Genomic DNA, 56,929 nt, shown 5'->3' with positions numbered 1-56,929 from the left:
CACGTCAAGCAGGGCGACCGGGTGAGCGCCGGGCAGCTGCTGATGGACATCGACCTCGCGCAGATCCAAGCATCCGGCCGCTCCATCGAGACGCCGATCCTGGTCACCAACGCCAACGGCCGCGAGGTGCGCCTGGCGACCACCGGCCAGCACAAGCACGGCGACGCGGTGCTCGAACTCGCGGAGCCCGAGGCAGAGCCCAGCCTGGGCGCCGCCGTCCCCGCCTAGAACCTGCAAAAGGGGACGGAGCACTTTTACAGGTCGTTGGAACCTTGAAGTGATCCGTGCCCCTCCTAAGCTAAGGAGACCCCCATGAAGATCGCCATCGGCAATGACCACGTGGCCGTTGACTACAAGAACCAGATCAAGCGGTACCTGGAGGAGCAGGGCCACGAGCTCACGGACTTCGGCACCTTCACCGAGGAGCGCACCGATTACCCCATCTACGGCGAGGCCGTCGCCAACGCCGTCGTGTCCGGCGAGGCCGACCGTGGAATCCTGATCTGCGGCACCGGCGTGGGCATCGGCATCGCGGCCAACAAGGTCAATGGGGTCCGCTGCGTCACCTGCTCGGAGCCCTACTCGGCGCGGCTCTCCCGTGAGCACAACGACACCAACGTGCTGTCGTTCGGCGCCCGCGTGGTGGGCATCGAGCTGGCCAAGATGATCGTGGACGAATGGCTGGCCGGCGAGTACCAGGGCGACCGCCACGCCCGCCGGGTGCAGATGCTGACGGACATCGAGGCGCGACAGTAGCCGCAAGACAGACGGCGGCCAATGAGACAAGACCCGACGGGTAGCGTCTCATTGGCCGTCTTCGAAACGGCTACAGGATGCAGACCACGGCCGTGCGCGGGGCGACGATGATGTCGCCCTCCTGGACCGCGAGCCCCTCCCCTACCGAGAACAGCACCTCGCCCGGCTCAAGGTCGCTCGCGAAGGACTGCTCCCGCTCGTCCGGGTTGATGGCCACCAGCACACGCTCGCCGGCCGCCTCGCGCACGTAGGCCAGCACCCCGTGGCCCGCTCCGTCGGCCAGGAACTCCACCGGCGCGTCGTTGCCCAGCGCGGGATGCGCCGCGCGCAGCTCCAACAATGCGCGCACCGTGTGCCACAGCGAGCCCTCGTCGGCCATCTGCGCCGCCACCGTCGGCCGATCCTCTGCCGGGTCGACCCCCAGGTACAGTGCCGCCGGGGGCGCCGCGCTGAAGCCGCAGTTGGGCGTCGAGTCCCACTGCATCGGCGTGCGCGCCCCGGTGCGCCAGTAGCTGCCCTCCTTGGACGGACGGCCGCCGATGTGGCGCATGCCGATCTCGTCGCCGCAATAGATGAACGGCGCCCCCGGCATCGTCAGCTGGAACGCGAAGCAGAGTCGCTCCGCACGGTCGTCCAGGCGCAGGGACAGCCGGTCGCAGTCGTGATTGCCGCTGATGAGGCACATGAGCCCCTGGCCGGCGGTCTTCTCGGCATAGGCCCGGTACGCGGCCACGAACCGCGAGGCGTCGCCGGCCGGATCGGCCGAGAAGTACGGGGCCTCGCAGCGAACCAGGTCGTTGTAGTGGGACGTGCCGAACTGCAGCAGGAAGTCCATGTGGAACCCACCCGGCAGCGAGTAGTCCGGCTCGCCCCACTCGCTCACGATGGCGGCCTCGGGGAACTCCTCGTCGAGGAACGCGCGGACCTGCCGCCACACGCGCATCGTGCCCGCGTACTCGGGATCGTTCTTGACGAGCGAGTTCGCCATGTCGCAGCGGAAGCCGTCCGCGCCGAGGCCCAGCCAGAACCGCATGACCTCGATCATGGCCCGCACCGTGGCCTGGGGGCCGGGCGCGTCCGTGGGCTGCTGCCAAGGCTTCTCGGGGTCCGGGTTCTCGAATCCGTAGTTGAGTGCCGGCTGGTGCGAGAAGAAGTTCACCGCGCAGCAGCCGTCCCGTTCGGACATGCCACGGATGCACCCCATGCCGTCGGGGATGTCGAAGACGTGCTCGGTCCAAATGTAGCGGTCCCAGAACTCGTTGGGCTCCGCGCAGCAGGAGGCCTTGAACCACGGGTGCTCGACGGACGTGTGACCCGGCACGAGGTCGAGCAGCACGTGCATGCCGCGGGCGTGGGCCTCGTCGAAGAGGTCCTTGAGGTCCTGGTTGGTGCCGTAGCGCGGCGCCACCGTGCAAAAGTCCTCGACGTCGTAGCCGGCGTCCAGGAACGGCGAGACGAAGCACGGGTTGAGCCAGAGCGCGTTGCAGCCCAGCTCCCGCACGTAGTCGAGCTTCTCGATGATGCCGCGCAGGTCGCCGACGCCGTCCGCATCGGTGTCGAGGAACGTCTGGGGGTAGACCTCGTAGAACCGCGCGTCGCTCAGCCAGCTGGGCATGCTCGTCCCTTCACCCGTTGTCGATCCTGACGGCGCGCGTCAGGCCCGCGTCAGGTTTCTCTGTTGATATATGTCCGTCCGTTTCTGAAAAGCCCTTGATTCCTCCGAGACTATACCGCAGACCCGGCGCAGCTCCCCATCGGCGGACCGGCCGGCCGGATGTCCCTCCGAGACGGGTAGGCTGCGGGAAACCCCGCACGCCAAGGAGCTGACCCGCATGAACACCATCACCGTCGTTGGAAGCATCAACCTGGACCGCACGATCCGCGTGCACCGCATGCCGGCTCCCGGCGAGACGGTCCACGCGAGCGGGGTCTTCTCCGCAGGCGGCGGCAAGGGCGCGAACCAGGCCGTGGCCGCGAGGCGCTCGGGTGCGGCAGTGAACTTCATCGGGGCCGTGGGCTGGGACTCCGCCGGCGAGCACATGCGCGACCTGCTCGAGCGCGAGGGGATCGACACCGCCGGCGTGCTCACGCTCGAGGACCAGAACACCGGGCAGGCCTACATCGTGGTGGACGACGGCGGCGAGAACTCGATCATGATCCACGGTGGCGCCAATCAGGCCATCCCGGCGGAGCAACCGCACGTCTGTGCCAACGCCATCACAGCCAGCGACTTCGTGATCGCCCAGCTCGAGACCAACATCCAGCCGGTGGTCGAGGCCTTCACGCTTGCCCGTCGCTCTGGCGCCACCACGATCCTCAATCCGGCCCCGGCGCTCGAGCGCGTGCCGGACGAGCTGTTGGCCGTGACGGACGTCATCGTCCCCAACGAGACGGAAGCGCAGGTCATCACCGGCATCGACGTCGTGGACGACGAGAGCCTCGCACGGGCCGCAGGGAGGCTCCATGAGCTGGGCGTGCAGGGGGCCATCATCACCCTCGGGCATCGCGGGGCCTACTACCACAGGGATGACGGTGAGTCGGGTCTCGTCCCGGCGTTCCCGGTCGAGGCGGTCGACACGACAGCGGCCGGCGACACGTTCATCGGCGCCATGGCGAGCAGACTGCGCCCCGACCTGTCGAACCTGGCCGAGGCGATCCGCTATGGCAACAAGGCGTCGTCGCTCACGGTCCAGCGCTACGGCGCGCAACCGTCCATCCCGCGTGCTGCCGAGATCGAGTAACGGCGCGGAGGGGCGCCCAGGCGTGGACAAACGGCTCTCTCCGAAGCGTCCGATCCCGGACAAACGGCTCTCTCCGAAGCGTCCAGGGGGCGGGTTTTGGCACACTAGGACTCCCCTGCACCAGAACCCGGAGGCCCCATGAACCCGGTACGGATCATCGGCGAGGTCGTGTCACGCAACGCGGACGAGCACCCCGAGCGCTCGCGTCGCTGGCTCGAGACCGCCTACGGCGCGGTCGCGTTGAAGGGCCGGCTGCGGGTCGGATCGGACGTCCCGGCCCTGGTGGACCGGCACAACGGCGCGATCGCGTCCACCATCGTCTCGGCGCTCAAGCATCCCGAGCGCGCGTGCATGGTGAACATCTACCAGCCCTGCGAGATGCTCCACGCGCTCGGCATCACCCCGATGTTCCCGGAGGGCATCTCGGTCTACGTGGCCTGCACCCAGTGCGCCGAGGTGTTCTGTGACCATGCCGAGCAGTGCGGCGTGCCCGAGAGCTTCTGCAGCTACCACAAGCTCATGCTCGGCATGGCAGACACGCAGGTGCTCCCGGTGCCTCCCGTCGTGGCGCACACGACGCTGGCCTGCGACGCGAACCAGGTGTCGTTCCGGCGCTTGGCCGAGCGTGGCGGTGCCCAGCGGCTCGTTCTGGACGTGCCGGCGCGAACCGACGAGGAGACCGTTGCCTACGTCGCCGGGCAGCTGCGCGAGCAGGCCCGGGCGCTTGCGGTCACCTACCACCGCGAGCTCGACCCCCAGCGGCTCCGCGACGTGTGCGCGACCTCGCTGCGCACCCTGAGAACGCAGTCCGCGTTCCTCAAGCGGCGCGCCCGGGCCAGCCTGCCCATGGACCTCACGGCCGAGCTCTGCTCGATGATCACGACCCACTGTCTCCTGGGCACACCGGAGGGGCTCGCGTTCGCCCAGGGCCTCCTGGAGGCGGCGACCCACTCCCCACTGCCGGCCGTCAATCACCGACCCCGCATCTACTGGCACCACACGCTGCCCAACTGGCAGGCCTCGATGACGAGGGTCTTCTCGGAGCAGGCCGAGGTGGTGGGCAACGAGATGGCCAACGACTCCGTCGGCGTCATCGGCGAGCTGAACCCCGACGACCCGTTCGACTTCATGGCCCGGTGCCTCGTCAAATGCACGGGCAACGGCCCCGCGCTCCGACGCGCCGAGGCCTCCGCCGAGCAGGCGGTCACGTCCGGTGCGGACGGCGGGGTGCTCTTCGCCCACTGGGGCTGCAAGCAGACGTCGGGCCAGTCGCGGCTCGTGGCCGAGGCCTACGCCAAGCGCGGGCTGCCGTTGCTCGTCCTCGACGGCGACGGCTGCGACCCTCGCAACGCCTCGGACGGCCAGATGGTCACACGTGCCCAGGCGTTCCTCGAGCGCCTGGCCTGAGCGCAGCGCGGCAGCGTCTCCCGAGAGCGGCCAGGTTCGGACGCCCCGGTGATACGCCGGTACACCGCCAGGAGCGATAGGGGTCGGTTTTAACCCGCTCTTACTCTAAGCTGGTCTTGCATCCACCTACGTCAATGAAGGGGGCAGTCCCATGGCACGCAAGCGGATCATCGACCGTGACATGGCCGTCACAGCGGCCATCGAGATGGCCGACACGGAAGGCATCCTGGCCCTTTCGCTCCGAGCCCTCGGGGAACGCCTCGGCGTCACGCAGGCGGCGTTCTACCGTCATCTGAGGGACAAGGACGCGCTCATCGACGCCATGTGCGACGCCGTCTGGGAAGAGGTCTCCGAGACGGCCCGCCGGGAGGTGGCCGAGCACCCGGCCCCGGACTGGCGCTCCTACGCGCACATGGTGGCGCTCAGCCTGTGGGACACCCTGCAGCGGCACCCGGGCATGGTGAGCGCGATGGCCACGCGGCTCTTCTCCACCCCACGGCAGTACCAGCTCATGGCCGAGTCCATGAGCTGGCCCGGCGTCCCGACCCCCATCACGCAGGACGCGCTCGACCTGCTCGCCGCGGAGTTCGCCTACACCCTTGGCTGCGCCGCAGCCGTGCTCACGTTCGAGGCCGACGGCCGCGAGCGGCTGCTCTCGATGGACCGGGCCCTCGCCGAGATGGTCGAGTCCCCGCAACTGGCGGAGACCTTCTCGTCCTGGGCCCACGAGCGCGGGCCCGGCAACGGGTTCCAACTGTCCCGCGGCCTTCAGACCCTGAGCGAGTCATGGCCGTTCGAAAATGACGACCATTGCGAGTGAAACCTCCCCTCGCTGCGCCGTCGGCAAGTTGTCCCTGCTAGATGGGCAACTTTTTACATGGAGTCCCCGGCTCACCGCGTCGCCTCCGAGGCGCCCGCGTAGAATCGCACCCGACTATGGCTCGAGGCGCTGAGCCCCGACCCGTTCCCTGCCGTCCCATCAGAGGGAGAAGCGATGCGCATCCTGTTCTACGACACCATGGACTACGACAAGAAGTCGTTCGAGGAAGAGCTCAAGGACTTCACGGACATGGAGATCGAGTTCATCGAGGCCGACCTCAACCCCATCACGGCGACCCTGGCCAAGGGCTTCGACGCCGTCTGCGGCTTCGTGAACTCGGACATCCACGCGATGACCCTCGAGATCCTCGCGGGCTTCGACATCAAGCTCGTCCTCATGCGCTGCGCCGGCTTCGACGCGGTGAACGTGGACGTGGCCAAGGAGCTCGGCATCAGCGTGCTGCGCGTCCCGGGCTACTCCCCCGAGGCCATCGCCGAGCACGCCATGGGCCTCGCCCTCGCCGCCGACCGCCACATCGTCAAGGGCTACAACCGCGTGCGCGAGAACGACTACGCGCTCTCCGGCCTGCTCGGGACCACGCTGTACGGCAAGACGGCCGGCATCGTGGGCACCGGCAAGATCGGCGCCGCGATGTGCAACGTCGTCCGCGGCTTCGGCATGAAGGTCCTCGGCTACGACGTGTACGAGAACCCGGCGCTCAAGGACTTCGTGGAGTACGTCGACCTCGACACGCTGCTCGAGCAGTCCGACCTCATCTCGCTCCACTGCCCGCTCTTCGAGAGCAACTACCACATGATCGACGCGGCGGCCATCGAGAAGATGAAGCCCGGCGTGATCTTCGTGAACACCGCCCGCGGCGGCCTCGTCGACACGCAGGCCCTCATCGACGGCATCCGCACCCAGAAGATCGGCGCCTGCGGCCTCGACGTGTACGAGGAGGAGGGCCCCAACGTCTTCAAGAACCGCTCCAGTGCGGTCTTTGAGAGCGTCGTCTCCACGCTGTGCTCGTTCCCGAACACCGTGGTGACCTCGCACCAGGCCTTCTTCACCAAGCAGGCGTTGGCGGCCATCGCGCGGACCACGCTCTCCAACGGGCGGGCCTTCGCCAACGGCGAGCTTGACACGCTGCCCAAGCCCAACATCGTCTGCTAACCGGATGTTTCGGCCGGCCTCGTGAATTCGGGGCCGGCTTTTGTGTGGGCGTCCGTTATGGGAATGTAGGTACCGAGCGGACACGGATTCAAAAGAAAGGAACTTCATGCAGCCAACCAAGAGGACGAAGATCGTCTGCACGATGGGCCCCTCGACCGAGGACGAGAACGTCCTGCGCGAGCTGATCAAGGCCGGCATGAACGTCGCCCGTTTCAACTTCTCGCACGGCAGCCATGAGTACCACAAGGCCGGCATCGAGCGCGTGCGCCGCGTGTCCGACGAGCTGGGCGCCAACGTCGCCATCATGCTCGACACCAAGGGCCCCGAGATCCGCACCGGCCTGCTCGAGGGCGGCCAGAAGGTGACCCTCAAGACCGGCGACCACGTGGTCGTCACCACCGACGACGACGTCATCGGCACTGCCGAGCGCTTCTCGCTCGACTACAAGGCGCTGCCGGAGGAGGTCACCAAGGGCTCCGTGATCCTGATCGACGACGGCCTCATCGGCCTCGAGGTGGACCACGTCGAGGGCACCGACATCTACTGCGTCGTCACCAACGGCGGCGAGCTGGGCGAGCACAAGGGCGTCAACGTCCCGAACGTCGCCATCGGCCTCCCGGCCGTGACCGAGCAGGACAAGAAGGACATCGCCTTCGGCTGCGAGATGGGCATCGACGCCATCGCCGCGTCCTTCATCCGTGACGCCGAGGGCGTGCGCCAGATCCGCCAGCTCTGCGCCGACCACGGCTGCCCGCGCGTGTCCGTGTACCCGAAGATCGAGTGCGCGCTCGGCGTGGACAACATCGACGAGATCATCGACGCCGCCTCCGGCATCATGGTGGCCCGCGGCGACCTCGGCGTGGAGATCCCGCCCGAGAAGGTCCCGCACATCCAGAAGGCGATCATCCGGAAGTGCAACGAGGCCTACAAGCCGGCCATCACCGCGACGCAGATGCTCGACTCCATGATCCGCAACCCGCGCCCGACCCGCGCCGAGGTGGCCGACGTCGCGAACGCCGTGCTCGACGGCACCGACTGCGTGATGCTCTCCGGCGAGACCGCGGCCGGCAAGTACCCGGTCAAGGCCGTTGAGATGATGGCCTCCATCTGCGAGGAGACCGAGCACTTCCTCGAGGAGCGTCACCGCTACTTCGACCGCGGCGGCGTGCGCAACGTGAACGGCGCCATCGGCTTCGCGTCCGTGACCACCGCCGACCGTTGCGGCGCCATCTGCATCCTCGCCCCGACGGCCACCGGCCGCACCGCCCGTATCGTGTCCAACTTCCGTCCGAAGCTCCCGGTGTACGCCGTGAGCCCGAGCGAGATCACGATCCGCAAGTGCTCCTTCTACTGGGGCGTCCAGGCGTTCAAGTCCACCACGCAGGGCACGCTCTCCGCGACCATCTACGACGCGCTCAACGTGGCCAAGAAGAACGGCGTCGTGGACACCGGCGACCTCGCCGTCGTGACGGCCGGCGACCCGCAGACCTCGCCGAGCCAGGGCGACTACATCACGAGCACCAACATGATGATGGTGGCGCAGGTCTCCTAACCTCGCGCGCGCAGACATCGGCACGAAGGCGAGCGGCCGTCCCACAGGGGCGGCCGCTTTCTTGTCTCGCGCGGTTGCCTCGCGTCCTACATCAGGGCCAGCCCAAAGCCCGCGGCACGAAAAACGGCCCCGGCCGTCGCGAAGACAGCCGGGGCCGGTACGTGCGGGGACGAGAGGCGTTTACAGCTGGCTGTAGTACGGCAGCATCGTGACATCGCCCTCGAGGGCCTTTTTCTGGTCCTCGTCCAGGTACTTCTTGTTGATCGCGGCCTCCCAGAGGAACATCGAGAACCAGTCGTCGTCGGCCAGGAAATAGCCGTCGTGGCCGGTGGGCTTGCCGTTGTTCTTGGTGCCCCAGCTGTTCTCGATCTTCCAGCGAACCGGCTTGCCCTCGACGATGTCCACGCCGGCGATCATCATCGCGTGGTCCATCGCGTTCTGGAGGTACAGGAACTGCTCGGTCTTGTCCTGGGTCCAGGTGATGCCGAAGAGCTGCTCGAAGTCGTAGAGCTTCTCGGACAGGACGCCGGACACGAAGTTGGAGTCGGGCACGACGTTACAGGCGAACCAGACCGGCTCGCCGCCCTTGAGCTGGTCGATGATGAGTCCCTTCAGGGCGTCGATGTCCACGTTGAGGTAGCGGATCTGCCGGCCGCCGATCATCTGCTCGGCCAGCTCGAGCCCGTAGACCTGGTTGTAGGGCGTGTCGTCGGTGGGGCAGTTCACGACGCTCACGTAGTCGGCGAGGTTCACCGAGGGGCTCAGGTACTTCTTGTAGAACTCTTGCGGCGTAAGGCCTGCGTCCCGGTGGTAGTTCTTCTTGGCGTCGCGGTACTCGAAGTCCACCTTTGTGGGCGGTTCGCCGAACGAGATGCACAGCATGCGGTACACCTCGCTCATCATCTCGGCGCGGCGGTCGTCCAGGGCCTTGGGGCCCTTGCCGTCGTTGGCCATCGTGCGCAGCTCGAGGGCGTCCTGGCGCAGCAGGCGGTTCAGTGCGGCGTTGACCTCGGCCGTGTTCTTGGCCGGCTCCGTGAAGGGCATGGACTCCAGGGGCACGACGCCGTACTTGTCGACGAGCGCGCAGAACGGGTCCCAGTCCCCGCCGTCCTGCTGCGGGTTCTGGAGCAGCCAGGCGATGCGGCGGTCGTCCATCGGGTCGCCCGCGTACTCGACCATGCGCTCGAGGAACGCGTTCGACTTCTCGAGCTTGTCCCAGAACGCGATCCACAGCTGCGACAGCTGGAAGCTGCCGTGCTTGAGGTCGAGGTTCTTCTCCATGTGCCAGCGCAGGAAGTTGTTGCCGGCGAAGTCCCAGCAGAAGCCGGCCTGGAGCTGGTTGGCGACGGCCTCGTCGTCCACGTCGATGGAGAAGGCCGGCTGCAGGTTCTGGGAGTTGTAGCCCTCGCTCTGGGCGGCGGCCTTGATGCCGTTGTTCTTGACGGCGTTCTCAGAGATGTGCTGGGCCGCAGCGTCCCGGTACTGCTCGGAGTACGTCGCAAGCATCTGCTTGGTGAGTTCCATGGTTGTCCTTTCGCGCGTTTCCCGGCTCCGCCGAGAAACGCAGGTGGTCTCGAAGTCCGTCCCCAGCGCCGGTTGAGGCTGGCGGGATTAAGGGTGGAGCGACCTATTACTTGGTGCGGAACCCTTGGATCCCTCCAGCCCGCATCAAGCGATGGCTACTCAGCCAGCGGCACCGGATTGAACGCGTTCCAGTACGGGAGCACCTTGGCCTCGCCAGCGGCGATCTTCTTCTGCTCGTCGCTCAGGTACTTATCGGAGATGGCCACCTCGAACACGTACTGGTCGAACCAGGGGTCGTCCGCGATGAAGTACCCGTTGTGGCCCACGGGCTTGCCATCGGCGGTGGCGCCCCAGCTGTTCTCGATCTTCCAGCGCACCGGCTTGTCGTCCACGAGGTCCACGCCGGCGATCATCATCGCGTGGGTCGGCAGCGACTGCAGGGTCTCGAAGCGCTCAGCCTTGTCCATGGTCCACGTGATGTTGAAGAGCGTCTCGAGGTCGTAGAGCTTCTCGGAGAGAATGCCCTTCTGGAAGTCGGCGTCCTGGGTCACGTCGCAGCCAAACCACACCGGCTGACCACCCTTGAGCTGGGCGATGACGAGGGCCTTGAGGTCGTCCATCGAGAGGTTGAGGTAGCTGATGGGGTTGTGGCCGCCCTGCACCTCGTGGGTCATATCGATGGTGTAGTGCTCGTCGAAGGGCACGGTGGGCAGGTTCATGACCGCCTGGAACCGCTTGAGGTCGATGTCGCCCAGGTATTTCTTGTAGAACTCGAGCGGCGTGAGCCCGAGGTCCGCGTGGTACTTCTTCTTGCTGTCGGTGTACTCGAAGTCCACATGCTGGGGCGGCTCGCCAAAGCACACGGCCAGCACGCGGTAGACCTCGGAGAGCATCTGGGAGCGCAGGTCGTCGATGGCCTTCCCCTCCTTGCCAGAGGCGACGGCGTCACGAAGCTGCTGGGCGTCCTGGCGCAGCAGCTTGTTGAGCACGGCGTTGAGCTCGGCGGTGTTCTTGGAGGGCGCGGTGTCCGGCATCGAGCTCTGGGGCACGACGCCGTACTTCTCGACCAGGGCGCAGAACGGGTCCCAGTCGCCGCCGTCCTGCTGCGGCTGGGCCAGCAGGAAGTCGATGCGACGGTCGTCGAGGCCGTCGCCGGCGTACTTCACGATCTGCTCCATGAAGAAGTTCGACTTCTCGAGCTTGTCGTAGAAGATCGTGTAGACCTGCGAGAGCTGGAAGGAGCCGTGGGGCAGGTCGAGCTTCTTCTCCATGTGCCAGCGCAGGAAGTTAAGGCCGCTGAAGTCCCAGCAGAAGCCGGCCTGGCGCTGGTTGGCGACGGCCTCGGAGTCGACGTCCACGGAGAAGACCGGCGCGTTGTCGGTCACGGCGCAGGTCTCGCGCTCGGCGGCGGCGTGGATGCCGTTGTTCTTGACGGCGTTCTCGGCGATGACGGCCGCGGCGCCCTGTTTCTTGTAGTCCTCGGCGAACCGGCCGAGGAGTTCCTTGGTGAGTTCCATGGTGAACCTTTCTGTGTCGTGCAGAGCGTCCCCGTGGACGCTCGGGAGAGAGCCGTTTGTCCACGCCTGGACGCTTGGGAGAGAGCCGTTTGTCCACGCTGTCGCGGGCTGGAGCGTGGACAAATGGCTTTGACCGAAGCGTCCAGGCGCGGACGATGCGCTCTTAGGGCAGCGGGTTGAAGCCGTTCCAGTACGGCCACACCTTGGCCTCGCCCTCGTCATAGAGCTTCTGGAGGTCTTCGGGCAGCCGCTTGCGGTCGATGGCGACCTCGTACACGTAGTTGTCGAACCACGCGTCGCTGGCGATGAAGTAGCCCTTGTGGCCGGTCGGCTTGCCGCCGTTCTCCGTGCCCCAGGAGTTCTCGATCTTCCACCGCACCGGCTTGTCGTCCACAAGGTCCACACCGGCGATCATCATCGCGTGGGTCGGGATCGACTGGCCCATGTCAAAGCGCTGCGCCTTGTCCATGGTCCACTTCACGTCGAAGAGCTGCTCGGTGTCGTACAGATCGAGGTCGAGGATGCCCTTCTGGAAGTCGGCGTCCTGGGTCACATCGGACGCGAACCACACCGGCTCGCCGGCCTTGAGCTGGTCGAGCACAAAGCCCTTGAGCTGCGCCATCTCCACATTGAGGTAGCGCAGGTGACGCGCGCCGCCCTGCATCTCGTGGGCCATGTCGATGGTGTAGACGTTGTTGTACGGGAAGCGCTCGCCCGGCAGGTTGATGACGCCCACATAGTCCGGCAGGTTCACGGCGCCCAGGTACTTCTTGTAGAACTCGAGCGGCGTGAGGCCGAGGTCCGCATGGTACTGCTTCTTGCTGTCGCGGTACTCGAAGTCGACCCTCTCGGGCGGCTCGCCGAAGGCCACGCACATCACGCGATAGACCTCGTTGAGCATGTCCTTGCGCATGTCGTCGAGCGCACGCTGTTCCTTGCCAGAGGCGACGGCGTCGCGGAGCGCCAGGGCGTCCTCACGAAGCAGGCGGTCGAGGACCGCGTTGAGCTCGGCGGTGTTCTTGGAGGGCGCAGTGTCGGGGTACGCGTCATACGGCACGACGCCGTACTTCTCAACGAGCGCGACGAACGGGTCGAAGTCGCCGCCGTCCTGCTGCGGCTGGGCCAGCAGGAAGTCGACGCGACGGTCGTCGAGGCCGTCGCCGGCGTACTTGATGATCGACTCCATGAAGAAGTTGGCCTTCTCCAGCTTGTCGTAGAAGATCGTGTGGGCCTGGGACAGCTGGAACGTGCCGTGGGGCAGGTCGAGGTTCTTCTCGATGTGCCAGCGCAGGAAGTTCAGGCCGGAGTAGTCCCAGCAGAAGCCCGCCTGGCGTTGGTTGGCGACGGCCTCGGAGTCCACGTCGATGGAGAACACCGGTTGGTTCTTGGTCACCGCCACGCTCTCGCGCTCGGCGCTCGCGTGGATGCCGTTGTTCTTCACGGCGTTCTCGGCGATGTGCTGTGCCTTTGCCTCCCGGTAGGACGCCCGCATGCGCTCCAGGTCCTGCTTTGTCAGCTCCATGATCCACCTCACTCGTTGCTCGCGTCCCGGCCTCTGCGTCGTGCGGGACAGGACGACCTCGTCCGGGGCCTTCATCGAATTCCCTCGACCGGTGCTATTCCCGAGAAAAAACGAGGGACTTCGATTTAACGGAATCAGGTGGAGAGGCACATCCAAGCGCCATACCTGAAGGCACTTCAGAAGTTTCGCTACCGAGCGGCGGCGACGGTTGAGAATGCGATGGAGCCGAGGGCGCCCGGAAAGCCGCACCGCCGGTGACACCGGGTCGACGCCGGACACAAAAATGGAGCCCAGGCGCCAGCGGAGAGAAAGCAGAGAGAAAGACGCGCTGGCGTCCGGGCTCCGGCGGAGGCGGTGTTGGAGGTCCAGGGGCGTCGGGGGAACGCCCGCAGGAATCACCGTCTTCGTGCTCGGGATTCTTCTTCCCCGAGAATCGCGGCGTCACTCCCCCAATAGGCAACATGGAGCCACGGTCACAAGGTGTCCAAAGCGCTGGAAGCTTCCCAAGCACCGAGCCGGCGGGCGTAGGCCTCCGGTCAGAACGCGAGACGCTGCGTGGTGCTACTGATGACGCAGCGGTTGGCCGGGAGCCACACGCTCCCCCACTCGAACGCGGTGCCGTCGCTGAAGAAGACCGTCTGCTCCAACTCCAGCGCCGGCGCGTGCTCGTCGCAGCGGAGCCACTCCGAGCGCCGCTTGCCGCACACGCGAGCCGAGAAGATGCGCTCGGAGCGTCCGATGGTGCGCCCGCTCGTCCGCGCGACGGCGACGAAGAGCCCCTCGTCGGTGAAGTCCACGTCCTCGAGCCCCGGGCACTGGGACAGCGCCACGTGACTCTCGATGAACATCACCGGCTCGTCGAACACCGAGCGCACGCGCTCCAAGTAGAGGATGGGGGCGCCGCGCTTCACGTGAAGCGCCCAGGCACAGGCCTTGTTGGCCGGCTCCACGCGCTTCTCGACCACCGTGGTGACGAACGGGATGCCCTGTGACCCCATCGACTCCGCGAACGACAAGAGCTTGTTGCCCGACGGCTCGGCCATCACCGGCTGCACCACGTAGGTGCCGCGGCCGCGCTGTTGCACGAGCAGACCCTCGTCCACCAGCGCGCGGATACCCTTCTGCACGGTGCCGCGGGACAGGCCGAGCATCGCCATCAGCTCGTGCTCGGAGGGGATGCGGTCGTCGACGCCCCACTCATGGCTGTAGATCTTCTCGCGCACGTAGTCCGCCACCTGCACGTACAGCAGGCTGGAATCGGACCGCTCGAAATCGGACACTTGGGGCCTCCCCTGTCGTTCCATCCGCGACAGTGTATCCCTTAGGGACGGTGCCGATACGCCAGAGCCTCGCGTGTGCCCAGCTCACCCGGCCAATTGGGCGGCTGCTGCAGCCGCCTGCCAGTCCTGGGCGAGCAGCACCGCCGGCTCCGGGCCCACGCGCAGGCTCGGCCGATCGAGTGGGCGCTCGGGGGGCGAGGCCATCGGGTCATGTCCCGCCGCGCGCACGGCCGCCGCATAGCCGCTCAACCGCTCACGGGTGTCGCGGTCGATGCGGTCGAACACGTCGCCGATCAGCTCCTCGGAGAGGAGCGAGTAACCCGCGCCGTCCGGCACCTCTCGGCTCGCCTCAACGAGCTTGGCGTGCGCACGACAGGCAGCCTCCACGTCGGCGCCTTCGATCTGGTACTCCGGGAACCGCGCCGCCTGCGCCTTGAGCCGCTCGTTCGGGTCCACCGTGAGCGTGATGCCGAGCCCGTGACCAAAGCGGTCGAAGTCCCCCTGCTTGCGGATGCGGGTCTGTTCGCCCGACGGCACGTTGTGCTCGGCCAGAAACGCGTTGACGCGCTCGTTGTAATGGTGGTCCGCCAACAGGTGCGCCCACGCACCAAGCGTCACGTCGTCCACGCCGCCCGTCTCGACGAACGGCTCGACCCACCGGTCCCAGAACTCCTGATGGTCCGCAACGGGAATGTGGGACGGCAGCGTGTGGTGCGTGTCCGTGTAGAGCAAGGTGTGCGAGACGTCCGGCACCATGTAGCCCACGTACACGTCCGGCACCAGGTTGCCAAAGTGGTACGCGTTAAGGTCGCGAATACCGAGCGACGCGAGGTCGTTCCCGGAGGCCAGGCGCTCGACCAGGCCGGTGTGGATGTTCCAGGAAGGCATAGGGCTCCTCAACGAACGCCGTGACGTGACCACTTTAGCGATCGCGCGCTACGGCCTAGTTAAACTCCGCGTACTCGAGTCCATAGTCGTCCTTGAGGTGCTGGAACCACTCCTCGCAGGTGTAGACGGGGATGTTCGAGGCCGCAAAGTCTTTTTTGTTCCTTGTGATAATCGCCTTGGCACCCGCACGGACAGCCCCCTCATAGAGACAGGCGTCCTCAAAGTCAGCCCAGTCGTCGCTCAAAGCGCGCTGCACGTCCCCGGGCATCAATGGCCGCAGCGAGACCTCCTCGAAAAAGGAAGCCAGTGCCTCCTTTGCGCCTCGTTTTGAAGCTCTTTCTGGGCCTGGCGTGGTCGTCATCACGTAGAACAAGTCGGTGACCTGACTCACTAGCATGAGAAGCCGGTAATCGCCCCAGTACCCATAGTCGACAAGTTGCCGCGCCGGCTCGAAGAAGGTGCCCCGGTGCATGAGATAGTCGAGGGCAACGTTGGTGTCGACCACAACGTTCATCGCCATCGTTAGCACTTCCCTTCCGCGAGGCGCTGCTCTGCCCGCGCACGAGCGATGTCGCCATTAGAGGCGTACAAGAACGGATCGTTTGCCGGGTCGTAGGGAGGCAGCGATGCCGCGATCTTCTCGAGCCGCGCCTTTGCCTCCTCCAGTCGCCTCCGCTTCTCCTCGTCGGTCAGCAGCTGCGACGGCCACACTTTTTCCTCCGGCTCAAAGGGCAGGTCGCCGCATCTGATCACGTAGTCGTAGAGCTGGTTCACGGCCTCGGAGGGCGTGACGCCCAGCGCTTTGAGCGCGGCGTTGCCCTCCTCTTTCTTCTCCGGCGTCATGCGCGCGGTGATCATCGCGGTGGCAGGGTTGGCACTCCTCGGCTTGCTCGGTCGCTCGACAGTGGCAGTAGGCATGGGTGCTCCTCGGTCGTATCACGTCATACCTCATTATATGAGGGACACTTGTTCGGGTCAAGGGACAAAGTCATGCCAAGTGCCGGCGGCCGCCCAACGCGGGCCGTCGATGCGTCCGCGGCTCCTCCGGGTACGCACCCCGTTGCACACTGGAGCCACCACCATCACCGTCAGGAGGAACCATGATCGTCGCATCCATCGATGAACGCAGAAGCCCGGAAGTGATCGAGCAGATCGAGGGGCTCGGCCTCTCGGACGAGGCCAAGGCCCGCCTGAAGCGCGGCCTCGACTGGCTCGCCGAGAACGACTGGAAGGCCCAGAAGCTTGGCCGCGCGGAGATTGACGGCGATGCGCTCTTTGCGAACGTGATGGCCTTCGAGACGAGCTCCCCGGACTCCAAGGACCACGAGGCGCACCGCGCGTACATCGACGTCCACTACGTGGTCGAGGGCGAGGAGCACATGGCCGTGGCGCCCGTCGAGGCCTGCGAGGCCGTCACCGAGTACAACGAGCGCGACGACTTCGCGCTCTATCGCGCGCCGAAGGACCAGGAAACCTGGGTCACGGCGCGGGCGGGCGACGTTGTGGTGACGGAGCCGGGCGTGGCGCACAAGCCCGGCTGCTGCGGGGAGAACGGCCCGGCACCGCTCAAGAAAGCGGTGGTGAAGGTCGCGCTGTAGAACCTGACAGAGGGCTTGGCCCATCGTCACGCCGCAGCCGAAACGCCGGTTAAGCTTGCAAACGCAATACAAACTAAAGATGGCTGTATTATTGAACTCTTTAGCTGGGGTTTTGCGAGCGGAGCGTCTATCGCTTGGCCTTGGTTTGCAATTGCAACTCCAACTTGCGAGTTTGCTTTGCGAATGCAAGCCAGTGGCAAAGGTGCCCAACCCCTTTGGCACCGCACATTGCGCCACACACAGGGCGGAGAACCGCAGCCCGCACGAAATCACAGTGCGAACCAGCCCGACAAAAGCAATGAGCCAGAACCCGATGGGCACTGACTCATTGCTTGTTTTATGTCGCTGAGAGGGCTAGCCACGCACCTCGGCGCCCAACGAGCGCTGGACCTTCTGCACGAGCTTGCCCATCGTCTTGTCGACCTCTTCGCTCGTCAGCGAGCGGTCCGGGCTGCGGAACGTCAGCGCGAACGCCATCGACTTCTTGCCCGGCCCCACACGCACCGGGTCGCGGTACACGTCGAACAGGCGCACGTCGTCGAGCAGCTTGCCGCCGGCGGACTTCACGCGCTGGACGACCGTCTCGTAGTCCTTGTCCTCGCCCACCACGAGCGCCAGGTCCACCTCGACGCCCGGGAGCGTCGGGATGTCCTCGTAGGCGCGGAACTCCTGCGCATGGGCCAGCAGCTTGTCCTGATCCAGCTCGAACGCCACGACCTCGGCGTCGATGCCAAAGTCCGCGAGCGCGAGCGGATGGACGTTGCCGCACCAGCCGATGCGCTCCTTCCCCACCAGCACCTCTGCGGCGCGACCGGGCTGCAGCCAGGGGTACTTCTCGGGGTTGGCCGTCTTGAAGCGCAGACGCTCGATCTTGAGCGCGGCGGCGAGCTGCTCCACGGCCCCCTTGGCGTCAAAGAACGAGAACGGCTCGAAGCGCTGGTCCCAGCCGTCCTGACGCCACTGGCCGGAGTAGACCGCGGCCACATAATGGGGCTCGTCCGGCTGGGCCTGGTCCGCGCGGCCAAAGAACACACGGCCCTGCTCGTAGAGCGCGACGTCGGGCACGCCATGGTCGATGTTGTACGCCACGGAGCGGAGCAGCCCCGGCACGATGGAGCGGCGCATCTCGCCCTGGTCGCTCGTCAGCGGGTTGAGGATCGCGACGGCGTCGCCGCGGCCGTCGTCGGTCATGCGCAGGCGCTCGAGGTCGCCAGAGGTCGCGAAGTTGTAGGTGAGCGTCTCGTTGAGGCCGCTCTCGCGAAGGGTGGCGCCGATGAGCTTCTCGCGGCGCTGCTCCTCGGTGAGGCCGCCGGTGTGGTTGCGCGCGGCCGGGATGCTCGGCTCGACGTAGCCCATGCCCCAGAGGCGGAGGACCTCCTCGACCAGGTCGATCTCGCGGGTCAGGTCCGGCCGCGTCGTGGGCGGCACCACCTCGATGGGCATGCCCGGCTTGCCCGGCACGACGGCGCACCCGAGACGGGCGAGGCACGCGACCATGAAGTCGGTGGGGATGTCCGCGCCGCACAGCTGGCGCACGCGGGACGGGCGCAGCGTGATGGGCTCGACGGTGACGGGCTCCGGGTACACGTCGACGGCGCCCTTGCAGACCTCCGCGCCGCAGCAAGCCTCAAAGAGCGCCGCCGCAATGTCGGCCACCTCGGCGCAACCGGCAGCGTCCACCTGGCGCTCGAAGCGGATGGAGGCCTCGCTCATGAGGCCGAGGTCGCGGCTTGTGCGGCTCGTGTGGCCGGGCGAGAAGCACGCGCTCTCGAGGAGCACCTCGGTCGTGGTGTCGTCGATCTCCGAGTTCATGCCGCCCATGACGCCGGCGAGGGCCACGGGCGTCTCACCGCCGTCGGTGATCACGGCCATGTCCGGGGTCAGCTGGCGCACCTGGCCGTCGAGGGTCTCGATCTCCTCGCCCTCACGGGCGGCCCGCACCACGATGGACCGCTTGCCGTCGCGGTCCTTGAGCTTGCCGAGGTCGAACGCATGGAGCGGCTGGCCGGTGAGGTACATCACGTAGTTGGTGACGTCCACGACGTTGTTGATGGGGCGGCTGCCGGCAGCGGTCACGCGCTGGGCGAGCCACTCCGGCGACGGGCCTATCTTGACGTCCTTGACCACGCGGGCGACGTAGCGGGAGCAGAGCTCGGGGTCGTCGATGGCGACCGTGACGAGGTCCTTGGACGCCGGGCGCACCTCGCGCTGGATGTCGGGCAGCTCGACGGCCACGGGCTTCTCGAGCACGGCGCCCACCTCGGTGGCGAAGCCGGTCATCGAGAGACAGTCGGGGCGGTTGGGCGTGATCTCGCAGTCGAGCACGGTGTCCGCGATGCCGAGGTAGTCCGCGATGGGCATGCCCACCGGAGCGTCCGCCGGGAGCAGCATGATGCCGCCCTCGTGCTCGGACCCGATGCCCAGCTCCCTCTGGGAGCAGTTCATGCCGCAGGACTCGACGCCGCGGAGCTTGGACTTCTTGATCTTGACGCCGCCGGGCAGCTCGGCCCCGATCATGGCGACGGCCACGCACTCGGCGTCGACGACGTTGGGGGCGCCGCAGACGATCTGCAGCGGCACGGGGTTGCCCTCGGCGTCGGTGTTGAGGTCGCCCACGTCCACCTGTGTCACGTGCATGTGGTCGGAGTCCGGGTGCGGCTCGCAGGAGACGACGCGGCCCACGACGACGTTCTCGAGGTCGGCGCCGACGCGCTCGACGGCCTCCACCTCGGTGCCGGTGCGGATCAGTTCTTTCACGAGGTCGGCAGGGTCGGCCGGAAGGTCGACCATCGTGCCGAGCCATTCATAGGAGACGCGCATGGAATCAGCCTTTCTTGAGCGCGGGGGTTGCGAATCTGGACGCTTCGGTCAAAGCCGTTTGTCCACGTCTGGACGCTTCGGAGAGAGCCATTTGTCCACGTCTGGACGCTTCGGTCAGAGCCAACTGTCCAACCGTGGACAAGAAGCTTTGACGCAAGCGTCCACGACTAGAACTGCCGGAGGAAGCGCATGTCGCCGGTCATCAGCATGCGAAGGTCCGGCAGGTCGTAGCGCAGGGCCGCGACGCGCTCGGCGCCGATGCCAAAGGCGAAGCCGCTATAGGTCTCCGGGTCGATGCCCGCGTAACCAAAGACGTTGGGGTCCACCATGCCGCAGCCGAGGATCTCGATCCATCCGGTGTGATTGCAGAAGCGGCACCCCTCGCCGTGGCACACGCCGCAGGACACGTCCACCTCGCAGCTCGGCTCCGTGAACGGGAAGAAGTGCGGCCGGTAGCGCGTGGCACGGTCCTTGCCAAAGATCTCGCGGGTCATATGGTCGAGCGTGCCCTTGAGGTCCGCGAACGTGATGCCCTCGTCCACCACGAGCCCCTCGATCTGCGTGAACTGCGGCAGGTGGTTGGCGTCGGCGGTGTCCGGACGGAACACACGGCCCGGGCTGATCATGTAGATGGGGGGCTTCTCGGCCTCCATCACGCGCATCTGCACCGGGGACGTCTGAGTGCGGAGCAGCACGTCGCTCACCAGGGAGCCCGGCTGCGGGTCGGTGGGGTCGGCCACGTAGAACGTGTCGCGCGGCGAGCGGCTCGGGTGGTCCGCCGGCGCGTTGAGCGACGTGAAGTTGTAGTACTCGGTCTCCACGTAGGGGCCGTCGGCCACCGTGTAGCCCATGGCGACGAAGATGTCCGTGATCTCGTCCACAATCTGGCTGATCAGGTGCTCGTGCCCCACCACGGGCCGACGCCCGGGCAGCGTCACGTCCACCGCGTCCGCCTCGATGCGGCGCGCCAGCTCGGCGGCCTCCAGCTCCTCCCTCCGAGAAGCGATCCAGGCCTCCACCTGCTGGCGCACCTCGTTGGCCCGCTTGCCCACGAGTGGGCGCTCCTCCGGGCTCAGCCTGCCCATACCGCGCATCAGCGCCGTGAGCTCGCCCTTCTTGCCAGTGACGGCCACGCGGACCGCGTCGAGCGCGTCGAGCGTGCCCGCCTCGCCGATGCCGGCCTGCGCGCGCTCGCGCACCGCTTCAAGCTCTTCGATCATCCCCATGGACAGGTCCGTCCCTCCCTCCGGCGCCATCGGGCGCCGTCTGTCGTGGGACGAGAAAGCGACCCGCCCCCGGTGTCTGAACTCCCAAGGACGAGTCGCGTGCGTGTGACCCGCGGTACCACCTTGATTGGCGTCCCGGCACTGGCCGGGAGGCCCGCTTGTTTGGAACCCGTGTCGAGGGTCGGCCGGCTCCCCTACGCAGGCCGCGCGGCCCTTCAGGGAGCGGCTCGGGAGCGAACGCCGCGCGTCACCGACCGTAGGGCCGCTCTCAACCGGTGGCGGCCTTCTCTGTCCGTTCGGGACGCGACGCGCGGAACCTTCTCCGTCAACGCCGTATCGCTCGATGGTAGCAAATCCAAAGGCAGGGGCACCGGGACACCGGTGCCGGCTCCAGTTGTCCCGGCCCGCTCACAGGTCGCGCCGTCGGCGAGCGCCCTCACGCCGACGGAACGGTGATCACCCTCACGCCGTCGTTCTCGAGCCGGGCACGGATGTCCGGCGCAATGCCGTCGTCCGTGATCACACAGCGAATCTTGTCCCCAAGGTTGAGAGGCACGACGCCGGACCGGTCGAACTTCTCGCTCTCGGTCAGCACCACGACCTCCGTCGCGCGGGCGGCCATGTCGCGCACCGCCTGGGCGCGCATCTGGTCGCTGTTGGTGAAGCCTTGCTCGCGCGTGAACCCGTCCACCCCGATGAACAGCCGCTCCACGCGGAAGTTCTCGGCGCACTGGGCCACCATGGGCCCGACGTTCACCTGCGCATCGTTCTGATAGGCGCCACCGAGCAGCACCGTCCGCGGCGACCGCGCGTTGCGCACGTAGCCGGCGATGAACGCCGAGTTGGTCACGACCACGATGGAGCGGCCGCTCTCGTCGAGCGCCGAGGCGAGCAGCGCGCAGCAGGAGCCGGACTCCACCATCACGGTCTCGCCGTCGTCCACGAGCTCGCAGGCGCGGGCGGCGATGGACTGCTTGGTCTCGTAGTGATAGGCCAAGCGGCCGTTGATGTCGTTGGGGTTGCCGAGCGCCGCGTGGCCGTGCTGGCGCACGATCACGCCCCGCGCCTCGAGGGCGTCGAGGTCCTTGCGCATCGTCACGGCGGAGACGCCCAGCTCGCGGGCCAGCTCCACCACCTCCACCCGCTTGCGTTGCGTGAGGACCTCGAGGATCCTCGTGTCGCGCTTGCCCATTGGGAATCCCCCTCACCGACACGGGAGCGGCATGACAGAGGGGTCCGAGAACCCCACCCATACACAGTAATCGATTTCCAATTCGCGCGCCACCCGGGTATCAGCTTGTCTTCAGGTTCATCGGCGACGCGCTCACCTGCGGGTTTTTACGCCTCAGGCACGCGACACACATCAACCCATTCGGCATCGGGCAGCACGGACGCGAGCTCTTCCGGGGTCAGGCGCACGGCGCTCGCCGCGTTGCCGCAGGCCGGGTAGACGGTGTCGTGCGCGAGCAGCGAGCGGTCGAGGAAGACGTCGCAGCCGTCCTCCACGCCAAACGGGCACACGCCGCCGATGCCGTGACCCACCCGCTGTTCGACGTCGTCGCCCCTGAGCATCTTGGCCTTGGTGCCGAAGGTGGCCTTGAACTTGGGGTTGTCGACACGGGCGTCGCCGGCCGCAAGCAGGAGGATCGTGCGGTCGCCGCGGTAGAACGAGAGCGTCTTGGCGATGGCGGCGGGCTCCACGCCGAGCGCGGCGGCGGCGAGGTCCACCGTGGCGCTCGACACGTCGAAGGTCTTCACGCGGTCGCCATAGCCGCGCTGCTCGAGGTAGGTGAGGGCGCGCTCAAAGGCCATGGGGTCCTCCTCGCCAGGTGGGCTGCACAAGCTTTGCTATACTAGCAAACCGCATCTGTCCCCATCGTCTAGTGGTCTAGGACGCTGGCCTTTCAAGCCGGTAACACGGGTTCGAACCCCGTTGGGGGCACCAGAGCGAAACCGCAGGCCGGAAGCCGAATTTGGTTTCCGGCTTTTTGTTTGCGAATCCAGCGTCGCAGCTGGGCGTCACAGCTGGGCGTCACAGTTTTTGGCGCCCGCGCCAGAATCTGCCGCGCGGCCTTGCGCGTTACCGAGAAGCCCCAGCCCCTCGCCCGTCACCACTCGAACCCGTTGGCCGCCGCGAACGTGCTCGCCTGCTCCAGCACCCCCGGCTGGTCGCTGCACCAGTCGATGAAGTCCGGGGCGTCCACGATGATCGGGTCGGCCTCGTGCACCGCAAGGGCGGCCTCCCAGTAGGACCCCGGCTCGGCATCGGGGCGGTCCGGCAGGTACGGCTCGATGTACACCGGACGAAGCAGCGCATAGGCAGCGCCCTCGTTGAGGCGCAGGTAGCCGTTGAGCGCGCGCCGCGCGGCCGGGAGCCGGTCCAGCTTGAACAGCATGAGCGAGCGCGCAAGGTTGGACCAGGCGTTGCCGTGACGCTCGAAGCGCACGTCCAGGTCGTCGAAGCCCTTCTCGTCCTCTAGGCGAGCGAGCGCCATGGCGGCGGTGAAGCGCAGGCCGAGCGGGTCGCCCGGCATCAGGTCGAGCAGCGCCAGCGACACGTCCCGCGCCTCCGAGAACGACGCCGCCCCGAACGCGCTCCGGGCGAGCGCCGCCTTGACGCGCAAGAGCGGCCGCGCGAACGGCTGCTCCCAGCGATCGCCCGACCCGCCGAGAGCACCGGGGTTCTCGGCCGTCAGCCGCTCGTCGAGCGCACGCAGCTCGAGCATCGTGTCCACCTCGTCGGCGGCGGTGCACAGGATGCCCAGCAGCGCGGCGTCAGGGCTCGACGGGTCCAGCTCCAACGCCTGCTCTGCCGTGGCACGAAGCCGCGCCAGACGGTCCTCGAGCGCGGCGGCGTACTGGTCGTCCGAGAGGAACTCGTCCTCGGCGCGACCCTGCGCGAGCGTCGTCTGTGCCCTCACGAGCAGGGCGAACGCGCGCTCCTCGTCATCGTCCACAAAGGCGTCCGGGTCCTCGCGCACCGAGCGCGTCAACTCCTCAACGGCCCCCTGCGACAGGTCGCCGAGCGCCGCCGCCCGCTTGGCCACGAGACGCGCGACGCGCTCCCCCATCCAGTCCGTCGCCATCGTCAGGACCTGCCCGAGAGCGCGCCCTGCACAGCGGCCACTTCCAGCTCGTCCTGCATGGCGCCGTGGATCACCTCGGCGTCCTTGGCGATGAACGAGCCGAGGGCGCCGATGCCCTGGAGGTCAAGGCCTTCCTGCGTGAGCACGGTGGCCTCGGAGACCGCGAGCACCAGCTCGTCGTTGGAGTAGGGCTCGACGGCCAGCCGTGCGAAGATGCCGTCCGGAACCTCGCCCTGGGCGGCCAGCACCGAACCGGCGTGGGGGTACACGTCGAGGATCTTGTGCAGGTGGGCACGGGCCTCCTCATCGCGGCCCGCCTTGAGCGCGAGGCCGCACTGGGCGAGAAGCGACCACGCGTCCGGACGGAGCCGCCCTTGGACGCTGTGGGAGCACCGCTCAAGAAGCCCCCGAAGCCCCTCCTCGTCCTCCAGCTTGGCGTAGGCCAGCGCCGCCGTGAAGCGCACGTCGCCATGGTCGGCCGGGTCGAGCGCCAGCAGCTCCTCCGCAGCGGCCAGTGCCTTGCGGTAACGGCCGCAAACAAGGGCGCGGGCCGCGAGCGCGGCCAGCCAGCGGTAGAGCGGGAACATCCCGAGGCGCGCCTCGGCGCGGCATCCCGGCTCGTTCTTGGCGATGATGGCGTCGCGCTGGGCGAGGCTTTTCGCGCGCACCTCGTCGAGGCCGTCCACAAGGAACCGGTAATAGTCCTCGAAGGCGGTGCAGTCCTGGGCGGCGAGCATGCGGCGGGCGTCGTGGCAGTCCGGGTCCAGCGCGAGCGCCTCCTCGAGCAGCCCATGGGCCTCGTACACGAGGGCCGCCACGTCGCGCTCATCGGCGAAGGGAAGGTCCGAGTCAACGATCTGCGACGACCGGGCCACCAGATGGAACGCGCGGTCGCGGTCGGTCTGGGGCAGCGAGTCGTGGTTCCACGCGAAGCGGCGCCTAAACGCCGAGGCAGCACGGGTCACGGCGAAGGGGTCGTGCAGGTCCTGGGTGCGCGCGAAGCGCAGGCTGAGACGCCGGTATTCCTCTTGGGCGGGGTCGAACGCCATCGCCGTCTCCTCTCCTTCAGCGGGGCACAGGGTCACAAACGGCCTGACGGCGCCCGTGGAGGTTCATGGTATCAGGAGAAAAACAAAGGTCAGCGCGGCAACGGAAGCCAGGCGCCCGAGAGACGCCCGCCGCCGAATCGCACCGGCTCCCGTGGCAGCACAGGCCCGCGTGCACGGCTGTTCTCCGCGCTCACTTCACCGTGTAGCGAGCCACCCGGTAGAACGTGACCGCGCCCGAGCTGTCGCCGCCCTCGTACTGCACGAACTGCACCGAGTGCTGACCCGTCGTCGCGGCGTCGCCGCCCAGCGTCAACGTCTCGTGGGCGGAGGCCCCCTCCAGCTTGGTGCAGAACGCGCCGTCCACATACACCCACACGGGCGTGTCGGCGTCCACGCCGTCGGTGATCACGGAGACCTCGGCCTCGGAGCTGCTCGGGTTCACCTTGAGGTCGATGGACGACCCCTCCTCGGTGGAGCCGCTCGAGGTCACGAGATAGGCGGACCCCTGTCCACGCTCGCCGTACTGGTCGCTGTCGAGGTCGTCGGGCAGCGTAGTCGCGGTGGCGTCCTCGGTCTCGGACGCGGCCGCGTCGTCCGCCGGCTGCGACGCCGGAGCGTTGCCGCAGCCCGCCAGCGTCAGCGCAAGAAGAACGGAGGCGAGAATCGCAGGCACGCGGACGGTCATGGGGGCTCCTTAGAGGTCGGTGCGACGGAACCCCTGGTTCATACCCAGCAGCCGCTGGCACACGTGGTAGGGGCGAGGGCTCGAACCCACCTGCGGTGAGGCGAGGCCATGAGGAGGCTCGACGGTCCCCATGCGCCGTCGCCACGTTTGCGGGGAAACGTTTCTCCGCAAAGCAGCGGGAGATCTTGCGGGGAAACGCGCGCCATATCGGCGTTGGAGGAGAAAAGCCCGAGATAGCGGGCGGGCAGCGCGTCGTTTCTCCGCAAAACGAGCCCGTGGTTTGTGCGGAAACGGTTCCCCGCAAACCACTCGCCCGCCGGCACCGGAGCACCTTGCCACACAATGGCACACGGCGCCCGAAAACATGAAACAAGGTCGGAGTAGGACTACCCTCCGATCTGCGGGTTTCACCATGGTAGGGGCGGTGGGGCTCGAACCCACATGCCGTGAGGCGGAGGATTTTAAGTCCCCTGCGTCTGCCAGTTCCGCCACGCCCCCGTTGAGACCATCCTACTGGGACGCCCGCGCCGACGGGTCCACGACCTCCGGCATGAAGCCGATCGGGCCCGGCTGTCCGTGGGCGGCGCCGTACACCGCGAGACAGCCGCCCGTGAGGCCGTCCGCCTCGCTCACGGTCACCTTCGTGAATCCGGTGGCGCGCATCAGCTCGCCGAGGAGCAGCGCCCCGCCGAGGATCACGCCCGCACGGCGCGGCTGCAGCCCCACGATGCCGGCGCGCTCGCTCTCCGTCATCGACGCCAGGCGCTGGCACTGCTCGTCCACGTCGTCCAGGGTCAGCGTCGCGTCCTGCACCATCGCGGGGTCGTAGGGCTCGAGCTCGGCCTTCATCGCGACGAGGGACGTCGCCGTGCCGCCGGTCACGACGAGCCGCTCCGGCTGCGTGACCTCCTCCCCCACCCACGGCAGATGGTTCTCGATGGTGACGCGCGAGTAGGCGCGGCACTCGAACACCTCGTCTCGGGCGGGAGGGTCGTTCTTGGAGAGGAACCGGTCCGTGAGCCGGCGCGCGCCCAGCTCAAAGGAGTGTACCCACTCCACGTTGGCAGGCTGGTTGTTCTCGGCGCCCGGCTCCCACGTGCCATAGGTGAGCTCCGTGGACCCGCCGCCGAGGTCGGCCACGATGAGCGGCTCATCCGGATAGTGCCATGCGGCGCCGCGGAACGTGAGCGCGCCCTCCACGTCGCCCTCGATCACTTCGGGAGCGAGGCCACGCTGACGCAGCGGCTCGAGCAGCTCCTCGACGTTCTTGGCGTCGCGAGCGGCGCTCGTCAAGAAGCAGCCGGCAATGTGGACGTCGTTCTCGGCAAAGAACCCGAGCGCCTCGTCCACCATGGCGAGCACCGCGGCGATGGCCTCCGGGTCCAGCTGGCCGGTCGCGTCCACGCCGCGGCCGAGGTCGCAGACGCGGGACTCGCGAGCGAGGAACAGGGGCTCCCCGTCCTCGACGTCCATCGCGGCCGCCCGGGTGGTCACGGTTCCGATATCGATAAGCCCAACACGCTCCACGGGTGCTCCTTCACTGTGGCGTCGGTCCCCCGACGCGGCGCCCGCTAGTTGCGGGCTGTCTTGTCGTAGCCAAAGACGGTGTCCAGCGCCTTCACGTACCAGGGGTCCTCCTGTTGGAGCACCTCGTTCGCGACGTCGGTGGGCACCGGTGCGGCCTCGGACTCGTCCTCCTGCCCGGGGAGGCCCTCCACGGTCGCGGCCTCCTCGCCCTTCTCTACATAGCCGTGGAGGCGCGCCTCGTCCTTGATGCCCTCCTCGGTGGAAAGCGACTTCGCCCGGGCGAGGGCCTCGGCGTTGCTCTCGTCGAGCGCCGCCGCCTGCGCCGTCAGCACCTCGTTGTCGCGGTGAGCCCAGTAGAGGTCGCGCACCGGGGCGTAGAGGAAGAGGGCCGCCACGAGCACGGCCGCTATGGCCACAAGCCACGGCCGTTTGAGGACGGAGGCCTCGAGCTGCCGGGGCTTCTCGTCCGTAGCGGTCGCAGTGCCGGTGAGCGAGGACGCCTTGGCGGCCACGCTGCGCGGCAGCGCCGCCATCTTCGCACCGATGCCCCGCTTGGTCGCCGAGCGCCGCGTGCGCCCGGGACGCTCCGCGTCGTCAACCGCCTGCGAAGCGGCCCGGCGTGGTCGGCGGCGGTCAGTCCGCGCCGAACCCCGAGAAGGCCGCTCGGATGTAGCCCGGCTGACCGTCCGCGCACGGGAAAGGTCGGCGGTGGCGTCCGCGCTCGCCGCGACCCGAGGACGGCGCGTCTCGCCGGCCGGGCGCAGCCTGCGCGGAGCCGCCGGGCGCTGACGGACAATCGCCCCCTCGCCCTCAACGGGGATACCGTCCACCTCGTAGATGGGCTCCTCCGGCGCGAGCCCCGACGGGCCCGGGAAGAGCAGCGTGTCTGAGGAACGACGTCCCATGGGTGCCTTTCAGGTGCGTGAGGAGCGGGTCCGCGAGCCTCTGAGGAGGGCCTCGACTGCACGGCAACCGGTCGCGCGGCTGAGGCCCTTCTGGGTCAGGGGTTATCAGCTTAGGTCATCGACGGCGGTCAGTGCCCCGGCTTCTCGCCGCCCTCCCGGTCCTTCACGATCCCCCAGAGCTCCTCTAAGCGCTCGTGGCCCTCTTCTGTGACCGGCTCGCCATCCGCGGCCGCGAGCGTCTCCACTCCCTGCCAGCGGCGGCGGAACTTGGCGTTGGACTGGCGCAGCGCGTCCTCGGCGTCGATGCCGAGCTTGCGGGCCACGTTCACGAGCGTGAAGAGCAAATCGCCGAACTCGAGCGCCTGGCTCTCGCTGCCGCTCGGCTCGGCGGCCACCTCGGCGCGCTCCTCGGCGAACTTGTCCCACACGGCGTCCACGTCCGGCCAGTCGAACCCGGCCCGCGCCGCCCGCGCGGAGAGCTTCTGGCACTCCATGAGCGCCGGGAGGCTCCGGGGCACCGAGTCGAGCAGGCCCTCGACCCCTGTGCGGCCCGCGCGCTCCTCGGCCTTGACGGACTCCCAGATGCCGAGCACGTCGTCGGGGTCCTGAGCGGCGGCCTCGCCAAAGACGTGCGGATGACGACGGATTAGCTTCTCGTTGAGGCCCCAGGCCACGTCGTCGAAGGTGAACGCGCCCTCGTCGGCGGCGATCTGCGCGTGGAGCAGCACCTGCATCAGCACGTCGCCGAGCTCCTCGGCCAGGTGGGCGTCGCTGCCCTCCTCGATGGCGTCGACCGCCTCGTAGGCCTCCTCCACCAGGTTGCGCTTGATGGACCGGTGGGTCTGCTCCTTGTCCCAAGGGCAGCCGTCCGGCTGGCGCAGGCGCCAGATGGTGCGGACGAGCGCGTCCATCGCCTCGTGGGTGCCCGGGGCGCCGGGGCGCTCGCGGCTCTCCTCGTCGGCCGCGCGGGCGCCGATGGACAGCTCCGGGGCACCGGCCTGGCCGGCCAGCGCACCGTCGGCCTCGATGCGGCAGCGGAGCGCCGAGGCCAGGTGTGCCGCGCCCGCCGCGTTGGGGTGCAGGCGCAGGTCGCCGAACAGCTGCGGGTCGGACGGCACGAGGTCGCGACCGTCCACGAACTCGAGGCCGAGCTTGTGGCAGACGGCGCGGAGCATGATGGCCATCCAGCCCAAAGGACGCCCAGAGGCGGACGCCTCTTGCTCGTCCGCGCGCCAGAGCGGCGACAGCACGTAGACGCGCGCCGTGGGGAAGAGCTTCTTAACACGCTTGAGGTAAGCCTCGGCAGCCTTGGAGATCTGGTGCGAGGAGCGCACACGGGACCAGTCGTTGGTGCCGTAGGCCACCACCACGAGAGACGGGTCCGCCTCGCGCACGGCCTTCAGGCCGCGAAGGGTGTCCTCGTCGAAGACGTAGCCGGCCACGCCCTGGTTGAGCAGCGTGAAGTCCAGGGAGCGCGCCAGCCGGACGGGCCACGTGGTGCCGGGGGCACCGGACACGAAGCCTTGGGTGATGGAGTCGCCGAACGCGACCATGAGGGGGCGTACCGGTGCGGGCGCCAGCTCGCCGTTGGAGGAGAGGTTGCCCACGCCCACGGCCATGATGTACGGCAGCCAGATGCGGCAGACCACGGGTCGGCCACAGGGATTGTCGAGAGAGAAGGACACCGAGCCCGACGCGACCGTGGCCTCGTGCTGCACGCCGTCGGCCTCGAGGGTGATGGCGTCGACGATGCCGGACTCGGGCGCGGCGTCCGCCTCGGACACGCCGCTCGCGTCGAAGACCTCGCGCACGATGTCCGCGTCATGGCTCCGTGAGAGCGGGTGCAGCACCTTCACGTCGAGCAACACCTGGGTGCCCGTCGTCGTGAAGGCCACGCACACGCCGGCCGTGGCCCGGGCACGGTGGCCGCGGCCCTTGGCCTTGAGGTGCTTGAGCTGCTTTGCCGAGAAGCGCTGCGGGGCGACGAGCCCGTTCTCGAGCACGCGGGCGCCGACGCACCCGCGCAGGTAGCGGCAGATCTCCGGGGCCTCGTCGAGCGGGACCTCGTGGCCCTTCTTGTCTGTGACGGTGATCGGCAGGACGCCCACGCCCTACACCTCCTCGGCTTCCAGGGCGGCGCGGATCTCGGCCTCCTCGGGATAGAAGAACCTCCACTCGCGGCGCAGCTTGGTCATCGTGTCCATCACGTCGCAGGTCCAGGCCATGAGCTGGTTGCCGTAGGCCGGGTCCTCGACGGCCCGCTCGAGGTCGGCCATCTCGTAGGCCAGCGCGCGCGGGCGCTCACCGCACTGCACGAGCTCGACCTCGCCCGTCTCGGTCCAGACGATCTTCGCCTCGTCGGCGCGCGGGTACTCCATGACCTCGATGTAGCACTTGTCGCAGGAGACCATCGCGCGCTTGGGCTGCTTGGAGCGCAGCGTCAGCGTGGCCGAGACGAGCTGGCCCTCCTCCGACTGCGCGATGATGGCGCTCCGCTCGTCCACGCCGGTGGGCGCCTGTCCCATGATCGACTTGAGCTGCACCAGCTCGCCGGGCACGAACAGCCGCGCGAGGCTGAGCGCGTAGACGCCGATGTCGAGCAGCGCGCCGCCGGCCAGATTGACGTTAAAGAAGCGGTTGCGCTCGTCGTAGTCCTTGTAAGAGCCGAAGTTGAGGGTCACGACGTTGACCTCGCCGAACTCGCCGGTGTCGAGGCGGCGGAGCAGCTCGCGGTAGAGCGGCATGTGGAAGATGGTCATCGCGTCCATCAGGACGACGCCGTTCTCCTCAGCGAGGGCGAGGGCCTCGTCCAACTCCTCGGAGTTCAACGTGATGGCCTTCTCGCAGAGCACGTGCTTCTTGGCGGCAAGGGCCTGGCGCAGGTAGTTGATGTGCGTGTTGTGCGGGGTGGTGATGTAGACGGCGTCGATGGCCGGGTCCGAGATCATGGCCTCGAAGGAGGGATAGACCGTCTCGACACCGTAGCGCTCCGCGAAGGCCTCCGCCTTGGGAAGCGTGCGGTTGGCCACACCGGCCAGGTGCCGGCCGTCCGCCTGAAGGGCCTGTGCCATCTCGTTCGCGATGACGCCGCAACCGAGCACGCCCCACCTGAAGTCCTGGTCCGCCATCTTTGGATCCCCTTCTCCCGGACATTCACAGATGCCTATCAGTTTAGGGGACGGGGGGCCGCCGAATGTAAAGGCACGAGACCCCCATGTGGGACAAAGCAAAGAGACGAGATCGTCCCATTCAATGGGTGGGACAATCTCGTCTCTTTGAACTGTCTCACGCCGGGAGCTCGTAGTCCGGCTCCTCGTCGTCGCCGGCACCGCCGATGTCCTCCAGCACGCCGAGCGCCGCGACCACCACGTCCTCCTCGCCCTTGTGGAACGGATACGCCACCTTGTGCGTCTTCGGGTACACGAGCGCGCCCTTCTTCTTGAACGCCGGCAGCAGGTCGCGCGGCACGTCGAGCCCCTGGTACACGAGCCGCCCGCCCGTCAGCGCCACGGACGTCACGCCCAGACGCTCGGCGCGGATCCGCAGCCGCGCGCGGTCCACGAGGTTCCGTGCGGGCGCCGGCAGCTCGCCGTACTTCTCCGCAAGCTCGTTCTCGAGCCGCTCCACGTCGGCCAGCTCCGTCGCGGCCGCGAGCCGGCGGTAGGCCAGCACGCGCTTGTCGATGTCCGGGAGGTACTCGTCGTCGAAGAAGAAGTCCGCCTGCAGGTTGATCGTGACCTCCGGCGGTGCGACCTCCCCCACCTCGCCGCGGGCCTCGGCCACGGCGTTGCCGAGCATCTGTGTGAAGAGGTCGAAGCCCACGCTCGAGAGGTTGCCGTGCTGCTCGGCGCCCACCAGCGAGCCGGCGCCGCGGATCTCGAGGTCGCGCATCGCCACGCGCATGCCGCTTCCCAGCTCCTGATACTCGTTGATGGCCGTCAGGCGCTCGGTGGCCTCCTCGGTCAGCGGTTTGTCGCCCGGGAACAGGAAGTACGCGTAGGCCTGCAGCTTGCCGCGTCCCACCCGGCCCTTGAGCTGGTAGAGCTGCGCCAGGCCGAGCCGTTGCGAGTCCTCGATCACCAACGTGTTGGTGTGCGGGTTGTCGATGCCGCTCTCGATGATCGTCGTCGCCACGAGCACGTCGATCTCGTGCTCCTGGAACCTCATCATCACGTCCTCGACCTCGCGGGCGCTCATCTGCCCGTGCGCCACGCCGACACGGGCCTCGGGCGCGGCCTCCCTCACGTGCTCGACGGCCTCGTCGATGGTCTTCACGCGGTTGGACACGTAGTACACCTGGCCGCCGCGGGCCATCTCGGTGCGGATCGCCGTGCTCACCACGTCGGGGTCGTACTCGGCCACCGTCACCTTGACCGGCTTGCGGCCGGCCGGCGGCGTCATGATCAGGCTCATGTCGCGCACCCCGGAGAGGCTCATCTGCAAGGTGCGCGGGATCGGCGTGGCCGAGAGGGTCAGCACGTCCACCTGCTCGCGCAGGTTCTTGAGCTGCTCCTTGTGCTGCACGCCGAAGCGCTGCTCCTCGTCCACGATCACGAGGCCGAGGTCCTTGGGGTTCACGTCCGCCGACAGCAAACGGTGCGTGCCGATGAGCACGTCCACGCGCCCGTCGGCGAACCCCTTGAGCGCCTCCTTTTGCTCCTTGGCGGTGCGAAAACGCGATAGCACGTCCACCTTCACGCCAAAGGGGGCGAAACGCGACTCGAACGTCTCGTAGTGCTGCTGCGCCAGGATCGTGGTGGGGCAGAGCACCATGACCTGCTTGCCGTCCTCCACGGCCTTGAAGGCCGCGCGGAGGGCCACCTCGGTCTTGCCGAAGCCCACGTCGCCGCACAGCAGACGGTCCATCGGCTTGGGCTGCTCCATGTCCGCCTTGATGTCCGCGACGGCGTTGGCCTGGTCGTCCGTGAGCTGGTAGGAGAAGCTCGCCTCCATGTCGCGCTGGGCCGCGTCGTCCGGCGAGAAGGCGAAGCCCGTCACGGCCGCGCGCCGCGTGTAGAGGTCCACGAGGTCGAAGGCCATCTTCTTGGCGTTCTTGCGCGCCTTGGTGGTGGCGCGGGACCAGTCGGCGGTGTTGAGCCGCGTGAGCCTCGGCGCGTCGCCGCCGGCGCCCACGTAGCGCGTTATACGGTCCACCTGTTCCAGCGGCACGTACAGCTTGTCGCCCTCGGCGTACTCCAGCAGGAAGTAGTCGCGCTCCCGGCCGCCCACCTCGCGGCGCACGATGTCGGTGAACTTGGCGACGCCGTGGCTCGCGTGCACCACGTAGTCGCCGGGCTTGAACGGGAACGTGACGTTGGTGATGTCCACCGAGCGGTGCTTGGCGCGCTTGGCCGAGCGGTTCGAGAGGTCCGCGACCGAGAGGACCGCGAGCCCGGCCGTGGGCACGACGACGCCGGCCGGCACCGGGGCGTCGAAGAACGTGACCTCGCCGCGATGGGGCGGTCGCGCCTGCTCCCACGCTGTGGGGTCCGTGGCGGGCAGGGCGTTCTTGGGGTCGTTGGCGAGGGACTCGCAGAAGGGCACGCGCTCGTCGGTGAACGTGAGCTCGAGCGCCTCGCGGGCGCCGCGGTCCGGCACCGCGAACACGACGGCCAGGTTGTCGTTCACAAACTGCCGTACGCGGCCGAGCATGCGCTGGTCGGACCCAGCAATCTGGGGCTGGGCCACCGTGAGCTCCGCCGTGGGCTTGGCGCCCTGGATCAGGATCGAGCTGAGCGAGAGCCGCTGTTGGGTGCCGAAGTCTAAGGCGGACGGCGCCGTGAAGAGGCCCTCGAGCGTGGCCCGCGCGGCGGCGGCGCTCGCCGAGAGGTCCTCCGTGGCGCGCAGGCAGTCGTCGAAGAGCGCGCGGGGCTCGTTGAGGCAGACGAGCGTGTCCTTGGAAAGGTGGTCGATCGGCGAGCCGGTCTTGCCGTAGAGCTGCGGCAGGTAGAGATCGGTGCGCGGGTTGGGGATGCCCGTCTCGATGGCCTCGAGGTCCGCGGCGACGGTCGTGTCGTCCTTGGCCGGCTCCCACAGGGCGCGACGGGCGCGCTTGACGGCCTGCTCGGTGAGGGCGTACTCGCGGGCCGGCAGCAGCTCGACGGAGCCCAGGTCGCCGATGGACTGGCCGGTGGAGCTCACCATACGGCGGATGCGGTCGATCTCGTCGCCGAAGAGCTCGATGCGCACGGGCGCCGTGGCCTGCGCGGGATAGACATCCACGAGGTCGCCGTGCACGCGGAACGTGCCGGGGCCGTCCACCTCGCCGGGGTTCGCGTAGCCCAGGCCGAGCAGCGTGGCCGCGATCTGGTCGATGGGCACCTCGTCGCCCACGGAGTAGGTGACCGATTGCCAATACTTCTCGGATTTGGATGGCACGCGGCGGAGGAGCGCGCGGGCGCTCGCGACGACGATGCAGGGCTCGCCGAGGGCGAGGCGCTCGATGCAACGGGTCCGCTCGCCGATGATCGCGAGGTCGGCGGCCTTGTCGGACCATGGGAGGTCCGGGCGGTCGCGGTAGCGGCCGGTGTTGGCGAGCCCGACCCACGCGGCGAGCGTCCGCGCCGCGCGGTCCGCCGCCTCCTCGCCGGAGACCACGTACAGGCACGGGCGCGGCTTCCACGCCCAGATGGACGCAAGCGCGAGGGCACGGCCGGACTGCGACACCGCGAGCGTGGCGTCCTCCCCTTGGCGCAGCGCCCGGACGAGCGGGGCCATCGCCTCGGCGTGGAGCAGCTGCTTGGATACGCGGTCGATGAACATTGCGGGGCCTCTCGGACGCTCGGCATGGGAAACGGCCCGCAGCGCGTGAGTGCGCGGGCTTATCGGCGGTGAGTATACCCGCGAGAGGTGTGGGCGCGCCCGGGTCGGCGACGCTCCGTTGCGGGGAAACGATTGCCCGCAAAAGAGGGGGCTCCGTTGCGGGGAAATGGCGCCGGAGAGCCTCGCACGCGTACAAACCCCGAGAAGAGCGCCTTGCGGAGAACCGTTTCTCCGCAAGATGTTGCGCGGAAACGTTTCCCCACATCCGTGCGGCACGTCGAGCAGTCCGGCGCCGCCTACGTCCGTCAGCGTGCTGGCTCCGCGCGCACGCGTTCCACGAACGCCCGGATCTTCTCGGGGTCCTTGAGGCCGTCCGTCTCGACGCCATCGGACACATCCGCGAGCAACGCGTTCGTCGCGAGCGCCTCCGGCAAGTTCTCGAGCGCGAGACCGCCGGTCAGGCCAAAGGGCCGCTCCATGGCGTCGAGCAGCGACCAGTCGAAGGGCCGGGCGCCCCCGAGCCCCACATCGAGCAACACAAAGTCCGCCCGGGACGCGTTGGCCCGCGCGACGTCCTCGAGACGCTCCACGCGGATGGCCTGCCAGATCCTGCCGTGGCTCGTCATCCAGCGGATGCGGCCGATGTACTCGTCGTTCTCGGTGCCCTGCAGCTGCGCCGCGCCGAGAACGCCCTCGCTCAGGAGGCCGGCGATCACCTCCATGGGGCCGTTCACAAAGGCGCCCACGCGCGCGATCTCCGGGTTCAGCTCTGCCACCAGCCGGCGCAGGTTCCGCAGCGGCACGTTGTGCCGGCTCTGCGGGTGCTCGAGCACGAAGCCTGCGTAGTCCGGCCTGGCCGCATTGACTGCTTCGATGTCCTCTGAGCGCATCAGCCCGCACACCTTGACCTGGGTCATGCCGTCACACCTCCGAAGCAGCGCTGCGCCGAACCGCCAGCGGCTCGATGGACGCGGGCACCGAGCCTCGCCGGTGACCCGATTGCCATTCAGGAGGATATCAGGGACAACGGCGGCACCAGCAACCAGTCCCCCGTTTGTAACGTGGACGCTTCGGAGAGAGCCGCTTGTCCACGGTTGGACGCTTCGGAGAGAGCTGTTTGTCCACGCTGCGCCCGGCTGGAGCGTGGACATTTCGCTTTGACCGAAGCGTCCACGCCTGAAGGCTCGGCCATGGTTCCGCGCAAATGATGAGCACCCGAAAGCACCGGACTTGCTCTGGTAGGGTTTTAAGGGAACCTCGCCAAGAAGCCCCCAACGGAAGGCTCCTTTTGCAGATCTTCTCCTTCGCCCTCGTCGTCCTGCTGGTGGTGCTCGCGTCGTCCCTCGTGGACGAGCGCCTGTCCCGGTTGTCGCTGCCGCTCATCCAGATCGGCGCCGGACTTGCGGCGGGCATCCTGTTCCCCACCCTCTCCACCATCGCCGCCGGCATGGACCCCAATCTGTTTCTCGTGCTGTTCATCGCTCCCCTGCTGTTCGACGAGTCTCGCTCGCTCTCCAAACGCGCCCTCGCCCGCCAATGGGGCCCCGTGCTCGCGCTGGCCGTCGGGCTCGTGGCCGTGACCACCTTTGTGGTGGGCTTCCTGCTCCACGGCTTGGCTCCATCCATCCCACTCGGTGCGGCGCTCGCGCTGGGCGCGGCGCTCGGTCCCACGGACGCGGTCTCCGTGGCAGCCCTGGAAGGCGAAGTGGAGCTGGACGAGCACGAGTCCTCGCTGCTCAACGCCGAGGCGCTCCTCAACGACGCCACGGGCCTCGTGGGCTTCCAGTTCGCAGTGGCGTTCCTGGCAGCGGGGTCGGTCTCGGCGCCGGCGGTCGCGGTCTCGTTCCTCGCGGCGTTCTTCGGCGGAGCCGCCCTCGGCGTGGCCGTCGGCCTTCTCGCCGGTTGGGCCGTGCGGCTCCTGCACCGCAACGCGTCGACGCCACCGGCGTTCTATGCGATCCTCGACCTGATGCTGCCGTTCGCGGTGTTCCTGCTGGGCAACGCGTTCGGCGTGAGCGGCGTGATCGCCGTGGTGGGCGCCGGAATCGCGATGACGCTGGCGCCGGGCCCCAAGACCGTCTCGACCGCACGAGTGGAGCGGCTCACCAAGGACCTGTGGGAGATCCTCGTCTTCGCACTCAACGGCGCCGTGTTCGTGCTGCTCGGCCTGCAACTGCCAATGGCGATTGTGCCTTCGTGGACGGGTCCCGTTGACTCCTGGGTCATGGTGGGCCTCATGCTGGCCGTCGCGGCCGCCGTGATCGGCACGCGGTTCGTGTGGCTGTTGGCGCAGCAAGGGGCCCTCCGCAAGAAGTCCGGAGACGACAACGGCCGCCCCGTCAGGTCCGCCCTCGTCTCCACCCTCGCCGGCACCAAGGGCGCCATCGGGGGGCGCGAGCCGTCCCCTGCGGGGCCGGGCGCCTGCCACCCCGTCAGGTCCGCCCTCGTCTCCACCCTCGCCGGCACCAAGGGCGCCATCACGCTGTCCATCGCGATGACCCTCCCGCGCTTTGTGGTGGGCGACGCCGCTCTGCCGGACCGCGGCACCCTGATCTTCATCGCGAGCGGCGTGATCCTCATCACGCTGCTGCTCGCGAACTTCGTGCTGCCGCTCCTGGCTCCGGCCGAGACGAGCCCCGACGCGGACCTCGCCCACGCCGAGTGCCTTGTGCTGAGCCAGCTGATCCTTCGGCTCGACGAGGGAATCCAGCTCAACGAGGACGACGCGAACATGGCCCGCGCCCTCGCCATCACGCAGCGCACCTACGAGCATCGGCGCGAGCGGCTGCGGATGCGCGAGATGACCGGCCGCGAGCGTCGGCGCCACGAACGGGAGCTCCGCGCCCAGGGCTCGGGTCGATCGCGATTCTGGAAGCGGCGCGACCGGCTCGACGACTTCGTCAACGCGGACGACGACGAGCTCGAGACGATGTGCGACCTCGTGGCCGAGTGCGAGGCCCGCTCGCTCCACATCGAGCTGGACGTGATCCGCGACCTCGCAATCGAGGGTGCCATCACTCCCGAGCAGTCCCGCGCCCTCCGCGAGAAGGTCTACGTGATGCAGATGACGCTCGTGGGGTGACCTGGCCTTGCGCAGCGCCCGTGTCAGCCGCGCTCGGGATAGCCGAAGTCCCTCATCATGCGGGCCACGTTCTCCTCGAAGGTCCCAAAGGAGATGCCCTGCTCGGCCAGCTTCTCGGTGTCGAGGCGGTAGTCGCGCGGCGCGTCGGCGTAGCTCTCCAGGTCCGGCAGGATCACCTGGGCCACGAGCTCGTCGTCGGCGCCGAGTGCGGCGGCAAGGTACCGGGCGGCCCCATACGGGGTGAGGCCCGTCTCGGAGGAGACGTTGTACTGGCCCCGCGGCAGCCTCGCCAGCCGGGGGAACTTCTCGGCCAGCAGCTGTGCGTAGGTGAGGCCGCGGCGGTCGTGCACCTTGAAGGACGCGGGCTCGTGCGTGCGGATGGCGTCGAGCACCTGCAGCGCCACGTTGGGGCTCGGCTTCACACCCGGCATCGGGAGCCCGAACATCCAGCTCAAGCGCAGCGTCACGTAGTCCACGTCGCTCGTCGCGAGCCATGCGTCCACCTCGGTCTTTTGCCGACCGTAGTGGCTGTGGCTCTCGGGCTCCGCGCTCTCGGCGAACGGCGCACCCTCGGTCTTGGCGTTGAACGTCTGCTCGGTGGTGATGAAGACCAACCGCTTGCCGCGCTCGCCGCAGACCGTGGCCAGCTCGATGGGCGACTCGACGTTGATGCGGTGCGTGAGCTCCGGCTCGTTCTCGCAGAGGGCGGTCGTGGCCACAGCCGCCGTGTGGAACACGATGTCGAAGTCGAGGCCCTCGAAGAACGCCCGAACGGCGCCGGGGTCTGAGAAGTCCACATCGTGACGCGTGACGGGGACGATGTCGTACTCCTGGCCGTTGTACAGCCGAACGAGCGACGCGATGTAGCCGTTGGCGCCGGTGACGGCGAGCCTTTGCTTGGTCATGGGCATCCTTTCTCTTGCCGAGAGCATGCTTCCGCTCAGTGGCCGGGTTGGGGTCGTCCACGAGCGACACTGCGAGTGTCCCGCGCGGCCTTCCCCGTGAACTGACTTATTTCTAACATATTCGTCGCATTCTTGGGTCATTGGTCTTATCCTATTGCCAAACCCTCCCTAGGAAGGACTCACTGTGGCCGATCACAACGCCCTCCTCCTCCAGAAGCCCGTCGAGGTCGAGACCATCTGGGCCGGCACGCACCTGGCCAAGGCCCTCGATTCCCCGAACCGCCTCGGGACGTTGTGGACGCTGTCCCGCCACCCGCACGCGATGACCACGGTGGACGGCGGCCCGATGGACGGCCTCACGATGGCCGAGGCCGTCGACGCCGCGCCGGACGCGCTGCTCGGAGGCCACGAGATGCTCCACGGCGGCTACATCGACGCGGACCAGTTCCTCTCGGTGCAAGTGCACCCGGACCCCGCGTACGCCGAGCACCATGAGGGTGACAACGGCAAGACGGAGACCTGGTACGTGATCGACTGCGAGCCGGGCGCGACGCTCGTGGCGGGCACCACCGCCAAGACCCGCGAGGAGCTGCGCGAGCACGTCGAGAACGGCACCGTAGGCGACCTGCTCGTGCACCACGAGGTGCACCCGGGCGACGTGGTCCACGTGCCCTACGGCACGCTCCACTGCATCGGCGCGGGAATCCTCTGCGCCGAGCTGTCGATGGACTCCGACACCACGTACCGTTTCTTCGACTGGAACCGCGTCGACTCTGCCGGCAACGCCCGCGAGCTGCACCTGGACAAGAGCCTCGACGTGGTGCGGCTCGAGAACCAGCCACAGATCGTGCCCGTGCCCAAGACGGGCGAGAGCCGCGTGACCGTTGCCGTGAAGGACCCGGACTACGACACGCTCGTCATCGACGTGCACGGCGCGCTCCCCTACGACCACCGGGGGCGCCCAGCCGCGCTCATGGTGGTGGACGGCGCTGGCACAGCAGAATGCGACGGAGAGACGGTGGAGCTGGGGTCGTTTGGCACCGTGATGGTGGCGGCCGCAGCCGGAACCGTGACCCTGCGCGGCGACATGCGCCTCTTCGTGGCGGAGGGCAAGTAGCCGGGCGCAGGGCCCGGAAGGCCGAGCCTCGTCGCTGCCCCCGGTTTTCTTGGACCGCCGTGTTGCACGTCTGCAACGGGGGGATAATCACCGCGTGAAGTCAGACACCCGGCCCCAAGGAGACAACATGGGACTCATGGACCTGTTCAGCAGCACGCCCGAACCGAAGCCCGAGGACTTCGCGGCCGTCGAGGCCGCTGCAGACCCTGCCTTCGTGGACGCGCCCGTGAGCGGCGCGGTCATCGAGCGCCAGGATGTGGAGAGCGGCATCTTCGCAGAGGGGCTGCTCGGCAAGGGCTGCGGCATCCAGCCGCAGGAGGACGTACTCTACGCGCCGGTCACCGGCACCGTGACCGTGACGTTCGCCGGCAGCCGCCACGCCATCGGGTTCGTGGGCGAGGGCGGCGTGCAGGTCATCGTGCACGTGGGCCTCGGCACGGTGAAGATGGAGGGCAAGGGCTTCACGTACCTTGTGGAGCAAGGTGCGAGCGTGACCGCCGGCCAGCCGGTGCTCGCCTTTAGCCGCGACCTCATCAAAGAGGCCGGCTACGACCCAATCGTCACCGTCGCGGTCGCGAACGCCGAGGAGCTGGGTTCCGTGGCGCTCGTGGCCCACGGCCATGTGGACGCCGGCGAGAAGCTGCTGCAGGTCCTGCCGCAGGCATAGTCCGCGCGCGATAGCAATCGAGCACTGCGTCGCTGCCCGTCGGGTAGGACGCAGTGCTCGCTTTATCAGGCCACGCGAGTGACGGCGACCTGCGGCTCCAGCTCCGGGACCAACGCGAGGTCGCCCAGACCCGGGCCCATCGCCACGTTCGCGCCGGTGGCCATGGCCCTTCTCAGCGCCGGTTCCACGGCGTGGCGGTCGCCAAGCCAGACCGAGAGGAACGCCCCGAGCGACCCGTCCCCCGCACACGCCGTCTGGAGCACCTTCACGCGCGGCGCCGTTGCGCGCCACAACGCGTCCTGCTCGGCGGCATAGAAGTACGCACCGCGCCCGCCGAGCGTGAGCAGCACGTTCCGCGCGCCCTTGCCGGCCAGGTCACGAAGCGACGCGAGCGTCTCCCCGTCGTCCGCGCAACCGAGGCCGAACACGCGGCGCAGCTCGTCGTCGTTGGGCTTGATCAACAGCGGGCGCGTCTCCACGAGGCGCGCCAGGTGGGCGCTCGACACGTCCCACACCAGCTCGAAGCCCTGCTCCGCCGCCAGCGCCACCAGCCGGTCGAAGAAGTCCGGCCCCACGAGCGGCGGCAGCGAGCCGGAAACCACGAGCGTCTCGAGCCCTGCCAGCCCGGCGACGATCCCCAGCATCTCCTCCTGCGCGGCCAGAGGCACCGGCGACCCCTCGCCGGGCATCGTGTACTCCACGTCGCCCGCGCGCAGGAGCACCGTCACACGCGTCTCGCCGTCCACCCACACGGGATGCACCGGGCAGCGCCGCTCGGCACCCTCCACCACATAGCGCCCGGTGAAGCCCGCGAAGAAGCCGAGCACCTCCGCAGGCACACCGAAATGCTCGAGCGCGAACGCGACGTTGAGCCCCTTGCCGTTGGGCGAGAAGGACGTGTCACGGGTGCGGTTCACGGCGTTGGGCACGAGCTTCCCCGCGACGGTTGACACGTTCATGTCGATGGCGGGGTTGGGCGTGAGCGTGGCGATCATGGCGCTCCTTTCTCGGGACGACCCGATGGGCTGGACGCTTCGGTCAAAGCCAATTGTCCACGCTCCAGCCGGCCAAAGCGTGGACAAACGGCTCTCTCCGAAGCGTCCACGGGCACAGAGAGGGGGCGAGCCGCGACCAAGCCCGCCCCCTGTTCCGTGCGAATGCGAACAGCCGACGGCTACGCGGCCGCGGCCGTGGTGCCGGAGCCGGACTTCTCCTCCGCGTGAGCCTTGTCATACTGGCTCTTCTTGAACAGCACGAAGAGAAGGCCGCCGACGCAGGAGCCGATCAGGATGGCGACGACCCAGCCAATCGGGTTGTTGACCACCGGCAGCACGAGGAAGCCGCCATGCGGAGCCGGCACCTGGATGCCGAGCATGAGCGTGATGATCGCAGCGATGGAGCTGGAGAGCATCATGATCGGCATGACGGGCCAGATGTTGGCCGTCATGAACGGGATGGCGCCCTCGGTGATGTGCGTGCAGCCGAGAATGAAGTTCACGAGACCGGCGTTGCGGTCATCCTCGGAGAAGTACTTCTTGCCCACGATGGTCGCGAATGTGGTGACCAGCGGCGGCGCGATGCACGCGGCGGACACGGCGGCCATGAAGGTGGTGCCGAGCGTGTACTCGGGAGTGCCCACGCCGGCGGCGAGGCCGGTGGCGAGCAGGCCGGTGCCGGTGACGTACGCGGCCTTGTTGACCGGGCCGCCCATGTCGAACGCGCACATGCACCCGATGGCGAGGCCGAGCACGATGGCGCCGGCGCCCATGAGGCCCTCAAGGAACGCGATCATGCCCTCGTTGATGGCGACCATCGGGCCGGAGATGGCGAGCATCACGAGGCCGACGATGAGCGTCGAGCACAGCGGGTACAGGAAGATCGCCTTCAGGCCGTTGAGGTTCTGCGGCAGCTTGGAGAACGCCTTCACCAGCAGCAGCTGCACGTAGCCGGACAGGAAGCCGCCGACGATGCCGCCGAGGAAGCCGAAACCCACGCCGGAGCCGCCCGCGTCGATAAGCCCGGTCTCCGCCCCGGTGGGCAGGCCGGTGATGGCGATCATGCCGGCCACGAAGCCCGGAACGAGGCCCGGACGCCCGGCGATGGACTCGGCGATATAGGCCGAGAGCACCGGCACCATCAGGTTCATCGCGATGCCGCCGACGATCTTGAGCATGGCGGCGAAGGCGTTGTAGTCAGCCGCCGTGGAGTCGAAGGACGTGATGCCCCAGAGGAAGCTCACAGCGGTCAGGACGCCGCCGGCCACCACGAACACGAGCATGTGGCTGATGCCGTTCATCAGGTGCTTGTAGACCTGCTGCCCGATGCCCTGCTTGCCCTCGTCGTCGGCCACCTCGACGGCGCCCTCCTTTTGCGGCTTGGCGGCCAGCGCGCGGTCGATGAGGCCCTCGGCGTCCTTGATGGCGGCGGTCACGCCGGCCTTGGCCATGGGCTTGGTCACGAAGCGGTCCTCGTCCACGCTGACGTCGGCGGCGATGACGACCGCCTTGCACGCGGCGATCTCGGCCGGGGTGATGGCGTTCTTGACGCCCTCCTGCCCGTGCGTCTCCACCTTGATGGTGAGGCCCTTGGCCTTGGCGGCCTGCTCGAGACCCTCCTTGGCCATGAACGTGTGCGCGATGCCCGTCGGACATCCCGTACAAGCGAGAATGTCGTAGGTCTCCGCCATTCCCTCTCCTCCCTGTCAGGCCGCCCGGTTCCCGTTCCTGACGGCTCGCTGAACGATATGTTCATGATTCGGGAAGAGAATCCACAGACAAACTAACAATCGCGCACCGTGCCCTTCTGGACGGTGAGCGGTTCACTCATCAGGATGATTTCAGCACACGGCAGACGTGCTGCCGAACCACTTGGCCTGGAGAGAGGCCATCGTGCCGTCCTGGCGCATGGCCTTGAGGGCGGAGTTCACGGCCTCGATCAAGGGCTCGTGGTCCTCGGTCGCCACGAACACGAACCCCCCGGCATCGGGCTCCTCCCGGACCACCTCGAGCTGGGAGAACACGTTGTTGATCAGGTAGTTGGCCGTCACGCTGTCGCAGACGGCGCAGGTGCAGGTGCCGTTGGCCACCTTGGCAAGCGCCTCCGTCGCGTCACCGGCGTACACGATGGCCGCGTTCGGCATCTCCTCGCGCGCCCAAGCTTCGCTCGCCGAGCCCTTCTGCACCACCACGGTCACGCCCGGGTTGTTGAGCTCCTCGACGGTGGTGCGCTCGGCGTTCCTGAGCGTCACGAGGGACCGGCCGCTCTCCAGGAAGGGATCGCTCATGATAAGGTTCCTGAACTCGCCGGCGTCCGTTGACGTGAAGGAGGAGGCCCCGAGGTCGGCGTCGCCCTGAGAGAGCTGCACCTCCAGCTCCGAGAAGGGCACCGTCTCCGCGTAGCTCACCTTGAGCCCCAGACGGCTCGCGACCTCACAGACGACGTCGTACTCGAAGCCGCGGTACTCCCCCGTCTTCTCGTCCACGAAGCTCATCGGAGGGGACGAGAGGTCGCTGGCCACGGTCAGCGTGCCGGCCTCGACCGTTCCGTAGGTGTCCTCGGGCACATGATCGGAGGCGGCCGCGCAACCGGCCAGGACGATCGCGCACACCGTCAGGCAGCCCAGTACGACCACGGTCCACCACCGACGCTGTCGCGTGCCATCACCCATAGGCTCAGCTCCCCTGCGCGAAACCCTCCGTCATATTGACGGTCGCGAGAACCATTGTGGCCCCCCTTCCGGATGAAAGAAAGGGGGGCCTTTATCAGACTTATATCAGGTTGTATGGGTAAAACACACCGTTACGCTGGGGTTTTAGAACCCGCCGTAGTAGGCGTCCAGCTCCCAATCGGTGACGCTCGCATTGAAGGACGCCCATTCACGGGTCTTCTCTTCCACGAGGAAGTTGAACACGTGATCTCCGAGCACCTCGCGCATCAACCCGGACGCGCGGAACCGATCGATGGCCTCGCCGAGGTTGCGCGGCAGGCGCTCGAAACCGGCGTCGGCGAGTTCCCTCTCGCTCGGCGCGAAGTCAGAGTTGAACTCGGGCGGCAGCTCGAGGCCGTCCTCGATGCCCTTGAGGCCGGCGCTGATCGTGGCGGCGAGGGCCAGGTACGGGTTGGCCGCCGGGTCCGCCAGGCGCAGCTCGACCCGCGCGGACTGGTGCTTGCCCGGCTTGTGGAGCGGCAGACGCACGAGAGCGTTGCGGTTGCGGCGCCCCCACGTGCCAAAGGTGGGCGTCTCGCCGCCGGGCACCAGGCGCTTGTAGGAGTTGACCGTCGGGTTGGTCACGAGCATGTACTCGGGCGCGTACTTGATGAGGCCGGCCACATAGGAGAGCGCGAGCGGGCTCAGGTGGTAAAGGTCGTCGCCCCAGAAGACGTTCTCGCCCGCCCCGTCGAAGAGCGACTGCTGCAGGAACATCGCGCTGCCCGGCTTCCCCGGCAGGGGCTTGGGCATGAAGGACGCGAAGAGGCCGTTCATCTGGGCGATCTGTTTGATGGCGAAGCGCGCGGTCATGATGTTGTCCGCAGCGGTGACGGCCTCGGCGTAACGGAGCGACAGCCCGTGCTGCGAGGGGCCCATCGCGTGGTAGGAGTACTCCACCGGAATGGAGAGGCGCTCCAACGAGAGGACCGTGTCCCGGCGCAGCTCGCGGGAGGCGTCGCTCGGCGTGAGGTCGAAGTACCCGGCGTTATCGAGCGGCTCCGGCCGGTAGTTGTTCTTGAAGTAGAAGTACTCGAGCTCTGGGCCGACGATGGGCACGTAGCCCTTCTCCTGCGCCTGGCGGAACACCCGGAACAGCACGGAGCGCGGGTCGCCCTCGAAGGGCTGACGCTTGGGTGTGCAGATGTCACAGAAGATGCGCGCGACGGCGTTCTTCTGCGGGCGCCACGGCAGGAACTGAAACGTCGAGGCGTCGGGGAAGGCGAGCATGTCGCTCTCGACGATGGGAACGAAGCCGTCCACGGACGAGCCGTCGAAGCCGATGCCCTCCTCGAAGGCCTCCTCGAGGTCCTCCGGGCTGATCGCGAAGCTCTTGAGGTTGCCGAGAACGTCGGTGAACCACAGGCGAACGAACCGGACGTCACGCTCTTCCACGGTTCGGAGTACGTAATCGATGTCCTTGCTGCTGTTGGTCATTACACGACCCCTTTCGGAGTTGGACGGTTTTGAGGCCCAGTCCCCCCAAATCTGGCACAAGGGTATTTCGGGCTTGTGACCCCCTCGGCGAGCGGGCGAACACGGACGTCCCGCACCCTCAGCGTCTGGCCGAGGGCCTGGTTGTCACTCGCGTGCCCGACGCGACAGGCACGGCCGCCATCGCGCCCCCGGGCCGCTTGGCGCGCTCCTCGGCCGCAGCGGGGACCCCACGATGCTCATGGAGCAGTCCACAAAAGGCCCCCGTGTCAGCTCTGCCGACACGGGGGCCTCGAGAACGCTCTCCTGTGCGCAGCTACCGCCGCGCCCAGTGAGCGATGACTACTTCTTGGCCTTGCCCTGGTTCGCCACCGCGTCAATCTTCGCAGCGATCATGTCGGGGTCGCCCACGTACTCGTCGCTGATCAGGTTGAAGTCCTTGTCGAACGTCAGCACCATCGGGATGGCGGTCGGGATGTTCACCTCGAGGATCTCGGCCGGGGTCAGACCCTTGAACTTCATGTACAGGGCGCGGAGCGAGTTGCCGTGGGCGGCGATCAGCACGCGCTTGCCGGCCTTCATCTGGGGCTCGACGACCTCCTGGAACCACGGCCACACACGGGCGACGGTGTCCTCAAGGCACTCGGCGTACGGGATGTCCTCAGCGGGGACGTCGCGGTAGGCCGGCTGGGTGTGGGCGTCGCGCTCGTCGCCCGGCTCCAGCGCGGGCGGACGGACGTCGTAGGAGCGACGCCAGATCTTGACCTGGTCGTCGCCGTACTTCTCGGCGGTCTCGGCCTTGTTGAGGCCCTGCAGCGCGCCGTAGTGACGCTCGTTGAGGCGCCAGGTCTTCTCGACGGGCAGCCAGTCGCGGTCGAGCGCGTCGAGCACGAGGTTCAGGGTGTGGATGGCACGCTTGAGGTAGCTGGTGTAGCAGATGTCGAAGTCGTAGCCGGCGTCCTTGAGGGCGCGGCCGCCGTTGTAGGCCTCGTCCTTGCCCAGCTCGGAGAGGTCGACGTCCGCCCAACCAGTGAACAGGTTCTCCTTGTTCCACTCGCTCTCGCCGTGGCGGACGATCACAAGCTGCATGGTCTCGTCGCTCATCTGCATCCCTTCCTCGGGTGTTGTTTGGCAGATCCTGCGCTACCATCCTAGGTCACGGGGTAAGTTTGCCTTGTATAACTGTAAGCGTCTGGTCTGAATTCCCATAGAAAGAAGAGAGCGGACCAGTCCTGGATGGTCAAGCGAGAGGCGGTCGACTCGATGATTGACTTCATTATCGTTCTGCTGGTGGCCGCGGCCGTGATCGCCGTGGTGGCGCGGCAGGTTCGGCGCCAACGGAACGGCGGAGGGTGCGCCGGATGCGACGTGAGGGGGTGCTCCGGTCACGAGACCGGGGAGTGCCCCGCGGCGTCGATGACGGTGGACTCGGTGGAGAGGGCGGCCCGTGGCTGCTGCAAGCCCAAGATCACGGCCGCCGGCAGGGGCGGAGGGTGCTGCCACTAGAGGGCGCGCCGCTCTTCCAGCCGAATCTGCGAGATATTGCGTCTTGAAGCGAAATGGCGGCGCTGGAAACCTCTCACGCACCGCCATTCCGCCTGAAGCCACGATTGGTCCTAGGCACACTTGCACATTCACCGCGAACGGCGGCGCGTGCCAGAGGGTCTGCACCGCCATTCCGCCTAAACATGCAAGAACGCGCAAGTTCAAACCGAAACGCGGCGCCTGGCTCGCTTAGTGCTCGCGCTTCTCGTCGTACTCGCGCACCAAACGCGCAGCGTGGGCCGTGTCCGGCTCGATGGGCACGGAGACGCCAGCTTGCAGGACCGAGTCCTCGGCGCCCTTGCCGAGCAAACACACGAGCGAGCGCTCGCCGGCGGCCGCGCGCTCGCATGCCAGCGCGAAAGCGCGGTCGACGGCCTTCTCCCGGTCCGGCTCCTCCTCGAACGGCACCCCCGGCGCAACGTTGGCCGAGATCTCATGCACCAGCTCGGCAGGGTCCACGGGACCCGGGTCGTCGGACGTCAGAATCAGCAGATCCGCGTGCTGGGAGGCGATGCTCGGCAGTTCCACGTAGCGGTTGAGCGCCTTGCCGCCGGAGACACCGAACAGGGCCGTCCGGTGGACCTTCGGCCACACCGCGTCCGCGGCCGAGAAGAACTCGAGGTACGACATGTCGTTGTGCGCGTAATCCACCACAACGGTGACGAGGCCGTCGGCAGTCTGGTGCACCTCCATGCGCCCCGGAACCTTCGCGGCGGGCAGTCCGGCCGCACAGGCGGCCTCGGCCTTGGCGCTCGGAACGCCAAGCGCACGCAGACACGCGATGCCCGCCAGCGCGTTGCTCACGTTGTAGGCACCGGCCAACGGGATGGCGAGCGGCGCGGACCACCCAGGGGTGTGGGCGACGAACTCCATGGAGGTCCCGCAGGGCCGCAGGTCAGAGGCCCAAACGTCCGCCGGCGGCAGGAGACCATAGGTCACCACGGGACAGCCGCTCTGCTCGGCAGCGGCCAGCACCCGCCCACGGTGGTCCGTCTCGGCGTTGACCACGCAGACGCCGCTCTGGGAGAAGAGCTTGAGCTTGCTCTCCAGGTAATCCTCGAAGGTGGGGTGCTCCACCGGCGAGATGTGGTCGCGGCCGATATTGAGGAAGCAGCCCACGCTGAGATGTAGCCCGAGCGTGCGGTCGTACTTGAGGGCCTGGCTCGACACCTCCATCACAACGTACCGAAGCCCGGCCTCCACCGCGTTGGCCAGGTGGCGCCAGAGGTCGGGGGCCTCCGGGGTGGTGTTGACGGACGACGTGTGGGCGAGGCCGTCGAAGACGTCGTGTGTTCCCATGTAGCCACAGGGCTCACCGCCGAGCGCGTCGATCATGGAGCGCAGCAAATAGGTGGCCGTCGTCTTGCCCTTGGTGCCCGTGATTCCCACCACGCTGAGGCGCCGGTCCGGGTGACCCCAAGCCACGGCCGACGCATACGCCATGGCGGGACGCAGGTCCCGGGCAACGAGCCGCGGCACGCCCGGCGCCACGGCGGCAAGCTCCGCCGCATGGGCCTCGTCGCAGAGATACGCGACCGCTCCGGTGTCAAGCGCGGAGACGAGGAACTCGGGCCGGAACGCCGCGCCCTTGCACACGAACAGGTTGCCCGGCTCCACGGAGCGCGAGTCGCATGCCGCGCCGCGGATCGGGAGCGAGCGGTCACCGTCCACGGCGGCCAGCACACCGTGGGCCGCGAGCGCGGCAGCCACGTCGCCGAGCGTGCAGTAGGGTCGATAGTCGGTCATGAGTTTTGAACCTTTCTCCTGCGCGCCGGTCCCATGCTATGCTGGGTCACCGTCCGGGCGATTGGCGCAGCGGTAGCGTAGGGGCTTTACACGCCTTTGGTCGGCGGTTCGAATCCGTCATCGCCCACCATACAGAGCAGGCCAGGGGGTTCGCGCCCCCTGGCCTTTTGTGCAATCGGAGCTTAGGTTAGCAGCGGCCGCCCATCCCGGGCGAAGGTCCCCTCAACCGGCACAAAAGAGGCCGGGCCCGAGGAGGCTCGGCCGAGAATGTGCAAAAGGGGACTGTCCCCTTTTGCACTCTTTGCACGTCAGTTGTTCCACGGACTCAGGCAACGGCGCACCATCAGCTGGCGGTCGGCCTCCTTGAGGGCGCGGTTGGGCAGCCCCATGCAGGCCACGACGGCGTCCATCTCGTCGTCGGACTCGGTGTTGAGCAGGTCCACGACCATGCCGTCGCTCTCGAAGCTCACGTTGCCGTCCTTCACGGTCACGGTGAAGGCGGTTCCGCTCTCGTCCAGCTCAACCTCGACGTCGCCGCTCACGCCGGCCTCGCGGCACAGCTGCGACTCCAGTGAGACGAACTCGGCCAGCTGACGGGTCAGCAGCTTCTCGGTCTCCCACGCCTGCTGGTCGGCCTTCATCCAGCGCTCTTTGGTCTCGCTCATCGGCATGACAATCCCTCTCTCGTTCGGATGCGGGGCACCGACGGCCGCGGCGCCACTTTGATCGATATGCATTCAAACAAGTATAGAGAGGTTCATCGATGGGTGCAGCTACCGTTCAGTTCACTGGAAGCAAACGGTTCTTATGACCCGATGGGCGGCTGTCCCTTGCAAACAGCCCGCGTTACGCCGGCTGCGCGGCCAGCCACTCCCGCATCTCGGGAACGCACGGCTGCACGGCCATGCCGATCAACGTGGGGCCCGTGTGAACGAGAAGGTCCGGCGTGATGCGGCTCGTGATGAGGCCCGCAAGGTCGCCCACCTTCTCCTTGAGCTCGCTCGCGAACCTCTCGGGCCTGTCCTTGCCAGCGGTGGCCACGGCGCACACGACGGAGTCGTAGAGGTGCGAGCGCTCGGCGATCATGTCGACCATGGCCTTGAGCGCCTTCGCGCGGCCACGGCAGCGCTTGACGGTGCGGTACCGGCCATCGTCGTCGCAATCGAAGATCGGCTTGATGTTGAGGGCGGAGCCAAGACGGTACTGGGCCTCGGAGATGCGGCCCCCTTTGCGCAGGTAGGTGAGGTCGTCCACCGAGAAGATCACCCAGGTCTGCTCGGCGAGCGCGTTGAGGCGCCCCGACAGCTCCTCGAAGGGCACGCCGGCCTCGATAAGAAGGGCGGCGTCCATCACGACCATGCCGGCCGCGACGCCGATGGACTTGGTGTCGATGACCTCCACGGGGAAGTCCTTGATCTGGTTGGCCACGAGATGGCAGGTCTGGTTGGTGGCCGAGAGGCCGGAGCTGATGGTCACGCAGACGGCCTTCTCGTAGCCGTCGGACCGGGCCTGCTCAAGGGCGGCGAGGATCGTGGACGGGCTCGGGAGCGACGTGGTGGGCACCTCGGTCTCCATGCGCTTGACCACCTCGTCGGAGGTGATGTCGACCTCGCTCTGATAGGTGCCGTCGGAGTAGTTGATGAGCAGCGGCACGATGCGGACGTCGTACTGCTCCACGAAGGCGTGCGGCACGTTGGTGCCGGAATCGGTGATGACAGCGATCTTTTGCTTGTTCATGCAGGTCGTTCCTCCACGGGGGCTCTGACCACAGTTGAATTAACCGTACCCGATGGGAACCGGCGCCCGCGCGCTCGCGGCCCGAATGTGCAAAGGCCTCAGAGTGCCTACAGCTCAGGCCAGGCAGTCGAGGCCGGCGACGGCCTGCACGGCCAGGTCCCGCGCTTTTTCGAACGTGATGCCCGGCTTCACATGAAAGTACACGGTGGCGCTCGTGCCCGAAGAGCCCGTGGTGGTGAGGCGCACGACCGTCTGCGCGCCGTCCTCCAGGTGCCCGGCGAGCGCCATGTCGACCGCGTCGGTCACCTGCCGGCGCGCCTGGTCGAGGTCGCATCCCGCCTTGAAGGTGAGCGTGACCTCGGTCATCGCAGCCAGCTCCGGCGAGAGGCGCACGATGGAGCTGGAGTTGAGCTGCGAGTTGGGCACCACGACGGCGTTCCCCACCCGGTCGAGGATCAACGTGTCGCGCCAGTTGACGTCGTGCACCTCGCCGGTGATGCCGTTGATCGTGATGAAGTCGCCGGGCTGCACCACCTTGGTGACCATGATCGAGATGCCGCCCACGAGGTTCGAGATCGTGGTCTGGAGACCGAGCGAGATCGCGATGGAGGCGGCGCCCAGCGACGTGATGAACGCGTTGGGGTCCACATTGAAGACCGGGCGAAGCACCGTGAGGAAGGCCACGAGCCAGACGGCGCCGCGAAGGATGTTGACGAAGATCGAGGCGTTGGGGATGTTGGTCTTCGCGAGACCGTCGCGCAGCCACCTCGAGCAGATCCGCTGCACCACATAGGCGACGCCGCAGACCACGGCGAGGAACACGAGCTTCCCGATGACGTCCGTGATATGGACACCGAGGACGGTGACCTCGTCCATGGCGGGTCCTTTCTGGTTGCGCGGGGCGGCGAGGAGGCGCAGCGCCCCCACGGCAGTGGTTAGTTCGCGATCTTCACAATGGGCGCGAAGCCCTTCATGAGCTTCTTGGTCTGCCCGGACTTGGAGAAGCGCACCTCGATCACGTCGCCCTCGGCGGCGAGCACGACGCCCGCGCCGAAGGTCTTGTGGCTCACGCGGTCGCCCGCCTGGAACGTCTCGGCGGCCTTCTTCTCGTCCTTGCGGACGGCGCTCGCAGGCCGCGCGGCCACGGAGCCGCCGGTGGAGCGGGTGCGGCTGCCAAAGACCGCGCCGCCGTACATGTCGCTCCCCTGCCCCGAGCCGTAGGTGCCGCGCCGGTCGCCGCGCTTCTCCCAACCGGTGCCTCCGAAGCCCGCGGACCCCACGCCCACGAGCCGGATGTCGGACTCGGGGATCTCGTTGACGAAGCGGCTGCGCGGGTTGGCCTGCGTGGAGCCATAGGTGCGGCGCGTGGCGGCATAGGTGAGATAGAGGCGCTGACGGGCGCGGGTGATTGCCACGTAGGCCAGGCGGCGCTCCTCCTCGAGCTTCGCGGGGTCCGCGTCATAGGTGAGGTTGGGGAAGAGCCCCTCCTCGAGGCCTGCCACGAAGACGACGGGGAACTCGAGGCCCTTGGCGGAGTGGATGGTCATCATCGTGACGGCGCTCGTCTGGCCGGAGAGGCTGTCGAGGTCGCTGCGAAGGGCGAGCCACTCCATGAAGGCGGGGAGCATCGCGCTGGCGACCGGCTCGACGGCCGCGGCCTCCTTGGGCACAACCGGAGCCGGAACGTCCAGGTCCGAGAAGAACGACAGCTGCCCCACCTCGTCCGGGTCCTGGGCCGGGGGCTCCTCGAGAAGCCCTAGCTCCTCGGCCTCCTGTGCCTCGTTCGCGTCGAGCGCGCCCGCCTCGCGCAGCTGGGCCAGGCTCTCGAGCGTGGCGGCGACGTCGTCGTGGTCCTCGGCGAACTCGGAGGCGATGAGCAGGAACTCCTTGATGTTCTCGGCGCGGCTCGCCGCCTCGACCGTGCTCTCGGCCTCGAGCGCGGTGAGGATGCCGCTCTTCTCGATGATCATCTCCACCACGCGGGAGAGCTCGCCGTCGTAGGCCCGGGCCTCGAGGATGCCGCTCGTCCAGGCGGCCAGGGCGTTCCGAACCTTGGGGCTCAAGAGGCCGGCCTCGGCGACGCAGGCCTGCGCCGCCTCGAAGAACGACAGGCCGTTCCTCGCGGCGTAGGCCTGAATCTTCTTGACGGACGTCGCGCCGATGCCGCGCCTCGGGACGTTGACCACGCGCAGGGCGGAGACGTCGTCGGCCGGGTTCACGACGAGCTTGAGGTAGGCCATCACGTCGCGGATCTCCGCGCGGTCGAAGAAGCGCGTGCCGCCGGCGATCTTGTAGGGCACGCCGGCGCGGAGGAACATGTCCTCCAAGACGCGGCTCTGCGCATTGGTGCGGTAGAAGACCGCCATGTCGTTGTAGCTCGTGCCCTGGGTGTGGAGCTTCTCGCACTCGGCGGCGATCCACCGGCCCTCGTCGCGCTCGTCGGAGGCCTGGTAGGCGTGAATCGGCTCGCCCTGCCCCTCCTCGGTGAAGAGCCGTTTGGGCTTGCGCTTGGAGTTGTTGGCCACGACGGCGTTGGCCGCCGCAAGGATGTGCCCGGTGGAGCGGTAGTTCTGCTGCAGCTTGACCACCTTGGCCGCGGGGTAGTCGTGCTCGAAGTCCAGGATGTTCTGGATGTCCGCGCCGCGCCAGGAGTAGATGGACTGGTCGTCGTCCCCCACCACCATCAGGTTCTGGTGCTTCTGGGCCAGGAGGTTCGTGATCTTGTACTGCACGTGGTTGGTGTCCTGGTACTCGTCCACGGAGATCTGGAGGAAGCGGTCCTGGTACCGCGCGAGCACCTCCGGGTGCCTCTCGAACAGCGCGAGCGTGTTGACGAGCAGGTCGTCGAAGTCCATGGCGTTGGCCCGGAGCAGGCGCCGCTCCAGCTCAGCGTAGACGCGGGCGGCCTTCTCCGTGGGCGGGTCGCTCGCCTGGCCCGCCATCTCCTCCGGCGAGACGAGCGCGTTCTTCGCGGCCGATATCTTGGACCGGACCATGTTGAGCGGGAACTGCTTGGGGTCGATGTCGAGGTCCGCCATGATGGCCTTGACCAGGCGCTTCGAGTCGTCGTCGTCGTAGATGGAGAAGTTGGGGCGGTAGCCGAGCAGCTCGGCGTCCTCGCGCAGGATGCGCACGCCCATCGCGTGGAACGTGCAGACCCACATGCCACGGGTGCCCCCGGGGAGCAGCGTGCCGAGGCGCTCGCGCATCTCGGCGGCGGCCTTGTTGGTGAAGGTGATCGCGAGCACCTGCCAGGGGCGCACGCCCTCGTCGCCGATCATATGGGCGATGCGGTGCGTGAGCACCCGCGTCTTGCCGGAGCCCGCGCCCGCCAGCACCAAAAGGGGCCCTTCCGTGCAGAGCACCGCCTCACGTTGCGCAGGGTTGAGGGACGCAAGGTCGACGACGCTCTCAGGCATGGGGCTCCTCTCGGGTCGGCAGGGTGTCTCAGTGTAGCAGCGCGACCCGAGGGGGATCAGACGCCCGTGCAGCTCGCATCGTCCCTTGTCAATGAGTTAAAACCCGACGAGCCTCGGACTCATCGACGGTCCTCGAGGAGACGGGCCGACTCGGCGGCGTCCTTGGCGTACGCGTCGGCGCCGATCTGCTCCGCCAGCTCGGGGGTCAGCACGGCGCCACCCACAAAGACGAAGGCGTCGGGCACCTCACGGTGCAGCAGCTCCACCGTCTCCGCCATCGCGGGCACCGTGGTGGTCATGAGCGCCGAGAGGCCCACCGTCGTGACCCCCGTGTCGCGCACGGCGGCGAGCACGGCCTCGGGCGCGACGTCCCGGCCGAGGTCCGTCACGGCGAACCCGCGGTTGGCGAGCAGCATGCCGACGATGTTCTTGCCGATGTCGTGCACGTCGCCCTTGACGGTGGCGAGGATCACGGAGCCCTTGCCCGGGGTCTCGTCGGGCGGCGTCGCGGCCTTGATGAGGTCGAAGCCGGCACCGGATGCCTCTGCGGCGGCCATGAGCTGCGGCAGGAAGAAGGTCTTGGCCTCGAACCGGCGCCCAGCCTCGTCGAGGGCCGGGATCAGTGTGGCGTCGGCGACGGCACCGGGGTCCCAGGCCTCGAGGAGCCGGGCCACGCCGGCTGCCACCGGGTTCTTGCGGCCGCGAAGGATCATGTCCTGGACCCAGAGGGCGACAGCGTCCGGCTCGTCGGGCATCGCGGCGTCCGGCTGCTCGACCTTGGCCGCCCGGACCGGCGCCTGTGCGGCGACGTCGTTCGCGTGGCGCTCGATCCAGTCCGCAAGGCCCACGTCCTGGCCGGTCAGGGCGCGGTGGGCGTCGAGGGCGTTGGCCATCTCGGGGACGAGCGGGTCCACGATGGGCAGCGTCAGGCCGCAGGCCAGCGCCTCGAGCAGGAACGACGCGTTGACGAGCCGTCGCGACGGCAGCCCGAAGGAGATGTTGCTCACGCCGAGCGCCGCCTGGACCGGCAGCTCGCGGCGCACACGGGAGAGCGCGTCGAGCACCGGGCGCGCACGGTCCGGGCTCGCCGAGATCGTCATCGTGAGGCAGTCCACGGCCACGTCCTGGGCCGGGATGCCGGCGGCCTCGATCCTCTCCACCAGCCGGTGCGCGATGGCGACGCGCGCATCGGCCGTGGCCGGCACGCCGTCGTCGTCGATACAGAGCGCGATGAGCGCCGCCCCGTAGCGGGCGGCCACCGGCAGCACGCTGGCGACAGACTCGCTCGAAAGGTTCACGGAGTTGATGAGCGGCTTGCCGGTGTAACAGCGGCAGGCCCGCTCGAGCGCGACCGGGTCGCTCGAATCCAGCACGAGCGGCACATCGCACACCGCCTGGATGGCCTTGACGGCGGACTCGAGCAGCGCGGGCTCGTCGGCACCGGGGACGCCGCAGTTGACGTCGAGCAGCTGGGCCCCTGCGGCCGCCTGGGCCTCGGCCTCGTCCAGGACGCAGTCCAGGTCGCCGGCGGCGAGGGCCTCCCGGAACGCCTTGCGGCCGGTGGGGTTGATGCGCTCCCCCACCACGGCGATGTCCGTGCCACGCTCGGGCAGCGTCACCACACGGTCCGCAGACGCCACCGAGAAGACGGGCACGCGCGCGGGCGCCGCAGGCGCGCAGCCCTCGAGCAGCTCGCGCACCTGTGCGATGTGCGCGTCCGTCGCGCCGCAGCAGCCGCCGATGATCGTGGCGCCGGCATCGACGAGCTGGGCCACGCCGGCAGCGTAGGCAGACGCGTCGAGGTCGTACACGGTCCGGCCGTCCACCGTGCGGGGAAGGCCGGCGTTGGCCTGGGCCATGAGCGGCACCCGGGTGTAGGGGGCCATCGCACGGAGTGCGGCGGCGACGCCGTCCGGGCCCTGGGAGCAGTTGACGCCGACCGCCGCGACGCCGAGCGAGGACAACGTGACCGCCGCGGCCTCCGGGGTGACGCCGAGGAACGTGCGGCCGTCGTCGCCGAAGGTCATCGTCGCCAAGACGGGCAGGTCGCACGCCGCGCGCACCGCAAGCAACGCGGTCTTCAGCTCGAGCAGGTCGCCGAACGTCTCGAGCACCACGAGGTCGGCGCCCGAGCAGGCGACGGCCGCCGCCTGCTCGCGGAAGACCTCCTCGCACTCGTCGAGCGTCATCGGCCCGAAGGGCTCGAGCAGCGCCCCCGTGGGCCCGATGTCCGCAGCCACGAGCGGCGCGCCGGCCTGCCGTGCCACCTCCACGGCGCGCCGGTAGGTGGTGCGCACGTCGAGGTCCCCCGGCAGCTTGCGGCGATTGGCGCCAAAGGTGTTGGTGGTGGCGACGTGGGCCCCGGCCGCCGCATAGGCCTCGTGCACACTGGCCACGACCTCGGGCCGCTCGAACAGGAGGCGCTCCGGCTCCTCGCCGGCCGCCAGCCCGCGCGCCTGCAGCATCGTTCCCATGGCGCCATCGAAGAGGAGGAACCCCTCGCCTCGGAGGGCGGCGTCGAGAGCCGCGCGGGCGGATTCAGTGCTCGGCATGGGTGTCTCGCTTTCTCCAACAGGGCGTGCCGGCCGCGCGGAGCGAGCAGGCGTCGCGAATGGAGCAGTCGTCGCAGCGGCTGCGAACAGAGTCGTTGGGCGCGGCGTCGGCCGAAAAGAGGCCCACGACCGCTGTCACGCTCTTCATGGGCACCATGAGCAGGTGGTCGGTGAGCGTGAC

Annotated in this window: 46 protein-coding genes and 3 tRNA genes (2 of these 49 cut by a window edge); 14 read left to right on the top strand and 35 right to left on the bottom strand. The window is 68.0% G+C overall.

Annotated elements, in window-relative coordinates; genetic code table 11:
• Both QJ043_RS06750 and rpiB read left to right on the top strand, forming a co-directional pair.
• On the top strand, nt 1-228 hold the end of the coding sequence (locus QJ043_RS06750; RefSeq protein ID WP_283712893.1) for a beta-glucoside-specific PTS transporter subunit IIABC. Its footprint begins 1,650 nt before the window's first position; 228 of the gene's 1,878 nt are visible here — the last part of the coding sequence; its start codon lies beyond the left edge, outside the window; its stop codon occupies nt 226-228.
• Between the two features lie 84 nt (nt 229-312).
• On the top strand, nt 313-756 hold the full coding sequence (gene rpiB, locus QJ043_RS06745; RefSeq protein ID WP_283712892.1) for a ribose 5-phosphate isomerase B: 444 nt from the start codon (nt 313-315) through the stop codon (nt 754-756).
• Nucleotides 757-826: 70 nt separating this feature from the next.
• Here rpiB and QJ043_RS06740 read toward each other — a convergent pair whose 3' ends face one another.
• The gene (locus QJ043_RS06740; protein ID WP_283712891.1) at nt 827-2,371 is read right to left on the bottom strand and encodes an alpha-amylase family glycosyl hydrolase; all 1,545 of its coding nucleotides are present in this window, start codon (nt 2,369-2,371) and stop codon (nt 827-829) included.
• Nucleotides 2,372-2,588: 217 nt separating this feature from the next.
• On the opposite strand from QJ043_RS06740, the gene rbsK reads away from it, so the two are divergent.
• The 5 genes from rbsK to pyk all read left to right on the top strand — a co-directional run bounded on the left by rbsK (nt 2,589) and on the right by pyk (nt 8,449).
• A complete protein-coding gene (rbsK, locus tag QJ043_RS06735) occupies nt 2,589-3,497 on the top strand; it encodes a ribokinase (protein ID WP_283712890.1) in 909 nt (302 codons plus the stop codon).
• Nucleotides 3,498-3,635: 138 nt separating this feature from the next.
• Nucleotides 3,636-4,904, top strand: a complete 1,269-nt coding sequence (locus QJ043_RS06730; protein ID WP_283712889.1) for a 2-hydroxyacyl-CoA dehydratase subunit D — start codon at nt 3,636-3,638, stop codon at nt 4,902-4,904.
• A 151-nt stretch (nt 4,905-5,055) separates the two neighbouring features.
• Complete coding sequence (locus tag QJ043_RS06725; protein ID WP_283712888.1) at nt 5,056-5,724, top strand: TetR/AcrR family transcriptional regulator; 669 nt, start codon at nt 5,056-5,058, stop codon at nt 5,722-5,724.
• A gap of 174 nt (nt 5,725-5,898) precedes the next feature.
• The gene (locus QJ043_RS06720) at nt 5,899-6,897 is read left to right on the top strand and encodes a 2-hydroxyacid dehydrogenase (protein WP_283712887.1); all 999 of its coding nucleotides are present in this window, start codon (nt 5,899-5,901) and stop codon (nt 6,895-6,897) included.
• Between the two features lie 106 nt (nt 6,898-7,003).
• Nucleotides 7,004-8,449, top strand: a complete 1,446-nt coding sequence (pyk, locus tag QJ043_RS06715; protein ID WP_283712886.1) for a pyruvate kinase — start codon at nt 7,004-7,006, stop codon at nt 8,447-8,449.
• Nucleotides 8,450-8,629: 180 nt separating this feature from the next.
• Here the strand turns inward: pyk and QJ043_RS06710 are convergent, their stop codons facing one another.
• The 7 genes from QJ043_RS06710 to QJ043_RS06680 form a co-directional block, all read right to left on the bottom strand.
• Nucleotides 8,630-9,973 (bottom strand): C1 family peptidase, encoded by a 1,344-nt coding sequence (locus tag QJ043_RS06710; protein WP_283712885.1) that lies wholly within the window; start codon nt 9,971-9,973, stop codon nt 8,630-8,632.
• A gap of 155 nt (nt 9,974-10,128) precedes the next feature.
• Complete coding sequence (locus QJ043_RS06705) at nt 10,129-11,490, bottom strand: C1 family peptidase (RefSeq protein ID WP_283712884.1); 1,362 nt, start codon at nt 11,488-11,490, stop codon at nt 10,129-10,131.
• 163 nt (nt 11,491-11,653) lie between these two features.
• Nucleotides 11,654-13,087 carry a C1 family peptidase gene (locus tag QJ043_RS06700; RefSeq protein WP_283712883.1) on the bottom strand — a complete coding sequence of 478 codons (1,434 nt, stop codon included), beginning with the start codon at nt 13,085-13,087 and terminating at the stop codon, nt 11,654-11,656.
• Nucleotides 13,088-13,548: 461 nt separating this feature from the next.
• On the bottom strand, nt 13,549-14,292 hold the full coding sequence (locus tag QJ043_RS06695) for a GntR family transcriptional regulator (protein ID WP_283712882.1): 744 nt from the start codon (nt 14,290-14,292) through the stop codon (nt 13,549-13,551).
• Nucleotides 14,293-14,376: 84 nt separating this feature from the next.
• Complete coding sequence (locus tag QJ043_RS06690; RefSeq protein WP_283712881.1) at nt 14,377-15,180, bottom strand: hypothetical protein; 804 nt, start codon at nt 15,178-15,180, stop codon at nt 14,377-14,379.
• A 55-nt stretch (nt 15,181-15,235) separates the two neighbouring features.
• Nucleotides 15,236-15,700 (bottom strand): type II toxin-antitoxin system VapC family toxin, encoded by a 465-nt coding sequence (locus QJ043_RS06685; protein ID WP_283712880.1) that lies wholly within the window; start codon nt 15,698-15,700, stop codon nt 15,236-15,238.
• Nucleotides 15,701-15,702: 2 nt separating this feature from the next.
• Nucleotides 15,703-16,098 (bottom strand): type II toxin-antitoxin system RelB/DinJ family antitoxin, encoded by a 396-nt coding sequence (locus QJ043_RS06680; RefSeq protein WP_283712879.1) that lies wholly within the window; start codon nt 16,096-16,098, stop codon nt 15,703-15,705.
• Nucleotides 16,099-16,280: 182 nt separating this feature from the next.
• On the opposite strand from QJ043_RS06680, the gene QJ043_RS06675 reads away from it, so the two are divergent.
• Complete coding sequence (locus QJ043_RS06675; protein WP_283712878.1) at nt 16,281-16,778, top strand: NanQ anomerase/TabA/YiaL family protein; 498 nt, start codon at nt 16,281-16,283, stop codon at nt 16,776-16,778.
• 354 nt (nt 16,779-17,132) lie between these two features.
• Here QJ043_RS06675 and pheT read toward each other — a convergent pair whose 3' ends face one another.
• The 4 genes from pheT to QJ043_RS06655 form a co-directional block, all read right to left on the bottom strand.
• Entirely contained in the window at nt 17,133-19,598 is a 2,466-nt protein-coding gene (pheT, locus tag QJ043_RS06670; protein WP_283712877.1) for a phenylalanine--tRNA ligase subunit beta, read from the bottom strand.
• Between the two features lie 167 nt (nt 19,599-19,765).
• A complete protein-coding gene (gene pheS / locus QJ043_RS06665) occupies nt 19,766-20,824 on the bottom strand; it encodes a phenylalanine--tRNA ligase subunit alpha (RefSeq protein ID WP_283712876.1) in 1,059 nt (352 codons plus the stop codon).
• Nucleotides 20,825-21,260: 436 nt separating this feature from the next.
• On the bottom strand, nt 21,261-22,016 hold the full coding sequence (locus QJ043_RS06660; RefSeq protein ID WP_283712875.1) for a DeoR/GlpR family DNA-binding transcription regulator: 756 nt from the start codon (nt 22,014-22,016) through the stop codon (nt 21,261-21,263).
• A gap of 146 nt (nt 22,017-22,162) precedes the next feature.
• Complete coding sequence (locus QJ043_RS06655) at nt 22,163-22,636, bottom strand: YbaK/EbsC family protein (RefSeq protein ID WP_283712874.1); 474 nt, start codon at nt 22,634-22,636, stop codon at nt 22,163-22,165.
• Nucleotides 22,637-22,693: 57 nt separating this feature from the next.
• Between QJ043_RS06655 and QJ043_RS06650 the strand changes: the two genes are divergently transcribed.
• Nucleotides 22,694-22,769: transfer RNA gene (locus tag QJ043_RS06650), tRNA-Glu, on the top strand.
• Nucleotides 22,770-22,932: 163 nt separating this feature from the next.
• Here the strand turns inward: QJ043_RS06650 and QJ043_RS06645 are convergent.
• The 10 genes from QJ043_RS06645 to QJ043_RS06595 form a co-directional block, all read right to left on the bottom strand.
• Nucleotides 22,933-23,910: a tetratricopeptide repeat protein gene (locus QJ043_RS06645; RefSeq protein ID WP_283712873.1), complete on the bottom strand. Its 978-nt coding sequence runs from the start codon at nt 23,908-23,910 to the stop codon at nt 22,933-22,935.
• A gap of 2 nt (nt 23,911-23,912) precedes the next feature.
• Nucleotides 23,913-24,959 carry a response regulator receiver protein gene (locus tag QJ043_RS06640; RefSeq protein ID WP_283712872.1) on the bottom strand — a complete coding sequence of 349 codons (1,047 nt, stop codon included), beginning with the start codon at nt 24,957-24,959 and terminating at the stop codon, nt 23,913-23,915.
• 190 nt (nt 24,960-25,149) lie between these two features.
• Nucleotides 25,150-25,644, bottom strand: a complete 495-nt coding sequence (locus QJ043_RS06635; RefSeq protein WP_283712871.1) for a hypothetical protein — start codon at nt 25,642-25,644, stop codon at nt 25,150-25,152.
• A 413-nt stretch (nt 25,645-26,057) separates the two neighbouring features.
• Nucleotides 26,058-26,142: transfer RNA gene (locus tag QJ043_RS06630), tRNA-Leu, on the bottom strand.
• 12 nt (nt 26,143-26,154) lie between these two features.
• Nucleotides 26,155-27,171, bottom strand: a complete 1,017-nt coding sequence (locus QJ043_RS06625; protein ID WP_283712870.1) for a Ppx/GppA phosphatase family protein — start codon at nt 27,169-27,171, stop codon at nt 26,155-26,157.
• A gap of 44 nt (nt 27,172-27,215) precedes the next feature.
• The gene (locus tag QJ043_RS06620) at nt 27,216-28,076 is read right to left on the bottom strand and encodes a hypothetical protein (protein ID WP_283712869.1); all 861 of its coding nucleotides are present in this window, start codon (nt 28,074-28,076) and stop codon (nt 27,216-27,218) included.
• A gap of 128 nt (nt 28,077-28,204) precedes the next feature.
• Nucleotides 28,205-30,184, bottom strand: a complete 1,980-nt coding sequence (gene mazG, locus QJ043_RS09810) for a nucleoside triphosphate pyrophosphohydrolase (protein ID WP_430538470.1) — start codon at nt 30,182-30,184, stop codon at nt 28,205-28,207.
• A 3-nt stretch (nt 30,185-30,187) separates the two neighbouring features.
• Nucleotides 30,188-31,204, bottom strand: coding sequence for a Gfo/Idh/MocA family protein (locus QJ043_RS06605; RefSeq protein WP_283712868.1), 1,017 nt, complete (start codon nt 31,202-31,204; stop codon nt 30,188-30,190).
• Between the two features lie 157 nt (nt 31,205-31,361).
• Entirely contained in the window at nt 31,362-34,838 is a 3,477-nt protein-coding gene (mfd, locus tag QJ043_RS06600; protein WP_283712867.1) for a transcription-repair coupling factor, read from the bottom strand.
• Between the two features lie 305 nt (nt 34,839-35,143).
• On the bottom strand, nt 35,144-35,755 hold the full coding sequence (locus QJ043_RS06595) for a phosphoribosylanthranilate isomerase (protein WP_283712866.1): 612 nt from the start codon (nt 35,753-35,755) through the stop codon (nt 35,144-35,146).
• A gap of 371 nt (nt 35,756-36,126) precedes the next feature.
• On the opposite strand from QJ043_RS06595, the gene QJ043_RS06590 reads away from it, so the two are divergent.
• Entirely contained in the window at nt 36,127-37,920 is a 1,794-nt protein-coding gene (locus QJ043_RS06590) for a cation:proton antiporter (RefSeq protein ID WP_283712865.1), read from the top strand.
• Between the two features lie 23 nt (nt 37,921-37,943).
• Here the strand turns inward: QJ043_RS06590 and QJ043_RS06585 are convergent, their stop codons facing one another.
• The gene (locus QJ043_RS06585) at nt 37,944-38,825 is read right to left on the bottom strand and encodes an SDR family oxidoreductase (protein WP_283712864.1); all 882 of its coding nucleotides are present in this window, start codon (nt 38,823-38,825) and stop codon (nt 37,944-37,946) included.
• A gap of 184 nt (nt 38,826-39,009) precedes the next feature.
• Between QJ043_RS06585 and QJ043_RS06580 the strand changes: the two genes are divergently transcribed.
• Nucleotides 39,010-39,942 carry a class I mannose-6-phosphate isomerase gene (locus QJ043_RS06580; RefSeq protein ID WP_283712863.1) on the top strand — a complete coding sequence of 311 codons (933 nt, stop codon included), beginning with the start codon at nt 39,010-39,012 and terminating at the stop codon, nt 39,940-39,942.
• Nucleotides 39,943-40,069: 127 nt separating this feature from the next.
• Complete coding sequence (locus QJ043_RS06575; protein ID WP_283712862.1) at nt 40,070-40,609, top strand: PTS sugar transporter subunit IIA; 540 nt, start codon at nt 40,070-40,072, stop codon at nt 40,607-40,609.
• 65 nt (nt 40,610-40,674) lie between these two features.
• On the opposite strand, the gene QJ043_RS06570 is transcribed toward QJ043_RS06575, so the two are convergent.
• From QJ043_RS06570 to gpmA, 5 genes are all read right to left on the bottom strand, one after another.
• The gene (locus tag QJ043_RS06570) at nt 40,675-41,604 is read right to left on the bottom strand and encodes a 1-phosphofructokinase family hexose kinase (protein ID WP_283712861.1); all 930 of its coding nucleotides are present in this window, start codon (nt 41,602-41,604) and stop codon (nt 40,675-40,677) included.
• Between the two features lie 179 nt (nt 41,605-41,783).
• Nucleotides 41,784-43,295: a PTS fructose transporter subunit IIC gene (locus QJ043_RS06565; protein WP_283712860.1), complete on the bottom strand. Its 1,512-nt coding sequence runs from the start codon at nt 43,293-43,295 to the stop codon at nt 41,784-41,786.
• 150 nt (nt 43,296-43,445) lie between these two features.
• Nucleotides 43,446-44,276, bottom strand: a complete 831-nt coding sequence (locus QJ043_RS06560; protein WP_283712859.1) for a transporter substrate-binding domain-containing protein — start codon at nt 44,274-44,276, stop codon at nt 43,446-43,448.
• A gap of 144 nt (nt 44,277-44,420) precedes the next feature.
• Entirely contained in the window at nt 44,421-45,752 is a 1,332-nt protein-coding gene (locus QJ043_RS06555; RefSeq protein WP_283712858.1) for a glutamine synthetase family protein, read from the bottom strand.
• A gap of 339 nt (nt 45,753-46,091) precedes the next feature.
• Nucleotides 46,092-46,853, bottom strand: coding sequence for a 2,3-diphosphoglycerate-dependent phosphoglycerate mutase (gene gpmA / locus QJ043_RS06550; RefSeq protein ID WP_347177737.1), 762 nt, complete (start codon nt 46,851-46,853; stop codon nt 46,092-46,094).
• Between the two features lie 132 nt (nt 46,854-46,985).
• Here gpmA and QJ043_RS06545 point away from each other — a divergent pair, with 132 nt between their 5' ends.
• Complete coding sequence (locus tag QJ043_RS06545; protein ID WP_283712857.1) at nt 46,986-47,255, top strand: FeoB-associated Cys-rich membrane protein; 270 nt, start codon at nt 46,986-46,988, stop codon at nt 47,253-47,255.
• 228 nt (nt 47,256-47,483) lie between these two features.
• Here QJ043_RS06545 and QJ043_RS06540 read toward each other — a convergent pair whose 3' ends face one another.
• Nucleotides 47,484-49,040 (bottom strand): Mur ligase family protein, encoded by a 1,557-nt coding sequence (locus QJ043_RS06540; RefSeq protein WP_283712856.1) that lies wholly within the window; start codon nt 49,038-49,040, stop codon nt 47,484-47,486.
• Between the two features lie 55 nt (nt 49,041-49,095).
• On the opposite strand from QJ043_RS06540, the gene QJ043_RS06535 reads away from it, so the two are divergent.
• Nucleotides 49,096-49,170 (top strand) — tRNA-Val (locus QJ043_RS06535).
• A 178-nt stretch (nt 49,171-49,348) separates the two neighbouring features.
• Here QJ043_RS06535 and QJ043_RS06530 read toward each other — a convergent pair.
• The 6 genes from QJ043_RS06530 to QJ043_RS06505 form a co-directional block, all read right to left on the bottom strand.
• Nucleotides 49,349-49,705: a hypothetical protein gene (locus QJ043_RS06530; RefSeq protein WP_283722776.1), complete on the bottom strand. Its 357-nt coding sequence runs from the start codon at nt 49,703-49,705 to the stop codon at nt 49,349-49,351.
• A gap of 181 nt (nt 49,706-49,886) precedes the next feature.
• Complete coding sequence (locus QJ043_RS06525; protein WP_283712854.1) at nt 49,887-50,777, bottom strand: DegV family protein; 891 nt, start codon at nt 50,775-50,777, stop codon at nt 49,887-49,889.
• A 114-nt stretch (nt 50,778-50,891) separates the two neighbouring features.
• Nucleotides 50,892-51,653, bottom strand: a complete 762-nt coding sequence (locus QJ043_RS06520; protein ID WP_283712853.1) for a mechanosensitive ion channel family protein — start codon at nt 51,651-51,653, stop codon at nt 50,892-50,894.
• 59 nt (nt 51,654-51,712) lie between these two features.
• Nucleotides 51,713-54,196, bottom strand: coding sequence for an ATP-dependent helicase (locus tag QJ043_RS06515; RefSeq protein WP_283712852.1), 2,484 nt, complete (start codon nt 54,194-54,196; stop codon nt 51,713-51,715).
• Nucleotides 54,197-54,315: 119 nt separating this feature from the next.
• The gene (locus QJ043_RS06510; protein WP_283712851.1) at nt 54,316-56,748 is read right to left on the bottom strand and encodes a homocysteine S-methyltransferase family protein; all 2,433 of its coding nucleotides are present in this window, start codon (nt 56,746-56,748) and stop codon (nt 54,316-54,318) included.
• Nucleotides 56,735-56,929, bottom strand: the final stretch of a protein-coding gene (locus tag QJ043_RS06505; protein WP_283712850.1) for a vitamin B12 dependent-methionine synthase activation domain-containing protein. The gene runs 528 nt beyond the window's last position; 195 of the gene's 723 nt are visible here — the last part of the coding sequence; its start codon lies off the right edge, out of view — the gene reads right to left on this strand; it ends in the stop codon at nt 56,735-56,737. The genes QJ043_RS06510 and QJ043_RS06505 overlap by 14 nt, the downstream gene beginning before the upstream one ends.

Source organism: Kribbibacterium absianum (genome assembly GCF_030067705.1).
In the GTDB taxonomy this organism is placed as follows: Bacteria; Actinomycetota; Coriobacteriia; order Coriobacteriales; family Atopobiaceae; genus Kribbibacterium; species Kribbibacterium absianum.
The sequence above is the reverse complement of the archived record's forward strand: the minus strand, read 5'-3'. Positions and strand labels throughout refer to the sequence as shown.

What these genes read in the sequence shown, in the direction of transcription:
- QJ043_RS06645 (WP_283712873.1), bottom strand. Translation starts at nt 23,910, where the DNA reads ATGGCGACGGACTGGATGGGGGAGCGCGTCGCGCGTCTCGTGGCCAAG.
- QJ043_RS06705 (WP_283712884.1), bottom strand. Translation starts at nt 11,490, where the DNA reads ATGGAACTCACCAAGGAACTCCTCGGCCGGTTCGCCGAGGACTACAAG.
- QJ043_RS06520 (WP_283712853.1), bottom strand. Translation starts at nt 51,653, where the DNA reads ATGGACGAGGTCACCGTCCTCGGTGTCCATATCACGGACGTCATCGGG.
- QJ043_RS06730 (WP_283712889.1), top strand. Translation starts at nt 3,636, where the DNA reads ATGAACCCGGTACGGATCATCGGCGAGGTCGTGTCACGCAACGCGGAC.
- QJ043_RS06530 (WP_283722776.1), bottom strand. Translation starts at nt 49,705, where the DNA reads ATGAGCGAGACCAAAGAGCGCTGGATGAAGGCCGACCAGCAGGCGTGG.
- mfd (WP_283712867.1), bottom strand. Translation starts at nt 34,838, where the DNA reads ATGTTCATCGACCGCGTATCCAAGCAGCTGCTCCACGCCGAGGCGATG.
- QJ043_RS06565 (WP_283712860.1), bottom strand. Translation starts at nt 43,295, where the DNA reads ATGGCGGAGACCTACGACATTCTCGCTTGTACGGGATGTCCGACGGGC.
- QJ043_RS06655 (WP_283712874.1), bottom strand. Translation starts at nt 22,636, where the DNA reads ATGGCCTTTGAGCGCGCCCTCACCTACCTCGAGCAGCGCGGCTATGGC.
- rbsK (WP_283712890.1), top strand. Translation starts at nt 2,589, where the DNA reads ATGAACACCATCACCGTCGTTGGAAGCATCAACCTGGACCGCACGATC.
- QJ043_RS06620 (WP_283712869.1), bottom strand. Translation starts at nt 28,076, where the DNA reads ATGGGACGTCGTTCCTCAGACACGCTGCTCTTCCCGGGCCCGTCGGGG.
- QJ043_RS06720 (WP_283712887.1), top strand. Translation starts at nt 5,899, where the DNA reads ATGCGCATCCTGTTCTACGACACCATGGACTACGACAAGAAGTCGTTC.
- QJ043_RS06680 (WP_283712879.1), bottom strand. Translation starts at nt 16,098, where the DNA reads ATGCCTACTGCCACTGTCGAGCGACCGAGCAAGCCGAGGAGTGCCAAC.
- QJ043_RS06585 (WP_283712864.1), bottom strand. Translation starts at nt 38,825, where the DNA reads ATGACCAAGCAAAGGCTCGCCGTCACCGGCGCCAACGGCTACATCGCG.
- QJ043_RS06570 (WP_283712861.1), bottom strand. Translation starts at nt 41,604, where the DNA reads ATGATCGCCACGCTCACGCCCAACCCCGCCATCGACATGAACGTGTCA.
- QJ043_RS06700 (WP_283712883.1), bottom strand. Translation starts at nt 13,087, where the DNA reads ATGAAGGCCCCGGACGAGGTCGTCCTGTCCCGCACGACGCAGAGGCCG.
- QJ043_RS06540 (WP_283712856.1), bottom strand. Translation starts at nt 49,040, where the DNA reads ATGACCGACTATCGACCCTACTGCACGCTCGGCGACGTGGCTGCCGCG.
- QJ043_RS06560 (WP_283712859.1), bottom strand. Translation starts at nt 44,276, where the DNA reads ATGGGTGATGGCACGCGACAGCGTCGGTGGTGGACCGTGGTCGTACTG.
- QJ043_RS06605 (WP_283712868.1), bottom strand. Translation starts at nt 31,204, where the DNA reads ATGGCGGACCAGGACTTCAGGTGGGGCGTGCTCGGTTGCGGCGTCATC.
- QJ043_RS06740 (WP_283712891.1), bottom strand. Translation starts at nt 2,371, where the DNA reads ATGCCCAGCTGGCTGAGCGACGCGCGGTTCTACGAGGTCTACCCCCAG.
- QJ043_RS06515 (WP_283712852.1), bottom strand. Translation starts at nt 54,196, where the DNA reads ATGCCTGAGAGCGTCGTCGACCTTGCGTCCCTCAACCCTGCGCAACGT.
- QJ043_RS06725 (WP_283712888.1), top strand. Translation starts at nt 5,056, where the DNA reads ATGGCACGCAAGCGGATCATCGACCGTGACATGGCCGTCACAGCGGCC.
- QJ043_RS06710 (WP_283712885.1), bottom strand. Translation starts at nt 9,973, where the DNA reads ATGGAACTCACCAAGCAGATGCTTGCGACGTACTCCGAGCAGTACCGG.
- gpmA (WP_347177737.1), bottom strand. Translation starts at nt 46,853, where the DNA reads ATGAGCGACGAGACCATGCAGCTTGTGATCGTCCGCCACGGCGAGAGC.
- QJ043_RS06595 (WP_283712866.1), bottom strand. Translation starts at nt 35,755, where the DNA reads ATGACCCAGGTCAAGGTGTGCGGGCTGATGCGCTCAGAGGACATCGAA.
- QJ043_RS06510 (WP_283712851.1), bottom strand. Translation starts at nt 56,748, where the DNA reads ATGCCGAGCACTGAATCCGCCCGCGCGGCTCTCGACGCCGCCCTCCGA.
- QJ043_RS06555 (WP_283712858.1), bottom strand. Translation starts at nt 45,752, where the DNA reads ATGACCAACAGCAGCAAGGACATCGATTACGTACTCCGAACCGTGGAA.
- pheT (WP_283712877.1), bottom strand. Translation starts at nt 19,598, where the DNA reads ATGCGCGTCTCCTATGAATGGCTCGGCACGATGGTCGACCTTCCGGCC.
- QJ043_RS06660 (WP_283712875.1), bottom strand. Translation starts at nt 22,016, where the DNA reads ATGGGCAAGCGCGACACGAGGATCCTCGAGGTCCTCACGCAACGCAAG.
- QJ043_RS06690 (WP_283712881.1), bottom strand. Translation starts at nt 15,180, where the DNA reads ATGCCTTCCTGGAACATCCACACCGGCCTGGTCGAGCGCCTGGCCTCC.
- QJ043_RS06685 (WP_283712880.1), bottom strand. Translation starts at nt 15,700, where the DNA reads ATGGCGATGAACGTTGTGGTCGACACCAACGTTGCCCTCGACTATCTC.
- QJ043_RS06635 (WP_283712871.1), bottom strand. Translation starts at nt 25,644, where the DNA reads ATGACCGTCCGCGTGCCTGCGATTCTCGCCTCCGTTCTTCTTGCGCTG.
- QJ043_RS06675 (WP_283712878.1), top strand. Translation starts at nt 16,281, where the DNA reads ATGATCGTCGCATCCATCGATGAACGCAGAAGCCCGGAAGTGATCGAG.
- QJ043_RS06545 (WP_283712857.1), top strand. Translation starts at nt 46,986, where the DNA reads ATGGTCAAGCGAGAGGCGGTCGACTCGATGATTGACTTCATTATCGTT.
- pyk (WP_283712886.1), top strand. Translation starts at nt 7,004, where the DNA reads ATGCAGCCAACCAAGAGGACGAAGATCGTCTGCACGATGGGCCCCTCG.
- pheS (WP_283712876.1), bottom strand. Translation starts at nt 20,824, where the DNA reads ATGGGGATGATCGAAGAGCTTGAAGCGGTGCGCGAGCGCGCGCAGGCC.
- QJ043_RS06575 (WP_283712862.1), top strand. Translation starts at nt 40,070, where the DNA reads ATGGGACTCATGGACCTGTTCAGCAGCACGCCCGAACCGAAGCCCGAG.
- QJ043_RS06640 (WP_283712872.1), bottom strand. Translation starts at nt 24,959, where the DNA reads ATGGCGTTCGACCCCGCCCAAGAGGAATACCGGCGTCTCAGCCTGCGC.
- QJ043_RS06525 (WP_283712854.1), bottom strand. Translation starts at nt 50,777, where the DNA reads ATGAACAAGCAAAAGATCGCTGTCATCACCGATTCCGGCACCAACGTG.
- rpiB (WP_283712892.1), top strand. Translation starts at nt 313, where the DNA reads ATGAAGATCGCCATCGGCAATGACCACGTGGCCGTTGACTACAAGAAC.